The following is a 57,671-nucleotide window of genomic DNA, read 5'->3' as shown; positions in this document are numbered from 1 at the left end:
ACGTCTGCAAGTCATCGGTGGTGGGCGCGGTGGTCTGGGACATGTTCTGAGGGGCTGGCGAGGCTTGGAGGGCGAGAGACAGGGCCAGGGCGATGGGCGTCATGTCGGGGCCTCGGGGGTGGGAAGCCCCTGTCTAACAGGGCGGCGGGCCAGGCGCAGGGCTCCGCACAGGGGCCATGGTTGCAGGGGACCGGGCTCCGTGCGAAGGCGGACGCTGCCCGTGCACCTCGACCTTCAGCCCGCCCCGCCAGCCGGTGCCTTCCGCAAGCTCGCCCTGGGGACATGGCGTTCGCCAGGAGATCCCAGCGCCTATGCGGCGGTGGAGGTGCGCATGGAGCGAGCGGTGGCCTTCCTCGAAGCCTTCCGCGCCCGGACGGGACAGCGCCTCACGGTGACGCACCTGGTGGCCAAGGCCGCCGCGGATGCGCTGCGCCGCCATCCCGAAGCGAATGTTCTGATGCGCTGGAATCGCCCCTGGCGGCGCAAGGCGGTCGGCGTCTGCGTGTTGGTGGTGCAGCCCGCGGAGACGGGGCGCGCGGACCTGACGACGGCCACGGTGCATCGCGCGGACTCGCTGTCGCTGGGGGCTTTCGCGGAGACGATGGCCGCGCGCATCGCAGCGGTCCGAGCGCGCCGGGATGCCGTCATCGAGCGTGGCAAGCGGCGCTCCTCGCTCATCCCTGGCTTCCTGATGGGATGGGCGCTGCGGATGTTGTCCTTCGTCTGGTTCACGTTGAACGTGGACCTGCGCTGGGTGGGCATGCCGTGGGACCCGTTCGGCTCGGTGGCGGTGACGAGCCTGGGCTCGTTGGGGCTGGAACGGGGCTATGTGGCCCTGGTGCCGTACACGCGCGTGCCCCTCCTGCTGGCGCCGGGCGCGGTGCGGACGGAGCCCGTGGTGGATGCGGGCGCGCTGGTGCCTGGGCAGGTGATGACGCTCACTTGCACCTGGGACGCCCGGCTCATCGGCGTGGAGGACGTCGCGCGTGTCTTGCGCGACATCGGCGCCGCGCTGGAGGCGCCGGAGGGGACGTGGGGCTCGGCTTCGCCAGATGGGGGCAGGGCTGCGAGCGGTGCGGAGGTGGGGTAGCATCGGGCCGCTGCTTCGAAAGGGGCCTTCATGTCCGTGGATACGAACCGCCGTGTCATTGCTTCGCGCCCCGTGGGGCGCGCGCTCGGTGGGCAGGACCGCTTCGAGAAGGAGGCGCTGGAAGGGCCCGCCGAGGGAGGCCTCGCGCTGGCGCGGCGGCAGCGGATGGCGGGCGGGACGCTGCGGGCGGGGGAGGAGAGCCCGTTCGCCGCGAAGCTGCGGAAGCTCGCGGGCGGCGCTTCGGATGACGAGCGTTGAATCCGCTTGAGCCTCACGCCGCGTGAGGCCGTACCCATCTCATCACGCCACACTGCCGTGGCGGGATGAGGTGTGAATCATGTTCGAGAAGCACTACACGCCGGCGCAGCTCCATCAGTTGAAGGCCCGCCGCGAGGCCCTGGGGGAGGAAGCCATCCGCCAGGTCGAGGCCGAGTGGCCCCAACTCATCGCTCGCGTCCGCGCGGAGATGGACCAGGGCACGGACCCCACGAGCGAGCCGGTGCGCTCGCTGGCCATGCGCTGGCGGGAGCTGTTGAAGGCGTTCACGGGGGGCGACCCTGGCATCGAAGGGGCGCTGAATGCGACGCATCAGCAGGAGCCCGAGGTCGCGTCGAAGCATGGGTTGGACCCCTCGCTCTTCGCTTACATCGGCAAGGCGATGGCCAGTCTGGAGCAGCAGGCGTAGCCGTGGTGAGTCGTCTTCGCTGGATTCAGTCACGGCGCTCCAGGCGCGTCCCTGGGGCCCTGTGTCACCGAACGCGAGGCGTGGATGCCATGAAGGTCTATCTGGATGACGAACGGGCCACTCCCTACGGCTGGGTGCGTGTGTGGTGGCCCGAAGAAGCGATTGCGCTGCTGGCATCCGGGCAGGTGACGGAGTTGAGTCTGGACCACGACCTGGGCGACGACACGCATGGCACCGGATACGACGTCTTGCTGTGGCTGGAAGAGGCCGTGGCGACCCGTGGCTTCGTGCCGCCACGGGTCCAGGTGCATTCGGCGAACAGCTCCGCGCGACAGAAGATGATGCTGGCCATCGCCCGCATCGAGCGCTTCGTCCAGGATGGGCAGGCTGGTTGAGCTCGTCCCCAGGTGAAGGGTGGGGCTTCAGCGCCTGCGGCCGGGATAGGCCCGAATCTGCGTGGCGTAGGTGTCACCATCCGCGATGTAGTTGAACGCGGCTTGCACGGGCGTGCCCTCGGAGAGTTGCTGCGGTGAGACGCGCTTGCCGTTGGCGCTGATGCGGGTGGTGTTGGTCACAAAGAGGTTGAAGGTGTCTCCGGACTCGGCGTCGCGGACCACGACGTGGTCCTTTCCGACGGAGGCCACCCGCCCTTGCATGACGACGCTGGCCAGCACCGTGGTCCCCGTGTCCGCGTCAGACGCCGTGGCCTGTGTCCCTGAGCCGCCCGTCCCCGTACCCTCGCGCCGCAATGTGTTCACCTCGGCTTCGAGCCGCTGGACCTGGTCGCGAAGCCGCGCGACCTCTTGCTCGAGGTTCTCGTGCCCCGCGCCGCTGGCTGCCTGAGTCTCTGCTGCGCCGCCGCTGACCGCGCCGCCCGTGGGCGCGCCAGCCGGTGATTCACGGCCATCAGTCGAACTGCCCTGCCTCGTCGCAGGGGGCTGGGTTCCCATCGTGTTGCTGCCGGCCGCGCCGTCCGTCGCGGAGCCGGTCGTCATGCCACTGCCGCCGGTCGCCGTACCGCCGACATCGGAGCTGGAGTCTGTCGACATGCCACTGCCGCCCGTCGCCGTACCGCCGACATCGGAGCTGGAGTCTGTCGACATGCCGCTGCCTCCGGCTGCCGTACTGCTGCCTTCAGAGGCGGGGCCTGCCGATATGCCGCTGCCTCCGGCTGCCGTACTGCTGCCTTCAGATGCGGGGGCTGCCGACATGCCGCTGCCGCCGACCGCCGTACTGCTGCCTTCAGAAGCGGAGCCTACTGACATGTTGCTGCCGCCGGCCGCCGTACTGCTGCCTTCAGAGGCGGAGCCTGCCGACATGTTGCTGCCGCCGGCCGCCGTACTGCTACCTTCAGAGGCGGAGCCTGCCGACATGTCACTGCCGCCGGAGTTCGCACCTGCCGTGTTCGTGCCTCCGCCAGTCGTGCCCGTTCCTGCGGTGCCGCTCAATCCCGACCCACCTGTGCCGGCCGTGCCCGTGGAAGGAACGTTCATTCCAGTTCCCCAGGTGCCGCCGTCGGCGTTCGCGGGTGCCTCGGGTTCCCAGCTGCCGCCGATACCCGGCTGGGGGGCGTACCCGCGTGTCGCGCCTGCGGGTGGTGCGGCGACGGGCTCCGCGCCGGTGTTGGTCTCAATCGTGTCCATCGAGTTTCTTTCCGAACCGTCAGGAGCCAACTGCGGCGGAGGCGAGAAGTTGCCTGGGTCGTAGGCGTCCTGTGGCTGGACGACGCCCGGCGTTCCGCCGGACGCCGCGCCTCCGGCCGAGCCACCGCTTGCTGGCTGGGCGAGACCGGCCGATGACGTGAGAAGGCTGAAGGTCAGGGCGGCATGGGTGATGGCGCGTCGCATGGTCGGTTCCTTTCCCTTTGCCTCGCAAAGGTGAGGTCCGGGAGCGAGGCGGCAAGCACGGGAACAGGCGAACAGCCAAGAGGATGGCCGAATGTTGGGAGCGGTGGCGTCAGGAAGCCACTGTCGAGTCCGCCCTACGGGCCTCTCAGCGCCGGGGACATGACGGCTCACGAGCGGGGGAGCTCAGTGCCGGTGGCGACGTGCGCGCTGCTTCCGCTTCAGCCGCACTGACGACGCCTGCGTCGGACAGGTGCCCCAGCAGCCTGTCTCGCCGCTGTCGAACTCGGTTTGGAGCGCAGCCGACGTCGCGAGGGTTCTCGGCAATGGCGAGGAGCAGCGCTGCGTCTGTCGCATCAAGCCGTACCCACTCCTTGCGCAGCAGCACGGGCGCGGCGGCATGTGCGCCGATAAGGTCACGACCCAACCAGAGGTGCCTCGCTTCGAAAGCGAGCAACTCCTCCGCGGTCCAGGTTCGGGTGAGCCAGATGGTCAGGGCAAGTGTTTCAAAAACGCGTATCCGCCTTTCGCCAGTCCCGTCCTGAAGGCGTGACCATGTGTGAGCCACACTGCCGGCAAGCCTGAACCCGTGAGGCATCGTGCCGCGCATTCCTCCTGCCGCGGGGCGACTCAGCGTGACCTTCATCAGGGTGAAGAGGAGGGTGGTCGGCCAGACCGGTTGCACGCGAAGCGCCGGCGTGTGTTCGCTCTGCGCCCACCGCACCTGATTCCAGGATGCTGGGGGCGACGGGCCCTCCATCTTCTGGGGAAGGGAGGGTACCCGCGCGAGCATGGCCTGATAGACGCACTCCACAGTGGCCAGCGGCACCACAAGCCCGAGGCTCAACAGCCACATCATCACCTTGAAAGCCCGTTTCCAGCGCATGGCCCAGGCGCATGAGCAACCTTCAGGCCAGCGATGCCACCCGTGAGCACCGCTGCCTTTGTCCTGGCCGCATTCACATGGGGACTCCGGCGCCCAAACGAATGAGCGCGTGGCGAGCCCGGCCCTGGACGGGCTTCAGAGCTTGCTGTTCGGAAATGTCGGGACATTTCGCCGCTCGGCTGTCTCAACCGGTGAACGCACCAGTCAGGATGCGCTGAAGGCGAGCGCATCCGGGAGAGGTGCCCGGTGGAGAGTCGAGGCAAGCTCGGCAGGATGAGTGGAGAGGACTGGCTGGAGGTGCAGCGTGCGGTGGCCGCCGGGCAGACGCAGGAGGCGGCAGCGCGGGCGGTCGGGGTGAATGAGCGCACGCTGCAGCGCCTGTTGCGGCGTGCGGGCGGCATCCGGCGGCCGCCGCGCGTGCGCTCTGCCTTGCGTTTGAGCGTGGCCGAGCGCGAGGAGGTGTCTCGTGGCGTGCAGGCGGAAGAGTCCATGCGCGCCATCGCGCGGCGGCTGGGGCGCGCCCCGTCCACCATCAGCCGCGAGGTGAAGCGTGCCGGCAAGGGACGCGAGGGCTACCGGGCGTGGGTGGGCGAGGCCGCGGCCGTGCGGGCGGCGCGCCGGCCCAAGCGGACGAAGCTGTTGGCCCAGCCCCAGCTGCGCCAGGAGGTGGAGCGGCGGCTGCTGAAGTGCTGGAGTCCCCAGCAGATTGCCGCCACGCTCAAGCGCGACTTTGCGCACCAGCCCCAGATGCACGTCTCCCACGAAACCATTTACCGCAGCCTCTACGTGCAGACGCGGGGCAGCCTGCGCAAGGAGCTCGCCGCGAGCCTGCGCACGGGCCGCCCCCAGCGCCGGCCCCGAGGCCGCGCCAGCGTCCTGTCCGGCCAGCTACCGGGCCGGGTGATGCTCAGTGAGCGCCCGCCTGACGCCGAAAGCCGTGCCAGGCCACTGGGAGGGCGATTTGCTGATGGGCAAGCAGGGTAAGAGCGCCATCGGCACGCTGGTGGAGCGCCGTAGCCGCTACGTCATGCTGTTGCACCTGCCCGAGGGGCGTACCGCCCCCCACGTGCGCGAGGCTCTCACCCAGCAGATTGGCCAGCTGCCGCAGGCCCTGCGCCGCAGCCTCACCTGGGACCAGGGAAAGGAGATGGCCGAGCACGCGCGCTTCACCATCGACACCGACGTCCAAGTCTATTTCTGCGACCCCCACAGCCCGTGGCAACGCGGCAGCAACGAGAACACCAACGGACTACTGCGCCAGTACTTCCCCAAGGGCCTGGACTTGAGCGGCCTGTCGCGCGCCCAACTCGACGCCGTCGCCCATCAACTCAACACCCGCCCCCGCCAGACACTCGACTGGCGTACCCCCGCAGAGGTATTCGCTCAAAGTGTTGCGATGACCGGCTGAGACCGCCCTCAAAAGTCCCGACATTTCCGAACAGCAGCCGGCACCCTCGGCCGGAGGAGGTCTGCCTCAGAAGGCGTAGCGAACCCCGAGGCGGAGCTGTCGTGGCGTCTGGTACTGCAAGGGCAGCAACGTCTCCTCACGGAGAACAGCTTGTGCATTGAGCACATTGAACGCGTCGATGCTCAGCGTCACGATGTGCTGGTCGGAAGTGCCGTAGCGCGCGCTCAGCTGGGCATCGATGGTGTGTACCCACGGCGTCCGCGAGTTGCCCGCTTCGCGCGGTGCCCCAGCCGCGCCCAGGTAGGCGAGGCCCGCGTTGAGCGTGAGCTTCCGTGTGAGCGTGAACTCCTTGGATGCAAAGGCCTTGAAGACATGGGGCCGGTCCGATGCGAGCAATCGCGACTGTGACAGCGGCCGTCCGCCATCCGTGCCGAAGGGGCCTGTGTAGTTCCCTTGGAGCCGAGACCATGTGTAACGGAGCTGGGCCTGCCAGCCGTCCCAGAAGCTGCGGCCAAGCTCCACCGTGACGGCATCATAGGTGCGCGCTGCCTTCGGCAAGCTGGCAGCAGGGCCCGCGCCGGGATTGACGATGAGGAACCCGCCCGCACCGTCGTCCGCAAGGGTCGCGAGCGCATCATCCAGGCGGCGGCGCGTGTAGGTCACACCCGCCTTCGCGAACAGCGAGAGCTCATGCTCCGCGCCCGCGACAAACTCGGAAGACGACGTCGGGCCGAGCCGCGAAGCGATGCGCGCGTCCGGCGTGAGCAACCCCAGGGGAACCATCCCCTGATACTTCGCGGCGTGCGCGAACAGCCTCATCCGGCCGTTCCCACCGGGGTCGAAGGCGAGCCCGACTCGTGGGGAGAGCTGGTGATGCGTCATGTTCCCACGCACGTCCGCATCGAGGAACTGCGCGTCGTAGCGAAGACCTCCATTCAGCGTGAGCCGGTCGTTCAAGGTCCATCGGTCCTGCACGAACCCGCTCAAGCTGCTGCTGGTGATGTCGGCGACCTGCGATGGGCGTTGGACGACATGTTCGAGCTCCAGTCCCGTTGCCAGCGCATGGTGTCCCAGGCCCTTCAGCCAATAGGAAGCCTGCGTCTTCGCCTGGAATCGGTCCGTGTCGATGCTCGCAGGGCCAGCAGGCGACAGCCGGGTGACATCGTGGCCCAGCCAACTCGCCTTGGCATCGAGCGTGACGCGCCCGTCGAGGACCATGGCGTTGTAGGCGAGCACGGTCATGACCGTGTCGCTGTCCACCGCCCACGGAGCCTGCGCGCCTTCCATCCCCCGCATCAACGCGGGAGCGGTGACAACCGTCAGCGATGTCCAATGTCTGTGTTTGAGGGCATACGTCAACCTGGCCAGTGCCTGGAGGCTGCGCTGGTCCATGAAGCCGGCATCCTGTTCGACGCGGCTGAGCGCGGGGACGATGCCCGCGAAGAACCAGAGCCGGTCCTTGAGCAGCGGTCCGCCCAGTGTCCCGCCGAAATCCCCCAGGTGACGGAGCGCGCCGTCCGAGGAGAAGGCGGGATGGGGGCCTGTCGCGGACCTCCATGCCCCTTCCAGCGCGCCCGGTGCCCAGTTCGCGAAGACCTCACCCTGCAGCTCATTGGAGACGGCCACTGGCTTCAGGTCGATGATGCCACCCGTGGTACGTCCGTACTCCGGCATGTATCCGCCGGTGAGCACGCTGATGTCGCTGACCAGTTCCTGGCTCAGCGGGAGCAGGTTGCGGCCCGTGGTCGGGTCGCGAGTCGAAAGCCCATCCAGCAGGTATTCGTTTTCAAAGGGCGTGGCACCGCTGAAGGACCGTCCGTCCACGCTGTCCTCCGTGCCGGGGACCCACTCCGCGAGGCTGTCCGAGGTGCGCATGGCGCCAGCCCACTTCGTTGGGCGGCTGGCCGGAACGCGCGAGACGTCCTCTCGCCACTGGATGAACCGAAGTGTCGAGCTGCTCGTGTCGACAGTCGGGCCTCCGCAGAACAATCCAACGGCCTCTCCTGGCTCCGTCGGCTGGAGCTCGACGTTGACGCGTAAGGCGCGCCCTTCACTGACGGAGAGGGGGAGGGAGGAGGGCTCGAACAGCTCGCGTTCAAAGCGGAGCGTGTAGTCGCCCGGGGGCAGGTCGGGAATCCGATACCTTCCGTCGGGTTGGCTCACGGCAACGCGCTCAGCCTCGCCCGACGCGGACGGGCTCGCTGTCACGACGACGTCCGCGACGGGCTGCCGGGACTGGGCATCGATGACCGTGCCCAGAATGGCACTCCGTGGATTCTCCGCCGCACCGGCCGTCAGCAGCGCGGCCAGGGCGACTCCCACGATTCGCGGCGCCTTCTCCCCCACCATGCGTGCGTTGTCTCCCCTCCAGAACAGCATGGCACGGCCACCCTTCGGTCCCGTTCTGTGCTGTCGTGGGGAAACGAACTGGGACGTGGCGCCGGGCCGCTGTTGACACCACCACCCGGCAAGGTCAGGAACACCGCCGCGAGGAGCCGCCGTGAGTGGACGCGAGAGTCCGGTGTCAGGAGGCAAGGCGGCGCGCGCTTCCGCGAAGGAGGCTCGCCTGCGCCGAGCCGGCCCATGGCCGCTCACCGTGGCCACCGCCGCCGCGCTCGGGTTGCTCGTCTACGTCGCCACCACCAGCCTGCCCTACCTCATCTCCGCGCCCACCTCGGATCCGCACTTCGGCGCGCTGAACCACTGTCTCGCCCGTCTCCTGCAACGCCCCCTGCTGGGCTGGGCCGTCTCGCCGGATGCATCGCGTGCCGCCGTCTACGGCGCCCAGGCCATGGCGGTCTGCACCCTGCCGGAGGGCTCCCGGCGGCTCCCCCTGGCGGGCGTACGCGCCGTCACCTTCGACCGGGAGAATCGCCTCTGGTGGTCGCAGGCCGGACAGCTCTGGCGCGACGACGGGGCCGAGCCCATGCGCATGGGCGACTTCTCCCCCGTATCACTCGTCAGCCACGGGGCCGGGGTGCTGGCGCTCGACGCGGAGGGGCAGCTCGTCTCGGTGGCGCCTGACGGAGCGGTGCTGGGACAGGTGCCGGTATCCGGGGCGGAAGCACGGCTGTCCGTGGGCGCGGAGGGCACCTTCGCCGCCGTGCTCGACGAGGCCTCGCTCCGATTCTACGAAGCGCGAACCCTCACTCCACTCCCCGTGGAGTTGCCGTGTGAAGCAGCGGATTTGTGGTGGCTCGAGCGCCCCGAGCGCGTCCTGATCGCCTGCGCCCAGGGGGCCGAGCAGGCTTTCGCGGTGGATCTCCAGACCGCCCGGTACGAGCCGGCGCAGCGCCCGCCAGGAGCGCCTGCCCGGAGGCTCCTCGGGCGGCCCCTCTATGTGCACGGCTGCGACGGATTTCCGTGCACGGCCCCTGCCCCCTGAGATGTTGGTAGGAGGTGCGGCGCCGGGTGCCTTTCACGGGCGGTCCGGGCCTCCGAACCGCTGCGTTCATTGGCGAACGTTCAGGGTTCCGCGGGGCCTGCATTGAATCGACAAGCCCGCGAACTCCCTGGAGATTCGCCCCAGCCCGGGCGCCGCTCAGCGCAGCCAGCAGCGTTCATCCCGATCAGAGGTTTCTCGCGTGGACGACACCAAGGTTCCCCAGTCTCCTTCCAACGGCCGTAAGCGTGCCTCCGCGCGCAAGCCTTCGGGGAACGGCACTTCCCGACCGGAGGCGCCCACCCGCGAGGTGGCCCCTTCCGAGCACCCCGCGGCCAACCGCTTGCGCGGTGACCGAGGACGAACCCGCTCCACCTCTCCAGCGGACCTCGAAGTGGGGGCGCCGAAGCCCGCCCGCCGCAACGGCCGGGGCCGTGGCGCTCGCGCGTCCACCCCGCGTGGCCAGGGACGCGGCGGCCATCCGCTGCAGCCCCTGCTCGCCGCTCTGCGCTCGGTGCACGGCGGAGACTTCTCCGTGCGGCTCCCTGGCGGCGACGCCGACCCGGTGATGGAGGAGATCGCCAGTGCCTTCAACGCCGTGGTGTCGCTCAACGCCACCCTGACGCAGGAAGTGGTCCGCGTGGAGCGCGTGGTCGGCCGCGAGGGCCGCATGGGCGAGCGCGTGTCGCTGGGCGACGTGCGCGGCGACTGGGCCCACAGCATCAACTCCATCAATTCGCTCATCGGCGACCTGGTGCAGCCCACCACGGAGGTGGCGCGCGTGCTGGTGGCCGTGGCGCAGGGCGACCTCACCCAGAAGATGGCGTTGGAGATTGATGGCCAGCCCGTCAAGGGCGAGTTCCTCCGAATCGGCACCACCGTCAACGCGATGCTGGACCAGCTCAACTCGTTCGCCGCCGAGGTGACGCGCGTGGCGCGCGAGGTGGGCAGCGACGGCAAGCTGGGCGGTCAGGCCGAAGTGCGCGGCGTGTCCGGCGTGTGGAAGGACCTCACGGACAACGTGAACCTGATGGCCAACAACCTCACGGCCCAGGTGCGCAACATCGCCGAGGTGTCCACGGCGGTGGCCAACGGCGACCTGTCCAAGAAAATCACCGTGGACGCGCGCGGCGAGGTCTTCGAGCTCAAGAGCACCATCAACACCATGGTGGACCAGCTCAACGGCTTCGCCTCCGAGGTGACGCGCGTGGCGCGTGAAGTCGGCACCGAGGGCAAGCTGGGCGGTCAGGCCGCGGTGCCCGGCGTGTCCGGCACCTGGAAGGACCTCACGGACAACGTGAACTTCATGGCCTCCAACCTCACCACGCAGGTGCGGGGCATCGTGAAGGTGGTGACGGCCGTCGCCAACGGCGACCTCACCCAGAAGCTGATGGTGCCGTCGCAAGGGGAGATTGCCGCGCTGGGCGCCACGCTCAACGCGATGACGGACACCCTCAACGTCTTCGCGCAGCAGGTGACCAGCGTCGCGCGCACGGTGGGTGTGGAAGGCAAGCTGGGCGCCCAGGCCCAGGTGCCCGGCGCCGCCGGGACGTGGAAGGACCTCACGGACAACGTGAACCTGATGGCCAACAACCTCACGGCCCAGGTGCGCAACATCGGCGAGGTGACGACGGCCGTCGCCAAGGGCGACCTGTCCAAGAAAATCACCGTCGACGTGCGCGGCGAGGTGCTGGAGCTCAAGGACACCATCAACACCATGGTGGACCAGCTCCGCGCCTTCGCCTCCGAGGTGACGCGCGTGGCCCGCGAGGTGGGCACCGACGGCAAGCTGGGCGGTCAGGCCGACGTGAAGGGCGTGGGCGGCGTGTGGAAGGACCTCACGGACAACGTGAACTACATGGCCTCCAACCTCACCACGCAGGTGCGCAACATCGCGCTGGTGACGACGTCGGTGGCCAATGGCGACCTGTCCAAGAAGATTACGGTCGACGCGCGCGGCGAAATCCTGGAGCTGAAGAACACCATCAACACCATGGTGGACCAGCTCAACAGCTTCGCCTCCGAAGTGACGCGCGTGGCGCGCGAGGTCGGCACCCACGGCAAGCTGGGTGGCCAGGCCGAGGTGCGCGGTGTGTCCGGCACCTGGAAGGACCTCACGGACAACGTGAACGTCATGGCCGTGAACCTCACCACGCAGGTGCGCGGCATCGCCAAGGTGGTGACGGCGGTGGCCAACGGTGACCTCACCCAGCGCCTGAAGATGGAGGCCAAGGGCGAGGTGGCCGAGCTGGCCGACACCATCAACGCGATGACGCAGACGCTGTCCATCTTCGCGCAGCAGGTGACGGACGTGGCGCGCACGGTGGGCGTGGAGGGCAAGCTGGGCGCCCAGGCGGTGGTGCCGGGCGTGGCGGGCACGTGGAAGGACCTCACCAACAACGTGAACCTGCTCGCCAACAACCTCACCGACCAGGTCCGCAACATCGCCGAAGTCACCACGGCCGTGGCCAAGGGTGACCTGTCTCGCAAGATTACCGTCGACGCCAAGGGCGAGGTGCTGGAACTGAAGAGCACCATCAACACGATGGTGGACCAGCTCAACAGCTTCGCCGCCGAGGTGACGCGCGTCGCGAAGGAAGTCGGCACCGAAGGGAAGCTGGGCGGTCAAGCCGAAGTGCGCGGCGTGTCCGGCGTGTGGAAGGACCTCACGGACAACGTGAACTTCATGGCCGTCAACCTCACCACGCAGGTGCGCGGCATCGTGCGCGTGGTGACGGCGGTGGCCAACGGTGACCTGAACCAGAAGCTGACGATGGATGCCAAGGGCGAGATTGCCGCGCTCGCGGACACCATCAACGCGATGACGCAGACGCTGTCCATCTTCGCGCAGCAGGTGACGGACGTGGCGCGCACGGTGGGCGTGGAAGGCAAGCTGGGCGCTCAGGCGGAAGTGCCGGGCGTGGCGGGCACCTGGAAGGACCTCACCAACAACGTGAACCTGCTCGCCAACAACCTCACGGCGCAGGTGCGAAACATCGCCGAAGTCACCACTGCGGTGGCCAACGGCGACTTGTCCAAGAAAATCACGGTCGACGCCAAGGGCGAGGTGCTGGAACTCAAGAGCACCATCAACACCATGGTGGACCAGCTGCGCGCCTTCGCCGCCGAGGTGACGCGCGTCGCGAAGGAAGTCGGCACCGAGGGCAAGCTGGGCGGTCAGGCCGACGTGAAGGACCTGTCCGGCGTCTGGAAGGACCTCACGGACAACGTGAACGTGCTGGCCGGAAACCTCACGGACCAGGTGCGAAACATCGCCAAGGTGACCACCGCGGTGGCCAACGGCGACCTGTCGCAGAAAATCACCGTCTCCGTGAAGGGCGAGGTGCTGGAGCTCAAGAACACCATCAACACCATGGTGGACCAGCTCCGCGCCTTCGCCTCCGAGGTGACGCGCGTCGCGAAGGAGGTCGGTACCGAAGGCAAGCTGGGCGGTCAGGCCGCGGTGCCCGGCGTCGCCGGCACCTGGAAGGACCTCACGGACAACGTGAACGTGCTGGCCGGAAACCTCACGGACCAGGTGCGAAACATCGCCAAGGTGACCACCGCGGTGGCCAACGGCGACCTGTCACAGAAAATCTCCGTGGAGGCCCGGGGCGAAATCCTGGAGCTCAAGAGCACCATCAACACCATGGTGGACCAGCTCCGCGCCTTCGCCGCCGAGGTGACGCGCGTCGCGAAGGAAGTGGGGACGGACGGCAAGCTGGGCGGCCAGGCCGCGGTGCCCGGGGTCGCCGGCACCTGGAAGGACCTCACGGACAACGTGAACAGCATGGCCTCCAACCTCACCGCGCAGGTGCGGAACATCGCGCTGGTGACCACGGCGGTGGCCAATGGCGACTTGTCCAAGAAGATTACCGTCGACGCCAAGGGCGAAATCCTGGAGCTGAAGGACACCATCAACATCATGGTGGACCAGCTCAACAGCTTCTCCGCGGAGGTGACGCGCGTCGCTCGCGAGGTCGGCACCGAGGGCAAGCTGGGCGGTCAGGCCGAAGTGCGCGGCGTGTCCGGCGTGTGGAAGGACCTCACGGACAACGTGAACTTCATGGCCCGCAACCTCACCACGCAGGTGCGCGGCATCGTCAAGGTGGTGACGGCCGTCGCCAACGGCGACTTGAAGCAGAAGCTGGCCGTGGAGGCGAAGGGCGAGGTCGCCGCGCTGGCGGAGACCATCAACAACATGACGGACACGCTGGGCACCTTCGCCGAGCAGGTGTCCACGGTGGCCCGCGAGGTGGGCGTCGAAGGGAAGCTGGGCGGCCAGGCCCGTGTGCCCGGGGTCGCGGGGACGTGGAAGGACCTCACGGACAACGTGAACTTCATGGCCTCCAACCTCACGACGCAGGTGCGCGGCATCGTCAAAGTCGTGACGGCGGTCGCCAACGGCGACCTGACGCAGAAGCTGGCCGTGGAGGCGAAGGGCGAGGTGGCCGCGCTGGCAGAGACCATCAACAACATGACGGACACGCTGGGCACCTTCGCCGACCAGGTGACGACGGTGGCCCGCGAGGTGGGTATCGAAGGGAAGCTGGGCGGTCAGGCCCGCGTGCCCGGTGCGCGCGGCACGTGGCGGCAGCTGACCGACAACGTGAACCAGCTGGCCGGCACGTTGACGAGCCAGCTGCGCGCCATCTCCGACGTGGCCACCGCGGTGACGAAGGGTGACCTCACGCGCAGCATCACCGTCGTGGCCGAGGGCGAGGTCGCCGCGCTGAAGGACAACATCAACCAGATGATCGTCAACCTGCGTGAGACGACGCAGAAGAACCAGGAGCAGGACTGGCTCAAGACGAACCTGGCGAAGTTCAGCGGCATGATGCAGGGCCAGAAGAGCCTGGACGCCGTCAGCCGCCTCATCATGAGCGAGCTGACGCCGCTGGTCTCCGCGCACCATGGCGCCTTCTTCCTGGTGGACGGCGCCGAGGCGGGCGCGCCGCTGCTCAAGCTCACCAGCACCTACGCGTACCGGGAGCGCAAGCACATCGCCAACCGGTTCCGCTTCGGTGAGGGACTGGTCGGCCAGTGCGCCCTGGAGCGGAAGACCATCCTGCTCACGCATGTGCCGGAGGACTACATCACCATCTCCTCCGGGCTGGGCGAGGCCGCGCCGCTCAACATCATCGTCCTGCCCGTCCTCTTCGAGGGCGAGGTGAAGGCCGTCATCGAGCTGGCCTCCTTCCACGCGTTCAGCGCCATCCACCAGATCTTCCTGGATCAGCTCACGGAGACCATTGGCGTGGTGCTGAACATGATCATCGCCAACATGCGCACGGAGCAGCTGCTGCTCCAGTCGCAGGACCTGACGCAGGAGCTCCAGAGCCAGTCCAAGGAGCTGACGCAGCAGCAGGAGGCCCTCAAGCGCAGCAACATCGAGCTGGAGGAGAAGGCGACGCTGCTGGAGGAGCAGAACCGCCGCGTCGAGGAGAAGAACAACGAGGTGGAGCGCGCCCGCGTCAGCCTGGAGGAGAAGGCCGAGCAGCTCACCGTCATCTCCAAGTACAAGAGCGAGTTCCTGGCCAACATGAGCCACGAGCTGCGCACGCCGCTCAACTCGCTGCTCATCCTGGCCAAGCTGCTGTCGGACAACAAGGACGGCAACCTCAGCACCAAGCAGGTGGAGTACGCGAACACCATCTACGCCTCCGGCGGCGACCTGCTCAGCCTCATCAACGAAATCCTCGACCTGTCCAAGGTGGAGGCCGGGAAGATGCAGGTGGAGCCGCGGGACATCATCCTCACCGAGCTCAATCAGTTCATCGAGCGCAGCTTCCTCCCTGTCGCGGAGCAGAAGGGCCTGTCCTTCACCGTGGAGGTGGGGCCCGGCGCGCCGCGCCACATCCGCACCGACCCGCAGCGGCTCCAGCAGGTGCTGAAGAACCTGCTGTCCAACGCCTTCAAGTTCACCGACGAGGGCAGTGTCCAACTGAAGGTGAAGCTGGCCGAGGTCGGCACGCACTTCGACCACGAGGTCCTGCGGCGCTCGCGGTACGTGCTCGGCTTCTCGGTGTCGGACACGGGCATTGGCATCGCGCGGGACAAGCAGCGCCTCATCTTCGAGGCGTTCCAGCAGGCGGACGGCTCCACCGCGCGCAAGTACGGCGGCACGGGCCTGGGCCTGTCCATCAGCCGCGAAATCGCCAAGCTGTTGGGCGGCGAAATCCAGGTGACCAGCGAGCCCGGCCGCGGCAGCACCTTCACCCTCTACCTGCCGCCCGAGTACATCAGTCCGGAGGAAGAGGGCCTGCCGTCCATTCCGTCCTCGTACGAGCCTCCGCCCCGGCTGCCGCCTCCTCCGGCGCCGGAGTCGCCGCGCGCGGAGCCTCCTCCCGCGCCGCTGGTGGCGGACAGCGGCCACGTGCTGGACGCGGCATTGCCGCCGCCCATCGAGTCGCTGCTGACGCCCGTCGCCGTGGAGGATGACCGCGACCACATCCGCGAAGGGGACCGCGTCCTGCTGCTCATCGAGGACGACGTGAAGTTCGCCCGCATCATGGTGCAGATGGCGCGGGAGAAGGGCTTCAAGGCCCTGGTGGCCACGCGCGGCGACACCGGCCTGTCCATGGCCAACGAGTTCCAGCCGCACGCCATCACCCTGGACATCCAGCTCCCCGTGGTGGACGGCTGGAGCGTGCTGGACCGGCTCAAGCGCAACCCGCGCACGCGCCACATCCCCGTGCACGTCATCAGCGTCATGGACAAGAACCAGGGCAACTCGCAGGGCGCCTTCGGTTACCTCACCAAGCCCGTCAGCAAGGAGGGCCTGGAGCGGGTGTTCAACCAGCTGGCCAGCTTCCTGGAGCGCAAGGAGCGCCGGCTGCTGCTGGTGGAGGACGACGACGTCCAGCGCGACAGCCTGGTGAAGCTGCTCAGCGAAGGCGGCGATGTCGAGGTGACGGCCGTGGCCACGGGCGAGGAGGTGCTCCAGAGCCTGGAGACGGGCGAGTTCGACTGCGTCGTCATCGACCTGATGCTGCCCGACACCGACGGCATCCGGCTGGTGGAGGAGGTCAAGACGCAGAACCGCTTCCGCGACCTGCCCATCGTCATCTACACCGGCAAGGAGCTGACGCCCAAGGACGAGGCCCGGCTGCGCCGCTACACCGGCAGTGTCATCCTCAAGAGCGGGACGAAGAGTCCGGAGCAACTGCTCAGCGACACGGCGCTGTTCCTCCACCGGTTGGACCAGAACCTGCCGCCTCGCGCCCGCGCCGCCCTGGCTCAGCGCAACGAGAAGGACACGGAGCTGTCCGCCAAGAAGGTCCTGGTGGTGGATGACGACATGCGCAACATCTTCGCGCTCACCAGCGTGCTGGAGAACCACGGCATGCAGGTGGTGTTCGCGGAGAACGGGCGCGCGGCCATCGAGATGCTCGAACAGCACCGCGACGTCGACATCGTCCTGATGGACGTGATGATGCCGGAGATGGACGGCTATGAGACCATGCGGGCCATCCGCAAGGACCTCAAGTACTCCAGCCTCCCCATCATCGCGGTGACGGCGAAGGCGCTGAAGGACGACCGGGAGAAGTGCATGGCGGCCGGCGCGAGCGATTACCTGCCCAAGCCGGTGGACACGGACAAGCTTCTGGAGCTCATCCGTCTGTGGGTGACGGCTTGATTCGCTGAGTGATGGTTACCGTACGGCGCCTCTCTTCCGGACTTGGGTCCGGTCGGGGGGGCGCCTAGCCTCTTCCACCTCGAGAGCAGGTGGGACCGGGGCAGATTCATCCGCCGACTTCAATGACGCCTAGCGAACACATCTCCGCGGACCGCAACCAGGAAAGGGCTTCCCAGTCCCGGGCGAGCATCCTGATGGTGGACGACCATCCGTCCAACCTGCTCGCGCTCGAGGCCATTCTCGAGCCGCTCGGGCAGGAGTTGGTGAAGGCCACCAGCGGTGAGGAGGCCCTCAAGTTCCTGCTCCAGCGCGACTTCGCCGTCATCCTGATGGACGTGCAGATGCCGGGGCTGGACGGCTTCCAGACGGCCACGCTCATCAAGCAGCGCGAGCGCACGCGCACCATCCCCATCATCTTCCTCACCGCGCTCAGCCGCGACGCGGCCCACGTCTTCAAGGGCTACGCGCACGGCGCGGTGGACTACCTGCTCAAGCCCTTCGACCCGGAGATCCTCCGCTCCAAGGTCAGCGTCTTCGTGGACCTGTTCCTGAAGGAGCAGCAGATTCAGCGGCAGGCGGTGCTGCTCCGGCAGCGCGAGCGCGAGGCGCTGGAGCGGCAGAGCGAGCTGCGCCACCTGCGGCTCACGGAGTCCTTGCCGGAGGTGATGTGGGCGGCGCGCTCGGACGGCAGCTTCACCTACGCCAACCGCGCCGCGCGGGACTACACGGGCATCCAAGCGGACCAGCCGCTGTCGCTCAACACCTTCCTGGAGTTCGTCCACCCGGTGGACCGCGAGGCCATGCGCGCCGCGTGGGTGCAGGCCATCCGCATGGGCCAGCGCGTGGAGCGCGAGTTCCGCCTGCGCCGCTTCGACGGTGTGTACCGCTGGCACCTGGCGCGCGCGGTGCCGGAGCGGGACGAGAATGGCCTGCTGGCCGGCTGGATTGCCGTGGCCACGGACATCGACGACAAGCGCCGGGCGGAGGAGGCGCTGGGGCGCTTCAAGGCGACGCTGGACGCGACGCTGGACTGCGTCCTCATGTTCTCCCCGGACTCGCTGACGCTCACCTACGCCAACGCGGGCGCGGCCAAGCAGCTGGCCAGCAGCACCGAGGAGCTGGTGGGCCTGTCGGTGCTGGAGGTAGAGAGCGCCTTCGACGAGGCCGGCTTCCGCAAGCTGCTGGCGCCGCTGGTGAGCGGCACGTTGCCCAGCCAGACGTACTCCACCAGCCACCGCAGGCGGGATGGCTCGGAGGTGCCGGTGGAGGTGGTGCTCCAGTACGTGGCGGCGGACGGCGGCCCCGGGCGCTTCATCTCCGTGGCGCGCGACATCACCGAGCGGCAGCGGGCGGAGACGGCGCTGCGGCTGGCCAGCGAGGCGAAGGACTCCTTCCTCGCGGCGGCCAGCCACGAGCTGCGCACGCCGCTGGCCGCGGCCAAGGGCCACGCGCACCTGGCGCTGCTGAAGCTGGGCGGTGAGACAGAGGCCGGGCCGGGCAAGTCGCTCAAAATCATCAACCGGCAAATCGACCGGATGGCCAAGCTGGTGGAGGACCTGCTGGACATCAGCCGGCTCCAGGCGGGGCGCCTGTCGTTGGAGCTGGAGCGGTTTGACTTGAGCCATCTGGTGCACGAGACGCGGGACCGCATGGCGGTGTTGTCGCAAGGCCATGAAATCCACGTCGAGGCGTCGGAGCAGCTCGAGGGGACGTGGGACCGGGGCCGGTTGGACCAGGTGCTCACGAACCTGCTGTCCAATGCGCTGCGCTACTCGCCCGAGGGCGGGCCCGTGTGGGTGCGGGTGCAGGGGGAGCGCGACGAGGGCGTCCACCTGTCGGTGACGGACACCGGCGTGGGAATCCCCAAGGAGAAGCAGGCGCTCATCTTCGAGCGCTTCGGCCGCGCGCACGGCAGCAAGTACGGCGGCCTGGGCCTGGGGCTCACCATCAGCCAGGGCATCGTGGAGCAGCACGGCGGCCGTATCTGGGTGGAGTCTCCGGGGGTGGCGGGCGGAGGTTCTACGTTCCACGTCTGGCTGCCGCGCGAGACGGAGGCGCCTACCGGCGGCGTGCATCCGGACGCGGCGACGCGCTCCACCAACTGAGCGCGTCCCTCGCGAAGCATCCCGGCGTCCGTGCAGTGGAAGGGCGCCGGGGGCTGTCCCCGTGACGCTCCGGCGCCTTTCGCGCTCAGGGCCCGGCTGGAGGGGAGAGGCTCAGCTCAGCCGCTCCGCCAGCTTCGTGTGGCCTTGCTGGCGGGCACGGTCCGCCGCGCTCTCTCCGTCCGCGTTGCGCAGCCGCGCATCGGCGGCGCCCGTCAGCAGCAGCTCGATGACCTCGGAGCTGGAGGATGCTCTGCACCGCGTCGTCGCGCTTGCTGGGCGGAACGTCGCCGGCTCGTTTGCGATCATCATTTCTCCGCCGCGCACCGCGGCGCGCGCCCTCGTCGGCGCGGTCCTCGCGAGCACCCTTCCTGGGCTCGGCCAACTGGTCCCGTAGTCGTTTCATTTCTGGATGATGCAAGGGGTCCAGTAGGCCCTTACACCCGTGTTGCGTAACGACGGGTACCCACACGAACGAGGAGCTGAGATGTCGAAGACCTTTACGCAGACGAAGGAGGAGCTGGTCGGAAAAGCGACGAAGCAGATGGACACCACCTTCGGCCAGGGTGGCTGGACCGTGCGTCAGAAGCTGGCGCTGACCTGCCGGATCTTGTTCGAGGGCGGTCACGACTCGGGGTTGGCCGGGCAGATCACCGCCCGCGCTACGGAGCCCGGCACCTACTACACGCAGCAGTTGGGCCTTGGGTTCGACGAAATCACCGCGTCGAACCTCCTGCTCGTCAACAGCGACCTCGAGGTCCTCGAAGGCAAAGGGATGGCCAACCCGGCGAACCGCTTCCACAGCTGGGTCTACGAGGCGCGGCCCGACGTCAACTGCATCATCCACACGCACCCGACGCACATTGTCGCGCTCTCCATGCTCGAGGTCCCCTTGCAGGTCTCGCACATGGATATGTGCCCCCTCTTCGATGACTGCGCCTTCCTGAAAGACTGGCCGGGGGTACCCGTCGGCAACGAGGAGGGCGAGCTCATCTCCAAGGCGCTCGGCTCCAAGCGCGCGCTCCTCCTCTCCCATCACGGTCAACTGGTGGCCGGCGACAGCATCGAGCAGGCGTGCGTGCTGGCCGAGCTCTTCGAGCGGGCGGCGCGCTTGCAACTCCTCGCCTCCGCGGCTGGCGACATCAAGCCCATACCGGAGAAGTTGGGAAAGGAGGCGCACGACTGGATCTTGCGGCCCACGCGCAGCGCGATCACGTTCGCCTACTTCGCGCGCCGAGTGTTGAAGAAGCACGGGGACGCCCTGGCTTGAGCCGCATGCACGCAAAACTGGACCCTTCGTTCTCTTTCTTCTGGAGGTCGTCGAGGGTCCAGTCGCGCGGTACACGAACGAACCGTGCGCAACGACGCGCACAGCACACTTGGAGACCAACATGACGGAGAACCGTTACACCGACATCGAGATGAGCCACGGGGCGGCGAGGGGGGCACGATGAGCGCGCTGCTTCGCGGTATCGTCGCGTACCCCATCACGCCGTTCACGTCGAAGGGACGTGTCGACGAGGTGCTCCTCGGCAAAATCGTTGACGACATGGTGAAGGCGGGTGTCCACGCCATCGCGCCGCTCGGCAGCACCGGCGTGCTGCCGTACCTCTCCGACGACGAACGGGAGCAGGTCGCGGAGCTCGTCATCAAGCGGGTTGCCGGGCGCGTCCCCACGCTCGTCGGCGTTTCGAGCCTCACCACCGAGCGCACCGTCCACCACGCGAAGCACGCCGAGAAGCTCGGTGCCAGCGCGGTGATGATCATCCCGATGAGCTACTGGAAGCTGAGCGACGCCGAGATCATCACCCACTACGACACGGTGGCGAAGAGCATCGCTATCCCCATCGCGGTCTACAACAACCCCGCAACGGGTGGCCTCGACCTGAGCCCCGACGTCATCGCGCGGCTACTGAAGATTCCGAACGTCACGATGGTCAAGGAGAGCACCGGCGACGTGAACCGCATGCAGCGCCTCGTCCAGCTCTGCGGAGAGGATGTCGCGTTCTACAATGGGAGCAACCCGCTCGCGTTGGCCGCCTTCGTGGCCGGTGCGCGCGGCTGGTGCACCGCGGCGCCCCACATCATCCCGAAGCTCAACATCGAGCTCTACGACGCCATCCAGCGGGGTGACGTCGCGGCGGCGCGTCAGAGCTTCTATCGGCAGCTTCCTTTCCTGCAATTCATCGTCGCTCACGGCCTCCCGCGCGCAATCTCGGCGGCGCTCGAGCTGCAGGGGATGTCTGTCGGGCCGCTTCGCGCGCCCATGCAGGCGCTCCCTGCTGAGCGTGTCGAGGAGCTCCGTCGAATCCTCGTCGGGCTCGAAGTGATTCCCGGCCAATGAGCATGGAGGGAACCTCCATCCTTGCCGCGGGCGCCTTGCTCGCGGTGGGGATGGCTTCCGGTGTCTGGAAGTGGCGCGCGATGGTGCGCAGTCCCGAACGACGCGCCCCGATGTACGTCGACATCTTGCATCGCGCGTCGCTCCTCTACGCGAGCGCGACGTTGGTGCTCGGTCATCTCGCGGCAGCGAGCGCGTTCCCTGCCCCGCTCAACCGGGGAGCGTTCTGGACGGCGTACTTCTATTTCGTAGTGACCCTCGTGGTGTACGCATTCCACGGTATGCGCCGGACCGAGCGCACGATGTTCACGCAGCGCAACCTCGTGACGGGGCCAGGGGTCGCGCTGCTCGTCGTCGGCGAGCTGGGCTCGACGCTCTTGCTGCTCGTGGGTGCAGCGCTCGGCGAGGGACGCGCGCCATGAGCAGGCCGCGGTGACGAGGCGGTCCGCCGTCACCGCGGAGGAGCGGTCAGCGCCCGAGAGGTGGCGGGCCAGCCGGCGGTGGCGGTGTCTGGAGATGGTTCGTTGAGAAGCTACCGTCGGAACCCATGAGCGGCCTTGCCTCGTGAAGCCCGCCTGCCGGCCGCTCCTCCAGCAAGGGGGAGGTAGGGCCGGGCAGGCGCCGCGGTGGGCGGCCTCCATGGGTGATTACCCTTCGCGCGACGTCAGCTCTTTCGCGTTGGGAGGCGCTCATGAAAGCCGTGGTGCTCAAGTCCTATGGAGACGTGGATGCGCTCGCCGTTCAAGACATGCCCGAGCCGAAGGTGGGGCCGGGCGAGGTGAAGGTCCGCGTCACCGCCGCGGGCATCAACCCCGTGGACTGGAAGATTCGCCGTGGGGACTTGAAGGCGAGGATGCCCGTGCAGTTCCCCACCATCCTCGGACGGGACGTGGCCGGCGAGGTCATGGAGGTGGGCCCGGGCGTCAGCGACTTCAAGCCGGGTGACCGCGTCATGGGCGTGGTGAACGCCGGCTACGCGGAGAAGGTCGTCGCGCCCGTGGAGTCCTGGGCGAAGGTCCCCGAGTCCATGGACCTGAAGGACGCCGCCGCGCTCCCCCTGGTCACGCTCACCGGCGTGCAACTGATGGAAGAGGCGGTGAACCCCAAGAAGGGGGACACGGTGCTCGTCATCGGCGCGCTGGGGGCGGTGGGCCGCGCCGCCGTCTTCGCGGCGAAGGCCCGGGGCGCGAAGGTGCTGGCCGGCGTGCGCGCCAACCAGAAGGCGGAGGCGCAGAAGCTGGGCGTGGACGGCGTCTTCGCGCTCGACGTCGCGGACGAGTTCTCCAAGCTGCCCATGCTGGACGCGGTGGCGGACACCGTGGGCGGCCAGGTGGTGGCCCGAGTGCTGGAGAAGGTGAAGCCCGGAGGCACCCTGGGCAGCGTCGTGGGGGAGCCTCCCGAGGCCAAGGGGCGGCAAATCACCGTGCGCGCCATCCTCTCTCACCCTGACTCGCGGCGCCTGACGCAACTGGGGCAGGCCGTCGCCAGGGGCGACCTGGTCATCCCCGTCAGCAAGCGCTTCCCGCTGGAGCAGGTGAAGGAAGCGCAGAAGCTCGCGGAGCAGGGGGGCGTGGGCAAGGTGCTGCTCGTCAACTGAGCGTCACTTCTCGCGCGTCAGCAACACGACCGCGCCCAGGATGGCGCCCATGGCCAGCCAGGCCGTGGGCGTCATCGTCTCGCCCGCCAGCAGGCCGCCCAGGAACACCGCCAGCACCGGGTTGACGTAGGCGTAGCTGGTGGCCAGCGACGGACGCGCGTTGCGCAGCAGGTAGCCATAGGCGCTGTAGCCCACCAGCGAGCCGAAGACGACGAGGTAGAAGAACGCGAGCACCGCCTTGGACGTGGGGATGACCGTGGGGCGTTCCCCAATCAGCAGGCTGAAGACCAGCATGATGACGCCACCGCACAGCATCTGCGCCGCGGTGGACATCAGCCCCTGGGGCATGGGCAGCCGGCGGCTCCACACCGAGCCCAGCGCCCAGCTCATGGGCGACACCAGCATCGCCAGCGTCGGCAGCAGTCCGCCGCCCACGTCACCGCCCAGGTTGAGCAGGACGATGCCGCCGAAGCCGACGGCCAGTCCCCAGCGCTCCGCGCGTCCGGGCCACTGGCCGAAGAGCCCCCCGAAGAGCGCCGTCCACAAGGGGAGGCTGCCCACCACCAGCGCGGCCACGCCCGACGGCACCGACTGCTGCGCGAAGACGAGCCCCCCGTTGCCCACGCCCAGCAGCAACAGTCCCACCAGCGCGCTGGCGCCCCACTGACGGGCCGTGGGCATGGGCGCCCCACGCAGCCACAGCACCGCGAAGAGCAGGGCGCCGGCGAGCACGAAGCGCACCCCTGACATCTGGAACGGCGGCATGCCGCCTTCCAGCGCCCACCGGATGGCCAGATAGGTGGAGCCCCAAATAATGTAAAGGGACAGGATGCTGGCGATGAGCCACCCGCGCTGGGGGCCACCGGGAAGGACGTCTCCGGAGGGCAGATTGACGGGGGCTGGCTGTGAAACGGGGAGCGGCGCGGCACGCGAGGCGAGCACGGCGCGGCTTGTATCGTTGGCGATTTTCGCCGGCCATGTGGGCATTGCCGCACCTCACAGCCGGGGCCTTCTCGGAGCAGTACAGTGGCGGGCACCGCGCTCGTGCGTCGGGGCGGCCGTCCGGCTGGCCGGAATGTGGGCGTCGGGAATGTCGCGCCGGGTCGCCCGTAGGGACAGTGCGGCTCCTGGATTGAATGCCCGGGGCCGCTTCCTTAGACTTTCCCAGGGAGCCAGGGCGGAGGTGCCGCCGCACCGTGGCTCCGGAGTGAGCGCCAGGGATGTCCGAAGAGCTGGGTGAGCGTGAGAAGGAAGTCCTCCGGGCGGTCGTCCAGGAGTACATCTCCACGGGCGGGCCGGTAGGCAGTCAGCAGCTCACCCGCAGGCCGGGGTTCGAGGTGTCCTCCGCCACCATGCGCAACGTGCTGGCGGACCTGGAGGAGCTGGGCTTCCTGGAGAAGCCCCACACGTCCGCGGGGCGTGTTCCCACCGACCAGGGCTACCGCTTCTACGTGGACACGCTGGTGAAGCTGAGGGACCCGACGCCCCGGGACCGGGAGCTCATCCACGCGGGGCTCGCGCACGAGGCCGACCTGGCGGAGATGCTGGGCGAGGCCAGCCGCATCCTCCACTCGCTGACGCGTCACGCGGGCGTGGTGGTGGCGCCGCGGCCGGAGTCGGCGGTGTTCCGGCGCATCGAGTTCGTCCGGCTGCGCGAGGACCGCGTGCTCGCCATCCTGGTGGGGCAGAGCGGCCAGGTGCACAACAAGGCGATTACCGTGGAGTTCCCCATCACCTCCGACGAGCTGCTCAAGGCGAGCAACTACCTGTCGGAGTTGCTGCGGGAGGTGCCGCTGGAGTCGGCGCGCGAGCGCATCCGCGCGGAGATGGACCAGGAGCAGGCGCTCTACAACGCGCTGACGGCCAAGGCGTTGAAGCTGGGCGCGGCGGCCACCGACCTGGCGTCCACGGAGCGGGTGCTCATCCAGGGCACGGGTTCCTTCTTTGAGCAGCCGGAGTTCGCGGACGTGGAGCGCATGCGCGCGCTCTTCAGGGCCCTGGATGAGAAGCACAAGCTGCTGTCGCTGCTGGACCGGGTGCAGGTGGCCAACGAGATGCAGATTTTCATCGGCGCGGAGAGCGACTTCTCCGCGGCCGGCGACGTCACCGTCATCGCCAGCCCCTACGGAAACCAGGAGCAGGTGCTGGGCACGGTGGGCGTCATCGGCCCCACGCGCATGGACTACCGGCGCGTGATTCCCCTGGTGAACTTCACCGCGCAGGTGCTGTCGCGCGTGCTGGAGAAGGTGTAGCGGGCCTCACTCCGCGCGGGTGACGAGCACCTCCTGCTCACCATTCGCGCGCCGGACGTGGAGCCGCACGGGCGTGCCGGGCGCGCCCCGGGTGCGGGACTCCGCCTCCGTGCTGTCGCGCACCACCTGGCCATCCACCGCCACCAGCCGGTCTCCCACGTTGACGCCCGCGCGCGCCGCGGGCCCGTCCGGCGTCAGCCACGCGAAGGCGACGTGGCCCCGGTCCTCACTGAAGCCCGCGCCCAGCGTGCCCGGCGTGGCCCGGCGCGGGGACACCGTGACGTCACCCACGTCGGTGGCCTCCGCCTCCGCCACCTTCACGGTGCGCGTCTCCACGCGGCCCTCCGGCGGCAGCAGCCGCACGGTGTGGATGCCCGGGCGCACGTCGCTCAGGCGGAAGCGTCCGTCCTGCCCGGTGAAGGCGTCCGAGCGCCCGCCCACGGCCTTGTCGAGGAACACCGCCACCCCTGGCGCGGGGCCGCCCCCCCGGCTCCACACCGCGCGCCCGGAGATGGACGCCACGCCGCCGGTGAGCGGCACCTCCACGTCCGAGGTACCCCCGGGCCGCAGCGTCACCTGGGCTTCGCCCGTGCGGCCGTCCTCGGTGCGCACCGTCACCTTCAGCGCCTGGGCGGGCGCGTCTGGAAGCAAGAAGGTGCTGCCCGCGAAGCGCCGCGTGGTGGGCCAGGCGCCGGCCCAGGGCAGGGCCTCACCGTTGGCCTCGAGCAGCTCCAGGGTGAAGCCCTCCGGAGCCGCGCCGCTGCCCGCCACCACGCGCCCGCGCAGGGTGGCCGCGGGCTCCAGCCGCACCGTGAGCGGCGCCTGGTCCTCATGCGCGGCGGGCAGCCGCCCCACGCGCCCCGCGTTGTGGGCCACCAGCTCCAGGGGCTGGGCGCCCTGGGGGCGCGGCGGCATGGAGAACTGGCCCGCCTCGTCCGCGCGCTCCTTGCGCGTCATGGGGAAGTCTCCGCCCTGGATGGCGGCCACGATGGCCAGCGGGCTGGGCACCCCGGAGGGCTCCAGCACGACGCCGGACAACACGGAGTCCTCCTTCAACAGCAGGTCCTGCCGCACGGCGCCGCCCGAGGGCACCGTCACGAACGGGTCGCTCTCCATGTGGAAGTAGATGGCGGGCGTCTGGTGGAGCAGCGCGACCAGTTGGTAGACGCCCGCGGGCAATTCCAGCTGGAACTGGCCCTGCGCATCCGTCTCCGTGGAGGCCGTGCCCGAGCCGCCCCGAGGCACGGCGTGGACCAGCGCGGGCTCGGTCAGCGGCCCGCCCGACGCGCGCGTCACCTGTCCCCACACGGAGCCGGAGTCCGCCAGGGTGAAGTCCGCGCGGGTGACGACTCCCGCCTTCAGCGTCTCCATGCGGGATGTCCACCGCTGCGAGCCCTCGCGCCGCGCGCGCACGGAGGTGGGCCCCGCCTCCAGCCCCTCCAGCTTCCAGGCGCCCTCGGCGTCGGTGAGCGCCGTGTGCGCCACGCCAGAGAAGGACGCCGGTTCGGCGCGCACCTGCGCGCCTCCCAGCGGCCGTCCCTCCGCGTCCACCACCAGGCCCTCCAGCGCCGCCGTCGCGGGCTCCAGCCGCACGTCCAGGGGCGTGTGGCCGCCCGGGTTCACCACCACGGCTTCGAACACACGGCCCGTCATCCCTGCCGCGCGCACCGTCACGTCGTACTCGCCGGGGGGGACGTCCATTCGCCACCCGCCATCGTCCACGGACGCCGCCCGGCCCAGCTCGCCCTGGCCGCCCGCGGGAGACGCCACCAGGATGGCCCCGCGCACCGGCGCGCCCTCCACCGTGGACACCGTGCCCGTCAGGCCACTGGCCGCGCCCAGCGTCACCACGAGCCCGCGCAGCGTCTCGCCCGGCGCGACGGACAGCGGCCCCGGCACGCGGCCCAGCTGGTCCCCGCGGCGCGCGGACACGACCCACGTCCCGGCGTTGACCTCCAGCGCGAAGCCGCCGCCTTCCCCGGTGGTGACGCGCACCGGCGCGGTGCCTCCCGCCGCCACCACCTCCGCGTCCGCGACGGGCTGACCCTTCGCGTCGACGACGAAGCCCTCCAGGGTGCTCGCGCCCCAGAGCCCCACGACGACTTCACCGGCCCGCGGCACCTGGAGCAGGCGCAAGGTGCGGCGGCTGAAGCCCGGCGCCTCGGCGGTGAGCTCGTAGCGTCCGGGCGCCAGCTGCGTGAAGGCGAAGCGGCCCTGGGCATCACTCGTCGTCTCCGCCGCTTCTTCCGGCAAGCCGGTGGGGGCCGCCCAGGCCGTGGGCGTCCCGGGGTAGGGCCGCAGCGTCAGTGAGGCGAGTGGCACCGGCTCCTCGCGCCCCTCCGCCATGGTGCGTCCACTCAGCGTCACGCCGCCGGGCAGGCGCAGCTCGACGGCCGTCTCCGCCTCGCCGAGCGGACGCGTGGCCTCCAGCCGCACGGGGCCGTGGCCCGGGGCATGCGCGGACAGCAGGTAGTCTCCGGGCGCCGCGGGCAGGCGGAGCACGCCGCCGTCCGTCGTGGTGCCCTCGCCCGCGCGGCGCCACGGCGTGGCCCCGGTGCCGTCCGCGCCCACCCGCAGGTAGGCCCGCACGCGCGCGCCCGTCACGGGCCCCTGGGGGTCCACCACGCGCACCACGAAGGCGCCCAGCTCGGCGTCGGGGGCGGTCTCCAGCGCCGGAGTGGGCGGCGGGCCGGCGCGGGACGGGGCGCCGCTGGTGGCGAGCGCTGGCGCGCTCAACGCCGCGGCCTCCGGGCGCGCGCCGGCGGGCGCCGCGGGGACGGGCATGCGGAACCACAGTAGCAGCACAGCCGCGATGGCCAGGCACAAGGCAATCAAGAAGGGGGTTCGATGGCGCACGAGCTCGGCCTCCCCCGCGTCCGGCCGTCGCCGTCGCGGCTGCCCACAGTGTAGGCCAGCCTCGCAGTGAACCGAAACTTCAGGAGGGCGCGGGCGCGTAGACGCGCAGGGCCGCGGGGGCCACTTCGAAGCGCATGGGCGTCTTGCCCACGAGCTCGCCGTCCGCGTTCACCTCCTGGACGGGGTCGGCCTCCACGTAGAGCCGCGCGGCGCGCAGGGCGGTGACGGCGGGGTGCTCCACGTGCTCGCCCGAGCGCAGGGACAGGGCCACCCGCATCAGCGTGGCGATGTCCTGGAGCTGGCCCAGGCCGGTGCCTTCGTGCCCCGACGCGGCGGAGGGCGCGGCGATGACGTAGATGTCCAGCCGCCGGTCATCCAGCCGGGCATCGGGCGCCACCATGTTTCCGGCGCCGTGGTAGAGGCCGTTGCCCACCACCAACTGGAGCACGTCCAGCGCCAGCTCCTGGTCATCCGCCTTCAACCGGATGTGGAAGGGGCGCAGGTCCTTCATCTCCGCCGCGGCCGCCACGGGGTAGGCCAGCTTGCCCGCGCGCTGCTTCAGCCGCTTCGTCAGCCGCTTGGCGATGCCGGTGGCCAGCCCCAGGCTGGCCGCGTTGAGGAAGGGGCGCCCATTGGCCAGACCCACGTCCACGCGGGCCATGTAGCCCTGGGCGATGACGTCACAGGCGGCTTCGAGGTCGGGCGGGATTCCCAGCGAGCGCGCGAAGTCGTTGCCAGTGCCCAACGGGAGGACGCCCAGCGTCACGTCGCGGCCCAGCAGCCGGACCACCGCGCGGCTCAGGGTGCCGTCGCCTCCTCCCACGATGAGGCGGCGGGTACCCCGCGCCACCATCCGCTCCACCACCGCGTCCAGCCGAACCGCTCGGGACAGCGCGTGGCATTCGACGATGGAGACGCCCCGCGCCACGAGTGTTTCCCTGGCGGTCTCGAAGGCCTCACGCCCTGAACGCGAGCGCGTATTCACCACCAACACCGCGGGGCCGTCATCCAGGACGGGCCTGCATGGGGGCTTGATGAGGGCGGGTTCCAGGGTGCCTCCTCTTTCGTGTCGCCCGCCAATTTGTGCACGCACTGTCCGTCCGGCCAGCGGGGCGCGAGGTGGTGTCGTGCGCGCATCCTCGCCGCGGGTCGCCCCGTGCTCCGGTGCATTCCTGATGTCGGGTGCCGCGTGGGCGTGCATGCGTGCGTCGGCGGATGAACAAGTCCATCCGGCTGCACGCTTCCGGATGAGTGGGTGACTGCCCACCTCAGCGCTGGAGCTGGCCCCATGCAGGTGTCAGTCAGGCCTGGAGAGCAAGTCGCATGGCACGAGGAAGCAAGGCGAAGTACACGACGAAGCAGAAGCGGATGGCCGAGCACATCGAAGAGGGCTACGAGAAACGCGGCGTCTCCGACGAGACGGCCGGGGCCCGGGCCTGGGCGACCGTGAACAAGCTCACGGGCGGCGGGATGAAGAAGGGCGGCTCGGGCAGCAAGGCCAAGGTCGCGCGCAGCCGTCCCCTGGCGCGGAAGAACGCACGCAAGGCGGGCCGCAAGGGAGGCAAGGCCACCGCCGCGAAGCGCGCCAGCACCCGCCGTCGTGCCACCACCGGCCGCACGCGCAAGCCCGCTGCTCGAGCCACGCGTTCGGGTTCCAAGTCCACCGCTGCTCGGAGCACCGCGGCCCGTCGCGCCACGGCCCGCCGCACCACCACCGCGAAGCGGCCTGCTTCCAAGTCCCGGAGCGGTGCGCGTCGCGGAACCAGCAGCCGCGGCTCGCGCAGCCGCACCCGCACCTAAGTACGCCGCCGCTTCCCCATCCCTCTCGCGGGGGGTGGGGAAGGGCGGGGGCGTGGCTTCAGCGCCGCTCGTCGTCCTTGGCCACCTGGCTGGCGCCGGACTCGTTCCAGGGCCATTCGCTCCGGGACGCCTCGTAGCGCGCGAGCAGCGCCGCCGGGTCCTTCACCAGCGTGCGGCAGCCCGCGGCGCGCAGGTCATCCGGAGGAAAGCCGCCCGCGAGAACGCCCACGGAGGGCAGGCTCGACTTGTTGGCGGCGAGCGCGTCATAGGGCGTGTCGCCCACGACGACCGTCACGTCCGCGGGAGGCTTGCCCAGCCGCGCCAGGGCGGCCTCGAAGATGTCCGGGTGGGGCTTGCTCTTGTCCACCTCGTCCGCGCTCGTCTTCGTCTCGAACAGGCCTTCGATGCCGCACAGCTTCACGTAGTGCTTCAGCTCCTGCTCTTTCGCGCTGGAGGCCAGCACGATGCGGATGCCGCCCGCGCGCAGCCGCTGGAAGAGCTCCCGTACCCGGGGGAAGGGACGCACCTTCGGCAGGAACTCGTCCAGGAACAGCTTGCCGCGGTATTCGTCCAGCTCCTTGCCGAAGCGCTCCACTTCCTCGTCGTTGAAGAAGACGGGGATGAGCTGGTCGGCGCCCTTGCCAATCTGGCTGCGCACGTGCGCGAACGGGATGTCCCGGCCGAAGTGAAGGAAGGCGCGCCGCCATGCCTCGGCGTGCTCGTCCACCGAATCCACCAGGGTTCCATCCACGTCGAAGATGACGTTTTCCACCATGTGCCTTGTCCCTCGGCCTCGAAGGTGGGGATGCCGAGGGTGGCGGTCAACCGTCCGTGGGCTGGGTGGCGGGGGGGGACTCCACCAGTGTCCGCGTCTGTACGTCGTAGCCTTCGGGGGCGGTGAGGGTGAAGCCGTCGTTGGGCAGGGCCGCGTTCAGCTCCACGCGCGTGAGCACCGTCTCGCCTACGCGCTTGCCTCCCTGCCACCGGCCAAGGCGCTTGGGCACGCACAGCGACAAGGCCGCGTCGCAGTGCTCCTCCTCCACGCGCTCCTCGGCCGCGGCGCCGTCCGGTGAGACGGTGCGCCGGCCCAGGAAGTCCAGCTGGGGCCAGCGCAGCACGTAGACCATCTCCAGTCCCGCGGCGTCACCGTCCAGCTTCTGCACCAGCTCCACCGCCTGCGGCGCCAGCGGGTGCGTGGCGCGGCGGACCGTCGCGTGGCTCAGCAAGAGCGGCGTCCGGAAGCCCTCCGGCATGAAGGGGTGGAACGTCTCCGACAGGAAGCCGGCGAGCTTCGCGGGCGGCAGCGCCGAGGTGAAGGTTGTGAAGCGCTTCTCCCCGTCGAGCTGCTGGAAGAAGTGCGCGCCGTCCCACGCGAAGGTGCGCGAGGCGGGCGGGCCCAGCGTGCCACGCAGGCGCTGCGGCGCGCGGTATTCGAAGGTGAACGTCACCGGCTCCAGCCCCGCGTCCTGCACGGTGCCGGCGATGCGGTAGCTCTTCAGCTTCGCTTCGCGGGTGGCGAGCCCGGCTTTGACTTCGGGCAGCAATGTGGCCGCGTCATCGCCGCCCTTCTTGGGGCAGCCGGTGAGGGCCGTCAGGGCACACAACAGGAGGAGGCGTTCACGCATGGGAGGGCACAAAAGCAAGAAGGCCCGCCTGTCGCCAGGGGGCCTTCCGCATGAACCGCGCGGCTTGCGCGGTGTGGACTACTTGACCGCCACGCCCACGGCGCTGGAGCTGGTCACGCCGATGATGGTGCCGGCCAGCGCGTAGATGCCGTGACGGGGCGTGGTGCCCGCGGTCAGCAGCTCCACCTTGGAGGCGCCCATGGCCTTGGCCTCGGCGATGAGCAGCTTGTTGATGACGGTGTCGAGGTCGCTCTGCACGATGTCGACGATGTGGAAGATGGCGGTCAGGCCCAGGGCGTTGGCCTGAACAACGGCCACGGCCTCACCGTTGGAGGCGATCTCCGTGCCGGAGACAACGGCGCTCTCAACGCTGGTGCAGGCAACCATGCTGCTGGCGGCAACGGCGGACAGGACGAGCTTCTTCATGTTCTTTCCCCTCTTGAATTGGATGCTTGTGTGGCGGCCGGACGCCTTGGAGAGCAACCGGCCGTTGTCTTGAGGCCTTCAAGCGGGCGGGGTCGTAGCAGATGTCGACTCCATGTCAAGGTCCGTCCGAGACACTTGCTATCGCTCCGGTTGGGCGGCTGCGCGTTGCAATGCACATCTCCTCTTGCTAGCCAACCTCGAGGCTCCCTTCATGGACACCGTCTCCGCTGCCCGCCCCGCGCCGCGTTACTGGGTGCACCTGTTGCTCCTGGTGCTGACGGTAGGGACCACCTTCACCTCGTACCTGCTCTACTTCCATTTCCAGCGGCCCTACTCACTGGGAGAGGTGTCTCCCGAAGCGGCCTTCCGCGCGCTGGCCTTCAGCCTGTCGCTGTTGGCCATCCTGGGGACCCATGAGATGGGGCACTACGTGTTGGCGCGCTGGCACCGGGTTGAAACATCCCTGCCATATTTCATCCCGCTGCCGGTGCTAGGCGTGGGCACGCTGGGCGCCGTCATCCGCATCCGCGACCGCATCCCGAACCGCAACGCCCTGGTGGACATTGGCGCGGCGGGACCGCTCGCGGGGTTGGCGGTGGCCATGCCCATCCTCTTCTGGGGGCTGGCTCACTCCACCGTGGTGGACGCGCAGGACATCCCGTCCACCCTCTTCCCGGGGGACGGCTCGTTGTGGGCCATTGGCCGGGACGTCTTCTCCTGGGTGATGGACCGCATCACCCACGCGCCGCCCGCGCCGGAGACGCCCTTCAATGGCGTGCAGACGCTCTTCGGCGACAGCCTGTTGATGCAGGGCCTGACGCGCCTGGCCCTGGGGCCGCTTCCGGAGGGCAAGGACATCCTGGTCCATCCGGTGGTCATCGCTGGCTGGTTCGGGCTGCTCGTCACGCTGCTGAACCTGATGCCCGTGGGGCAGCTCGACGGCGGGCACCTGGCCTATGCGCTGTGGGGCCGGCGCGCGCACTGGGTGGGCCGCGCGGTGGCGTTGGTGCTGTTGGTGCTCACCCTTTTCGTCACCGCGTCCTGGGGCTTGTGGCTGCTGGTGACGAGCAAGCTGGTAGGCTTCGGCCACCCGGAGGTGGTGGAACCCCAGGAGCCGCTCAGCCCACTGCGGAAGTGGATCTGCGCGCTGTGCCTGCTGGCACTCATCGGCTGCGCCATGCCCATTCCCCTGCGCCAGGTGATGACATGAAGTTCCAGTGTGACGCGTGCGAGCGGCTCGTGCCGCTGGAGACCTACCGGACGGAGGCTGGGGGACTCGTGGTGACGTGTGGTCGCTGCGGCGCGGACAGCCGCGTGGGCCCGCCGGTCACCACCGCGCCGCGAACGGAGGTGCCGGTTGCTTCCGCCGCGGGGGCGTCGCCGTCGGTGCCGGTGGTGCCGCCCTCCGAAAGCTGGAGCGCTTCCGCGCCAGTGACGCCGGCCCTGCGGGTGGTGCGTTCGGAGTCGGCGCCGCTGACGGACGACGCGCTCTTCGAGCCGCCCCCTGGCGTCTGTCCCAAGTGCGTGGCGCCCCGGCGCGAGGAGGCCCTGTCCTGCCCGCAGTGCGGGCTCGTCTACGTCAACTACCAGCCCGAGGAGCATCCCCTGTCGGACGTGCTGGCGGACGCGTGGCGCACGCTGGCGGCGCGCTGGGAGGACTGGGACGCCCATGACCGGCTGATGACGCTGGCGGTGGGGCGGGGCGAGCTGGCCATGGCGGGACGGCTGTACCGGATCCGCCTGGCGCGTGCGCCCGACGATGCCGTCGCCCGGCGGGGCCGTGATGAGGTGGTGCGCAGGGCCACCCTGGTGGTGCCGTCATCGGTGGAGCCCGCCGGAACCCCCAGCGTCGTCCGGCGCCTGAAGACGGTGGCGGTGGGGGTGGGCTTCATCGTGGTGCTGGTGCTGGCCGTGCTCGTCTTCCAGCACCTGCGCACGTTGAGCGCGGGGTACTGAGCGCCGGGCTGTCCGGGGGCTGTGCCGCCGAGGGCGGTGCGGCTCGCTGGCGGAGGAGCAGGCGGCCACCCGGGCCAGGCGGCGCGGCCGCGGCCGGAAACGCGCTTGAAACGGCGGTCGCTGCTATTTTGTCCGGCCGCTTCCCGTCTCCCCCTCGGTGCCGATGTCGCTCTCCGTCTCCACCCCTCCGTCCGTCGACAGCCTGCTCGGTCCGGGAGGCGCGCTCGAGGTCGCGTTGCCCGCGTACGAGCACCGCCCGGAGCAGCTTCAGATGGCGCGCGCCGTGGAGCGGGCCTTCGCCGAGCACAGCTACCTGCTGGCCGAGGCGGGGACCGGCACGGGCAAGACGCTCGCCTACCTGGTGCCCGCGCTGCTGTCGGGACGCCGGGTGGTCGTGTCCACGGCCACGAAGACCTTGCAGGACCAGATTTTCTTCAAGGACCTGCCGCTGATGCGGGAGAAGATGGGCCTGCGCTTCGAGGCCGCGTACCTCAAGGGCCGCAGCAACTACCTCTGCCTGCACCGCTATGACGCCTTCTCCAAGGAGCCGCAGTTCGGCTCGCGCGAGGAGTCGCGCTACTGGCCCAAGCTGAAGGCGTGGGCGGAGGAGACGGACACCGGCGACCGCAGCGAGCTGGACCTGCCCGAGTCCTTCAGCGCCTGGTCGCGCCTGTCCACCACGTCCGAGACGTGCGTGGGCACCCGGTGTCCGCAGTACGAGACGTGCTTCGTCACGCGCATGCGCAAGCGCGCGGAGCAAGCGGACCTGCTGGTGGTCAACCACCACCTCTTCTTCGCGGACCTGGCGCTGCGCAGCTCCGGCAAGCGCACCGAGGGCGTGCTGCCCTGGTACGAGGCCGTCATCTTCGACGAGGCCCATGCGCTGGAAGACGCGGCCAGCGGCCACTTCGGTTGCAGCGTGTCCAACTACCGGCTGGAGGAGCTGGCGCGGGACGCGGTGGCGTCGCTGAAGGAGGACGACGCCCGCCACGCCATGCTGCGCGCGCTGGCGGCCCGGTTGCGCGCGGGGGCGGATGCGCTCTTCGCGCAGGCGCCCCGGGCGCTGGGGCTGTCCGGCCACGAGGCCTCCGTGGCGCTGCGCGCGGAGGTCATGGCGAAGCTGTCCACGCCGCTGGAGGGCGTGCGTGACGCGCTGGCCGCGTTGTCCGCCTTCACGGTGGGCGAGCGCGAGCCGGAGCTGGCCGCCATCACCCGCCGCTCGGACGAGATGGAGGAGCAGCTCTCCTTCCTGGAGAAGGCCGAGTCCTCGGACCACGTCTACTGGGCGGAGCAGCGGGGCAAGGGCCTCTTCCTGCGCGCCAGCCCCATCGACGTGGCGAAGGAGCTGCGCGAGCGGATGTACGGCGCGCTGGACACGGTGGTGTACACGTCCGCGACGTTGGCGGCCGACAGCCGCTTCGACTTCTTCGCCAACCGCATGGGCCTGTACGGCGAGGACGGCCAGCCGGTGACGCGCGTGCGGACGCTGGCGGTGCCCAGCCCCTTCGACTACCCGTCCCAGGCGGCGCTGTACCTGCCCACGCACCTGCCGGACCCGTCCGCGCCGGGCTTCATCGAGGAGGCGGCGGAGGAGATTGAACGCCTCTGCGAAGTCACGGGTGGGCGCGCCTTCGTGCTCTTCACGTCCCTGCGCAACATGGTGCGGGCTTATGAGCTGGTGGCGCCCCGGTTGCCCTATCAGTCGCTGCTGCAAGGCGAGCGCCCCAAGCAGCAGCTGCTGGAGGCCTTCCGCGAGACGCCGAGCGTCCTCTTCGCGGCGCACAGCTTCTGGGAGGGCGTCGACGTGCCGGGCGACGCGCTGAGCCTGGTCATCATCGACCGGCTCCCCTTCGCGTCGCCAGGAGACCCGCTGGTGGCCGCGCGCATCAATCAGCTCCAGCAGCGAGGCGAGGAGCCCTTCGAGCAGTACCAGCTCCCGCACGCGGCGCTGGCGCTGCGGCAGGGCTTCGGCCGGCTCATCCGCACGCAGTCGGACCGGGGCATCGTGGCGATGCTGGACCGGCGCATCGTGACGAAGGCGTATGGCCGGGTGTTCCTCGACAGCCTCCCGCCCGCGCGCCGCATGGAGGACGTGGTGTCGCTGAGCCGCTGGTTCAACGGCCCGGTGCGGCCGGTGCGCACCATCCGCTGAGCCTCAGGGCGCGTCGCGCAGCCGCAGGCCGATGCGCGCCAGCAGGGGCGGGCCCAACGTGTCCACCCCGGCGCGGCCCGCGAGGTACTCGCGGTCGAAGAGGTTCTCCACCGCGCCGAAGACGTGCAGCTTCCAGAAGAGGCGGCGGCTGGCGGACACGTCCACCACGGCGTAGCCGCCCATGGGGCGCTCGTTGAGGTCGTCCTCGAACTGAGCGCCCGTCACGCGAAGCTGCACCGTGGCCGTCACGATGTCGGGGTCGTGGAAGGTGAGGATGGCGGTGCCCCGGTGTCGTGGGTCCTGGGCGAGCTGCTTGCCCACCAGCCCGGGCTGCCCGGGCGAGCGCGTCACGACAGGGTCCACGAAGGTGTACGCGAGCAGCGCCGTCCACTGGCGCGCCAGTTTCCAGTCCACGCTCGCCTCCACGCCGCGCACCCGCGCCTGTCCCAGGTTCTCCCGCTGGCGCGAGGCGCCATCCGGAAGCGGCTGCTCCAGCGTGACGTTGGTGATGGGGTCATCGAGCACGTTCCAGAAGCCCGTCACGCGCGTGGTGAGGCCCAGCGAGGAGGACTCGGCTTCCACGCCGGCCTCGGCGCCCCACAGTCGCTCCGCGCCCAGGTGGGCGTTGGCGGCGGTGAGGAGGGTGCCCACCTGGAAGGGGCGGTACAGCTCGTTGAGCGTGGGGGCGCGGAACGCACGGTAGGCGGAGGCGCGCAGGGTGAGCCCCTCCAGCGGACGCACTCGCAGGCCCAATCGCGGGCTGAGCTGCTGCTCGGTGCGGTCGTCGAAGCGCGTCGTGTCCACCGCGCCATTGGCGCGCTGCAGACGCTGCTCACCGTCCTGGTTGCGCCACACGTCCATCCGGAGCGCGGCGCTGAGCTCCAGGGTGGGCGATGGCGTGTAGAGGTCCTCGATGAAGACACCGCCGGACAGTTGGGTGCCTCCGGTGTCGCGCAGGCGGAGGGAGGTCTCCGAGGGCGCGGGCGGGAAGAGCTGCTCCCGGGACGTGCCCGCCATGCGGCGCGCATCCAGGCCGGCGGTGAGGACGTGCGTGCCCAGGGCTGTCCAGGACGGGCTGGTCCAGACGAGGGACGCGCCCTGGTCGTTGGCGGGTACGTCCTGGCTGGCGGCCAGCGCCTCGGAAGAGCGGTCCTGGGGGATGCGCGCGCGGTCCTGTTCGAAGCGCTGCACGCGGCCGAAGAGGTCCAGCGTGAAGGTGCCGCTGTCCGCGGTGCGCAGCCGTGCGCCCGCGCCGAAGTGCGCCAGCGCCACGCGCGCGGTGGTGAGCCGGGTGCCGCCGTTCTGGTCCTCGCGGAAGAGACCGGCGCGGGCGGAGAGGGTGAGCGCATCGGTGGCATCCACTTCGACGCGCCCGTTGAGGACGGCATGGCGGCTGGGCGTGTCCGCGTCGATGGCGCCGCGCTGGGCGGCACTGACGATGGGATAGCCGTCGCTGTCGAGCAGCTCTGCCTCCAGCGAGGCGCGGACGGGCCCCCACATCTCCGCCCCGCGTGCCGCGAGCATGCCCGTCTGCGCGTTGCCATAGGTGGCATCCGCGTCGAGCTGCGTTCCGGTGATGTCGCGTGACACGAGCTGCACGACGCCGCCGAGCGCGCCGCTGCCGTAGAGGGCGGAGCCTCCGCTGGGGACGACCTCGATGCGCTCGAGACCGAGCCGTGGCAGCGAGCGCCAGAAAATCCAGCCACCGAACGGGTCGTTGACGGGAATGCCGTCGAGCAGCACGAGGCTGCGCGCCACGCCCGAAGGCGCGAGCCCGCGCAGGTTGAGTCCCTGCGCCGTCGGGTCGGAGACGAGGCTGGGCGTGCGGCGGAAGGTGGCGGCGGAGGGCACGGTGCGGACCAGCGAGTCCTGCGTCAGCGTGGGGCTCCGGTCGATTTCCGGGCGGGGGAGGACCGTGGTGGTGGCGGGCACGTCCCTCGCTGGCCGGGGGCGCCGCGAGCCCGTGACGACGGTCCGCCCAGCGTCAGCGTCCGCTGCCTCCGTCCGCTCCCGCGTGGGCGCATCCGTTGGCGGCTGCCCGTTCGTGTCGGGAACCTCCTGGGGGCCAGGCGCTGGTGCCGCCATCACCGTGGAGGAAGCGAGGGCCCAGAGCAGGGGCGCGAGCGCCCGGATGCGGCGCACGCGAGGGCTCCGATGCGTCACGAGGAGGTCGGGCATCGACACCCGCTCTAACAGCCCGACGCCCTGGTTCCTGGTCGTCGGGCGGATGATGTCGCCGAAGGCGGCGACTGTCCGTCCGATGCTGAACGCACGCCCCAAGCCCGGCTGCGTCATCCGCCGGCGCGGTTGCCCGCTACGTCCCGCACGGTGAGCACGGCGGCGTCCACCTCCGCCAGGATGCGACGCGCGTGCCGCAGGAAGGCCTCGCCCGCGGGGAGCAGGCGCATGCCACCCCGGGTCCGCTCGAAGAGGCGCGCTCCGAGTTCGTCCTCGAGCGCCTGGATGTGGCGGCTGAGCGGCGGCTGCGTCAGGTGCAGGCGACGCGCGGCCCGGCCCACGTTGCACTCCTCGGCAACGGCGACGAAGGACTGGATGTGCGTAAGGCTCACGTCCGCCACTCTAGCGCTGTCGGCCATACCGAAACAGCATTGGACGCCAGGCACCCTGGACCTCACCTTGGCGGCCATGAGCATTTCCTTGTTCAAGGGCACGGACGTCGAACGTCTGCGCCGAGCGAGTCAGGCCGCCGCCGGTACGCTGGCTTTCGTTGCCTCGAAGCTGACCCCCGGTGTCACCACGGCGGACATCGACCAGTGGGTTCGCGAGGACACGGCGCGCCGGGGCGGCAAGCCCAGTCAGTTGGGGTTCAAGGGCTACCCGGCCACCGTCTGTACCAGCCGCAACCACATCGTCTGTCACGGCATCCCGAACGCAGGCGAGCAACTGGTCCGTGGGGACATCATCAACGTGGACGTGACGACGTGCCTGGACGGCTTCCATGGGGACACCTCCGCGACCTTCCTCATTGGCGAGGTGTCCGAAGACGCGCGTCGCATCGTGGACGTGGCGCGCCGGTGCCGTGATGCGGGCATCGCCGTCGTCCGCCATGGCGCGCGGCTGGGGGACATCGGCGCGGCCATCGAGGAGCTGGCGAAGAAGGAGGGCTGCAGCGTGGTGGAGGAGTTCGGCGGGCATGGCATCGGCCACCAGATGCATGGTCCGCCCACCGTTCCCCATACCGGCAAGCGAGGCTCGGGCATCAAGCTGCGCTCGGGCATGGTCCTCACCGTGGAGCCCATGGTCAACCTGGGACGGCCGGACATCCGCATTCTGGCCGACGGTTGGACGGTGGTGACGGAGGACGGCAGCCTGTCCGCGCAGTTCGAGCACACCATCCTGGTGACCCCTGAGGGCTGCGAAGTGCTCACCCAGCCCGAGCTCGCCCTCTCGCTCGAAATCGCCTGCTGAACGCTTCCCCGCCCTGGGAGGGCGGGCAGGCGGCCGTGCCTGCCATGGGCCCTCGGGGTGCCTACCCTTGGAGGACGAGGGCAGGAGGCCGCGCGATGAAGAAGGAGATGCTGTTGTACGAACTGCACCCGGCACTGGTGCACATGCCACTGGCCTTGCTTCCCACGGCGGCGGTGGCGGACCTCATCTCGGTGACGACAGGCGACGGCGCCTGGGCCCGGGTGGCGCGTCGTATCTGGGTGGCTGGCTCCATTGGCGGCCTGCTCGCGGGCGTGTCGGGACTGGCGGCCAGCCAGGAGGTCCGGCTGGAGACGCCGCGTGCCCGGGACATGACGTTCCTGCATGGCGTGGGCAACGCCTCCGTGCTGCTCGGCGCCTTGGGGGTGACGGTGTGGCGGCTGCGGCGCGAGCCCTCCGCGGCCACCGTGGCGCTGGGGCTGGGCGCCTGTGGGCTGGCGCTCGGCACGGCGGCGCTCGGCGGAAAGATGGTCTACGAGCTGGGCGTGGGACAGCCCGCTTCAATGCGCGATGCGAACGCCCCCGCGTTGCTGTCGTGCGCCGCGCCGCTGCTGCTGGTGCGTGACGCGCTTCGTGGAGTGCAGTGGCTGGTGACGCGTGCGCGTGAGGTGCTCGCCGGTGGGCGTCCGCTCGCGAAGGGCGCCGCGGGCACGACGCCTGAGGACGAGTCGCGCACGATGCCCTCGCCCGTCGCCGTATTCCACGGCCCGGGCCGTCCCATGCCTCAGGCGTAATGCCCGCCCTTCCGGCGTCCACGTCATGACACTACGGCGTGACGTGGATACCCCTGCACAGACTGCTGCGAGGTGGGTTTGCCGTCCCCGGTTGAATGGCGCTAGAGCTGCGCGCCAGCGAGTGGGGGACGACGCATGCGCGCACGAGGGGAAGTCGCAGCGGTAGTGCTGGGCATCATGCTGGTTGGAGCGGGTGCTTCGTTGCTGGTCCCCCGGTGGGGGCTCGGCAATCAAAGCGCGGCGCGCGAAGTCGCCCGGACGCCCGCGGCTCCGTCCCAGGTCGCCGCCGAGCCGCGCTTCCACGTCGAACCCGCGAAGGATGACACCGGCCGCGCGGTGCAGGTGGCGAGCCTTCACGACGAAGCGCCGGAATGGGAGCGGTTCGCTGCGCGCGCGCTGGTGCCGTTGACGCCGGACGAACGGGCCTTGCTTCAAGAAGAGCCGGTGGACGACCTGGCGGCGCTGGTGACGCGCACGGAGCGCGCCTTCATGGACGCAACGCCCGAAGCACGCGTGGAGAAGGAACGGCGCTATCTGGCGGCGCTGAACCTGGTGGCGAAGCTGGCCACGCCGCCGGAGCCCTCGGCCGAGGACCTCCGCGCACGCGAAGTGGACGCTCGCTATCAACAGGCGCTCACGGTGAAGCAGGTGAAGTGGCGGTCACTTCCGCCAGAGGAAATGGCGCGTCAGCACGACGCCTTCAAGGAAGCCTTCTTCCGCGCGGAGGAGACGCGATGAAGACGCTTCCCAGGAGCCTCATCGCGCTGGTGTTGCTGGCGCCCGCGTTGGTGCTGGCCGGGCCGCACTACGTGGCCTCGCGTGACTGGGGCACCTTCATCTGGTTGAGCACGTGGCTGGACGCGGGGCAGACGTACACCTTCGAGACGCGGGACTTGACGGGCACCGCGCCGGACACCGTCCTTCACGTGCTCCGGGACCGGGGAGGCTGGAGCCAGGTGGCCATGGGCGACGACTGCGCGGGCGCGGCGCGTTCCTGCGTGACGTTCACCGCGCCGGACTCCGGGCTCTACCGCGTCTGGGTGCGCGCCTATGCGGAAGGACGCGGCGGGACGGCCAGCCTGTATCGCAACGGAGCGCTCCTCCTGAGCAACCAGCCCTTCGGCGGCGTGCCACTCAGCTTCGCCTGGAACGTGAAGGACACCTTCCGGGCCACGTCGACGACGCCGGGCGCGGGGGACCACCTGGTCTTCCTGCTGCGCTCCAACGCGGAGTACCTGCAACACGACGATGACAGTGGGCCTCGCTCCTATCCGCGGGTCGTCGCGGCGAGCACACAGAACGCGGGCGCCCAGCGCGTGGTGGTAGGCCGCTTTCCCGGGAGCACGGGCACGGCCAGCTTCGTCCATGACGACGCGCTGTGGTCCACCATCTTCAGCGACAACGACGAGGACGAAGACGGCATCTCCAATGCCCTGGAGCCGCTGGTGGGGATGAACCCGGACTCGAAGGACTCGGACGGGGATGGGATACCGGACACGCTGGAGCTGTTCGGCAATGACGGCTTCTCCTTCTCCGAGTGGGGCAGCCCCACGGTGAAGGACCTCTACGTGGAGGTGGATTGGATGGAGCACCCCACCAATCCCTATCTCACGCGGAAGCCCTATGCCGGGCTGGTGGCGGACGCGGCGGCGGTGTTCGCGCGGGACGCGGGCGTGCGGCTGCATGCCTTCGTCGACAGCGCGCTGCCCTGGCATGAAGTGGTGTGCTTCGGCGCGTGCAGCGGCGGCGTGGACTTCTATTCGCTGAAGCAGGGCGGGTTCTCCACCGGGTACCCGGAGCGGCGGCCCTACTTCCACTACGCGGTGTGGGCCTACCGGCAGGGCAGCAGCACGTCGTGTTCATCCGGCAAGGCGGAGGTGCTGGGCAATGACCTCATCATCAGCCTGGGATGCTGGAGCAGCCCGAGCATCCAGGAGCAGCGTGGCACCTTCATCCACGAGCTGGGCCACAACCTGGCGCTGGACCACAACGGCAACGACGTGCCGGGGCAGACCAGCGTGGTGCACGCCAGCGTGATGAACTACCGCTACCAGATGCTCGGCGTGGGCTCGCCGGGCTCGCACACGTACTCGTTCGGAGGCAATGCGTGCGCGGCGTGTAGCGCGTCCCCCAAGAGCAAGTGTGTCTCCTGCCGGAACGGCTTCCTGGGATGCGGCTTCCCTGGGTGCGGCTCGTGCGACTGCGATGTGAATGAGTGGGTCGCCGTGGAGCTGGACTTCCTGGACGACGGCGACGCGAACGACGGCACCCACCGCGCGCTGCTGGCGAAGTACGCTCCAGACGACAAGGGAGGGCCGGTGCGGTTCCAGCCGCGCGTGCCCCACGCGGAGCCACCCGTCGCGGCGCGTCGCCTGAAGGTGGAGCGCACGCGGGAGCGGCTACGGGCGCGGGGGCAGGTGGAAGGGCAGGACTTCTTCGTGTCGACCGACGGCACGACGCTGTACGCTGAGTGCCCATGAGCCCGCGACCTCGTCCGGGACGTTGTCTCACCCTGGCGAGATGGACGCGTGGAGCCGCTGGGCTCCTCCTCGCCGGCCTGATGGGCTGCCAGATGAAGTGCTCCGAGCCGGCCCCCGACGCCGGGCGTGCCTTCTCACCGCTTCAACGCGAGAGCCCGTGTGTCCAATTGTGGCGCGCGGCGCAGGTGGACGTGGCATTCAAGGAAGAGCCCGAGGACGCCGTGCGGCAGCGCACGGACACGCGGCTGGAGCGCCGCTTCACCGTCGCCCGGCAGTTGCGTGGCGCGTACCGGCACCAGGACCGGTGGGCCTCCGTGCTGGAGTACGAGGCGGGGCCGGTGCGCGGCGGCGTGAGCTACAGCCTCCAGGTGCCGGACATGCTGGCGGACCTGACGGGGCGGGTCGTTCAGTGGACCAGCCATCGCGAGCCCGCGTCCTGTCCGACGAAGGAGGACGGTGCGCTTCCCGTGCTGCTGTCGGGGGACACCCTGCGGGACGCGGAGGGCCGGTTGCTGCTGCTCACGGTGCCGAGTGCGCCCACCACCATCGCGGGAGACGTGCTGCTTCCTCCAGGGCTCGTTCCGGAGTTGAGCTTCCGCTGGGAGGACGCGGGCTGCACGCTGGCGGATGGGACGCAGGCGTTGGATGTCCAACTCCGCGTGACGCACGCGAATCGTTCGCTGGGCCCGGGTACCACCGTGACGGCCGAGGTAGGACAGCCTGCCCCGCTGACCCTGGACGGTGTGCGCTATGTCGTTCGGGTGGTGCGTGCCACGGCGGAGATGCAGGGCCGGTGTGGGCAGGCGGCCTTCACGCTGATGCGCGAGGGCCTGCTCGAACAGGGCAGCCTGGACCCTGAATGACGGCGCTGCATGCCGTTCCTGGAAATAGTCTGTCTGACCGCTCGTTGTGCGGGACCAGTATGTAGGCATGTCGCGCCCGAGCGCTTCATGCGTGGCGTGGGCCCAGGCCTGCTATCTTTGCGGGCTTCAACGGACACCAGAGGGACGACACCATGCGAAGCGGGCTGAAGCGGAACTGGGCGGCGTTCGCGGTGGGCGGCCTGCTCGGCGCATGGGTGCTCGGCTGTGGCGGCTCGACGACGGAGGGCTTGGAGTCGTTGGAGCAGGGGACCGCGCCGCCTCCGTCCGTCTCCGTGGACCTGTCCAGCGTGGACCTCCGCACCCGGCTGGAGTCCATCGACGGCCTCACGGTGCTGACCGACGTCGAGGTCAACGGCTTCCGCTTCTTCACGATGGACTACGAGCAGCCCGTGGACCACCTGCGTCCCTGGGGCACGCGCTTCCAGCAGCGGGTGACGCTGATGCACCGCTCGGAGACGGCGCCCATGGTGCTGGACACGGAAGGCACCGCCATCTTCGAGGAGCCCATCCCCGCCGAGCCCACGGACCTGCTCCAGGGCAACCAGCTCACCGTGGAGCACCGCTTCTACGGCGCGTCCAAGCCGGCCGACATGGACTGGCGGAAGCTGACGATGTGGCAGGCGGCCGCGGACGCCCACCGGCTCGTCGAAGCCTTCAAGCCGCTGTACGGCGGGCGCTGGCTGTCCACGGGCGTCTTCAAGGGAGGCACCGCCGCCCTGGCCCACCGCTTCTATTTCCCGAACGACGTCCACGCCACGGTGACCTATTCGGCGCAGCACAACCGGGGCCTCCATGACGCGCGCCACGGGCGCTTCATCCTCACCCAGGTGGGCGACGCGGCCTGCCGCCAGCAACTCGCGTCCCTCCAGTACGCCGCGCTGACCCGCCGCGACGAGCTGCTGCCCTTCATGGATGGCTACGACGCCCAGGGCTTCACCTTCAACACGCTGGGGAAGGACCGCGCCTTCGAGTTCGCCGTCATCGAGGTGCCCTTCATCTTCTGGCAGTACTACGGCATGGCGGGGACGTGTGAAGGGCTGCCCTCGCCGGAGGCGAGCGCGGAGGAGCTCTTCGCCTTCTTCAGCTACGTCTCCACGCTGGAGTTCACCTTCTCCGACCAGGCGTTGGAGGAGTCGGCGCCGCTCTACTACCAGGGCGCCACGCAGCTGGGCGGCCCAGGGTACCCGGAGATTCACCTGCGGCCGTTGCTGCGCTACGCCGATGAGCACCTCCCCACGCGCTTCCCGCCCACGGGTGTGCGCAAGCAGTACGAGCCGTGGACGGTGGGCCTGCTGGAGGCGTGGACCCGCTTCGAGGCCAAGCGGGTGCTGCTCGTCTATGGAAACCTGAGCCCCTGGGTCGCCAGCGCCTTCAGCACCACGACGGGCAACGACGCGTACCGCGTCATCGCCGATGGCAGCATCGGCTTCTTCGGCACGCTGAGCGCGCTGCCGGAGCCGCAGCGGAGCTTCCTGCTCGGGCGCCTGTCGGAGTGGGCGGACGCCCCGGTGCAGCTCCCGACGGGGATGGATGCCCTGCGGCGCCGTGAGGCGAGCGATGCCCGCATGAAGACCTATCGCGCCCGGTAGCGGACGGGCCGTCGCTGTTTCACCGGACCGGCTCAGGCCGGGCTGGAGTCGATGACCTTCTTCGCGATGCCGAAGGAGAATCCCGCCCGGGCCAGCGCGGCCAGGTCCCGCTTCCGATTCTCCTCCCGGGTGCCGGGCTGTGTGCGGAAGGGACCCAGCCGCTTCTTCCTCGCCCAGATTCGCGCGGCATCTTCCTCGGACACCTCGTGGGTGGCGTCGGCGACCTTCTTCGCCACGACTTCCGCGGGGACGCCCTTGAGGCGCAGCTTCTGGGCAATCACCCGCGTGCTGCGGCCCGAGGCGCGCAGTGAGTGCGCCTTCATCTGGGCATAGGCTTCGTCGTTGAGCAGGCCGTTGCGCACCAGCTTCGCGACCAGCGCCTCCACCCAGGCCAGCGCCTCGCCGCGCTCACCACCGTGGAACTTGATGGAGCGGTCCACCCGGCGCAGCAGCACGCGCTGCAACTGGCTCTTCGTCGCCGCGTAACGCTTCAGGTAGTGCAGCGCCGCGTTCTCCAGGTAGGTGGGGGACACCTTCCGGGGCCGCTTCGGACCGCGCTCCTTCTTCTTGTCGGGTCCTCCCCGCGCCTCATCCATCACGGGCCTGGGTCTACCACCCGAATCTGACGCCCGGAAGCAGCCCGGGGAGGAGCGCGCGGCCCGCCAGCCGCTCCCTCGGGTCGCCGCCCGCTGCTTCAGCCCAGCGACTTCAGGGACTCCGGCACCTGCCAGTCCGGCTTGAGGCGGGAGATGACCTTGGCCAGGTTCTCCTTGTCCTGGGCCTTCTCCAGCGCGGCCTCGGGCGTAATCACGTCGTCCTTCACCAGCCGCTCCAGGTGCATGTCCAGCGTCTGCATGCCCTGGCCCTGGCCCGCCTGCATCTTCGAGGCAATCTGGAACACCTTGCCCTCGCGAATCATGGAGGCGATGGCGGGCCCGCCCACCAGGATTTCGAGCGCGGCCACGCGGCCCTTGCCGTCCGCCGTCTTGATGAGCTGCTGGGCGACGATGCCCGCCAGGCTCTCCGCCAGCATGCCGCGCACCTGCTGCTGCTCGTCGGCGGGGAAGGCGTTGATGATGCGGTCGATGGTGGCCGGCGCGCTGTTGGTGTGCACCGTGGCGAACACCAGCACGCCGAAGCTCGCCAGCTGGAGCGCCAGCTTCATCGTCTCGTTGGTGCGGAGCTCGCCAATGAGGATGACGTTGGGGTCCTCGCGGCCCGCTGAGCGGATGGCGGTGGCGAAGCTGGACGCGTGCGGGCCCACCTCCCGGTGCGTCACCTGCGCCCGCATGGACTCGTGCACGAACTCCACCGGGTCTTCGATGGTGAGCACGTGCGCGGGCCGCGTCTTGTTGATGGAGTTGATCATCGCGGCCAGCGTGGTGGACTTGCCGCTGCCCGTGGGGCCGGTGACGAGCACCAGCCCGCTGCGGCGCTCCGACAGCTTGCGCACCACCTCCGGCGTCTTCAGGTCCTCCAGCGACAGCACCTTGCTGGGGATGGTGCGGAAGACGGCCGCCAGGCCCGTCATCTTGTTGAAGTAGTTGGCGCGGAAGCGGGCCTTCGTCCCGTAGCTGTAGGCGAAGTCCAGGTCCAGGTCCTCGACAATCTGCCGCTGCTGCTCCGGCGAGCAGATTTCGAAGAGCAGCGCCTGCATCTCCGGCGCGCTGAGGGGCTGCTCGCGCAGCGGCACCAGCTCGCCGCGGATGCGGCCCATGGGCGGGTAGCCGATGCCCAGGTGCAGGTCGCTGCCCTTCTGCTCCAGCAGCGCATCGAACAGGACGGCCAGACGGGGCGTCGTCATCTCAGGAGCCCTTCCTTCCCATCAGCGAGCCCATCTTGCTGAGCAGCCTCGCGCTATCTTGCTGCGTCTCCGGCGCGGCCACGGTGGCGCCGGACCGCTTGCCCGTCACCACCGCCTCCAGCTCGTCCGGGTTGTCCGCGAAGCCCTTGGCGACCTCCAGCTTCACCTTCCCGGCGCGCACGAGGTCCGCCAGCGAGTCCTCGAAGCGGATGATGCCCAGGCTCTTGCCGCGCTGCTGGAGCGAGGGAATCTGGAACGTCTTGTTGTCGCGGATGAGGTTGCCCAGCGACACCGAGCCCGGCAGCACCTCCGCCGCGGCCACCAGCCCCTTGCCGTCCGCGCTTGGCATCAGCCGCTGGCTGACGATGAGCCGCAGGCCGCTGGACAGCGACAGGCGCACCTGCTGCTGGTCTCCGGGTGGGAAGAGGTCGATGAGCCGGTCGATGGTCTTCGCCGCGCTCGGCGTGTTCATGGTGCTGATGAGCAGGTGGCCCGTCTCGGCGGCGGACAGCGCCATGCGCACCGTCTCCGTGTCGCGCAGCTCGCCCACCACGATGACGTCCGGGTCTTCACGCAGGCTGCCCTTGAGCGCGCTGGCGAACGTCTTGGTGTGCGAGCCCACCTCGCGCTGGCTGATGAGCGCGCGCTTGCGCGGGTGGACGAACTCCACCGGGTCCTCCACGGTGAGCACGTGGTGGGATGTCTCGCGGTTGATGAGGTCCACGAGCGCCGCCAGCGTGCTCGTCTTCCCGTGGCCGGACGGGCCGGTGATGACGATGAGTCCCTGGTGGTGGTGCGTGGCCTTGGCGATGTCCGCGGGCAGGCCCAGCGACTCCAGCGTGGGCACCTCCCGCGCAATCAGCCGGAAGGTGCCCTTGAGGCCGGTGCGCTGGCGGCTGACGTTGACCCGGAAGCGCCCCATCTCCGGCGTCTCCAGGGAGAAGTCACAGCTGCCCTCGCGCTCCAGCACGGGCCGCAGCCGCTCCGGCACCACCGGCAGCAGCAGCTTCTCCACCGTCGTCGCGTCCAGCACCGGGCCCTGCGCCATCAGCTCGCCCGCGAAGCGGAAGAGGGGCGGGCGCTCCGCGATGATGTGCACGTCGCTGGCCAGGCCCCGGCGGCCTTCCTCCAGCAACACGGCCAGCTCGCGCCCCGCGCCAGTGAAGGTCCGGGCCGGCGCGGCCACTGGACGGGCCGCCGCGGGCGCGGGCACACGGGCTGCCTGGGCGACGGTGGGCTCGGGCGTGCGGTAGGGCTGCGACGCAGCGGGCTCGGGCGTGCGGTATGCCGGAGCAGGGACGGGCTCGGGCGTCCGATAGGACGGTGCCGCGGCCTGTACGGGCGCTGGGGCGGCGGGCGCGGGCGCTGGGGCGGCGGGACGCGCGGTGGCGGCCTGGGCGACGGCCCCCGCGTCGGCGGCCCGGCTGAGGCGCAGGTGGATGAGGTCTCCTCGCCGCATGGCTGCGATGGACAGCGAGCCCAGGCCGGTGGCGTTGACGGACCACTGGACCGGCGTCTCCGTGACGGTGGAGGCCCGGGCCACGCCCACCATGGCCTGCAGGGCGCGCGTGATGTCCTCGGCCGTGGCGGCGGTGGGGTCCACCGGCTCATAGCCATTGGCGCCGCGGATCATCGGTGGACGGCCGGTGGCCAGGGTCAACTCGGTGACACCCGGACGCGAGAGGTGCCGCAACAGTTCTGCGAGCGATTTCATGCGGGATGTCGGCTCAGCCGCGACGGCGCGCGGGCGCGGGGGAGCCGCAGGATAGACGACATCGCGCGGAATCCGGCCACCCCTTGTCCCTGGATTGCCCGCCTGCTTCCGGACAGACGGAAATCGTCCGTGCCTGACGGAGACTGTCACCTGGAAGGCGGGGGAGGGCGCTCCGGGACCCACCAGGGGGCCCGCTCGGAGCAGCAGGCGGGAGGAGGGCCCCCCGCCTGGCGGCATTACGTCCCGTGGGGACTAGAGCTCGCGGGACATCAGGAGGCGAAGCTTCCCGGACTTCTTGGAGACCACCGTGGCCACCGTGGTGAAGCCTTCCTTCCGGTAGAAGCTCACCGCGGGCGAGTTGGATGGATCCACCCGCAAGGCGATGGTCTTCCGGTACATGTCCCGGGCCGCCTTCAGCGCCTGCTCCAGCAGGATGTTGCCCAGGCCCTTGCGGCGCAGCTCGGGCTTCACCACGATGTTGCGCAGGTACGCCGCGCCCGGAACCGGGCCGTCCCGCTCCACCGTGACATAGCCGACAAGCTGGCTTTGCAGCTTCGCCACATGGATGAAGGGCTTGAGCTGCGTCAGGGCCTTGAGGCTGTCCTCCTGCGTCTCACCCCGGCTCTTCCAGGGCTCAGAGCCGGCGCGCAGGTCCGCCACCGCCGTCATGTCTTCGTCGGTGGGCAGGCCGAACTTCACCGCCGCCATCAGGTCGTTGGGGAGGCCAGCCACATCCAGTATCGGTGCTGGGGCCACCTCCACGCCTGCGTCCACCTGCTTCATCGTCATCGCCTTGCTCCTCCGTCGAGTTGCGATCCTAACCGCTCCGGCGGCACCGGTGCACGCGGTGATTCCGCGCACATTGTCCCATGAAGTGAGGAGAGGCCCTCCTCTCCGCTGGTGAGGAGCCGGATTTCGTCGAACCGGCCCTGCGTTCAGGCCATTCCAAGAATGGGCATCGCCTCCACGCCTGGCACCCTGCCGGCCTTCCGTGTCGGGCCGCTTCCCACTATAAAACCCGTGGTCGGGCGCGAAGGCGTCAAACTCCTCCGCTCGACCGTCAGCCAGAGCCCCCACCTTGCAACTCAACCATGCCCAGCGAGAGCTGACGCTCAAGATCGTCTACTACGGGCCCGGCCTCAGCGGGAAGACGACCAACCTGCGTCACCTCCACGCGAAAGCGTCCCCGGAGGTGCGGGGGCGGTTGCTGACCGTGGAGACGCACGACGACCGCACGCTCTTCTTCGACCTGCTGCCCGTCTTCTTCTCCACGTCGTCTGGCTTCAAGGTGAAGGTGAAGCTCTTCACCGTGCCGGGCCAGGTCATCCACAACGCCACCCGGCGCATCGTCCTGCAGGGCGCGGACGCGGTGGTCTTCATCGCGGACAGCCGCCGCGGCGCCACGGCGGACAACAACGCCTACTGGCGCAACCTCCAGGAGAACATGAAGGAGAACAACCTGGACCCCAGCCAGGTCCCGGTGGTCATCCAGTTCAACAAGAAGGACCTGCCGGACGCGCGCACGGATGCCGAAATCGAGGAGTCGCGCCGGCGTGGCGGCGAGGCGGTGGTGGGCGCGGTGGCGCTGCGGGGCGAAGGCGTGCTGGAGACCTTCCACGCGGTGGCGCAGGCCGCCTACCGGCGGCTCGACACCCGCGCCCACCTGGCGCGCAACCTGGGCCTGACGGAGGCGGAGTTCCTGGGCCAGATTTTCCGGCGCATGGACCTCACGGGCACGGCGTTGGCCACCATGTACGGGCGCGCGGCGGGTGAAGCGCGCAGCGGAGACGGGCGATGAACGGCGCGTCGGGCAGCGGGGCCTCGGACGGCGTGGGCGCCTCGCGCCGTGAGTCCGTGCTCCAGCGGAGGCTGTCGCTGGCGGACATGCTGGACCTGCCCTCCTTCGTGGAGGTGGTGCGGAGCTTCAGCGAGCTGTACCGCGTGGGCATCAAGGTGATGGACACCGCGGGCGACAAGCTGGCCGACGTGAAGGTGGGCCACGGCGACTTCTGCTCGTACGTGTTCGGCTTCCCGGAGGGACGCTCGCGCTGCACCGCCACGGTGGCCCGCGTGAAGGACGGACCGGTGGCCCTGGTGCAGGGCGCCCGGCCCGCGAGCGGTGATGGCGCGGAGGCGGCGGGCATCATCGCGCTGCCGTGCTTCACCGGCCTGCGCTACCTGGTGATGCCGGTGCGCTGGGAGGGCGACGAGCTGGGCCGCGTCATCCTGGGCCCCTTCACGCCGGAGGAGCTGGCGGACCTCCCGCCGTCGTTGACGGACATCTCCGGGGTGGACCTGTCGCGCGCGCACGAACTGGTGGCCCGCGTGCGGCGCGTGCCCGAGCGCACCGCCGCGCAGGTGCTGGTGCATTTCGGGCAGGTGCTCGCCGCGCTGGTGGCCAGCGGGCAGCGCGCCTTCCTGGCGACGCAGCTCCACATCGAGGCGATGCTGGAGACGCACCGGGAGCTGGAGGCGAACAACGCCCGGCTGGCGCAGGCCAACACCCGCCTGAAGGAGCTGGACCGGCTGAAGTCCACCTTCCTGGGCACGGTGAGCCACGAGCTGCGCACGCCGCTGGCTTCCATCATCGGCTACTCGGAGATGCTCGCCGAGGGCCTGGCCGGCGCGCTCAACCCGGAGCAGCTGCTCTATGTGCGCACCATCGTGGAGAAGGGCGAGTCGCTGCTCAACCTCATCTCCTCCATCCTGGACCTGAGCCAGATTGAAGCCGGACGGCTGCGCCTGGTGATGGGCCCGGTGGACCTGGGCAGCGTCATCCAGACGGCGGTGTCCAGCGTGGCGCCCCAGGCGCAGCGCAAGGGCGTGGAGCTGGAGGTGTGCCTGCCGCCGTTGCCTCAGCCGCGCCTGGCCGCGGACGCGGACAAGCTGCGCCAGGTGGTGGTGAACCTGCTCGCCAACGCGGTGAAATTCACCTCGTCCGGGGGCCGGGTGTCGGTGGTGATGTCGGAGGCCACCGCGCAGAACGAGCTGGCCGCGCCGGGCTACCGCGTGAGCGTGGAAGACACCGGCATGGGCATCCGCGAGGACCAGTTCGAGAACATCTTCCAGAGCTTCTACCAGGTGGACGGCAGCTCCACGCGCGAGCACGGCGGCGCGGGGCTGGGACTGGCCATCGTGAAGAGCCTGGTGGAAGGCCACGGCGGCCGCGTGTCCGTGGAGAGCGAGTTCGGCCGGGGCTCTCGCTTCACCGTGGTGCTGCCGCTCCAGCCGCCGCTGTCTGAGCACGGCGGCTTCTCCGCGCTGGCGCCCACGCCGTCGCCCAGCGGACACGACCGCTTCTGACGCGACCTGAAACACCGGGGGCTGAACTGAGTTCCCCGGCCGGAAGGGCTCCCGCGTATCCTCGCGCGCATGCTCTCCGGACGCCCCCCCGCAGCATCCTACGTACTCATCGACGCAGAGAACATCGACTGGGCTGTGTCCAACGTGGTGGGACGCAAGCCCGAGTCCCAGGACCGCGTCCAGTTCGACCGGCTCGTATCCTTCTGTGAGACGAACTTCCCTGCGCCCGTGCGCTGCGTGGTGGTGCTCAACGCCCGCGGAGAGCAGCTGCCAGACGTCATGATTGGCTTCGTGCGCGCGCTCAAGTCCGCCGGCTGCGAGGTCGCCCTGCTCTACGGCCGTCCCGACCAGAAGGTGGTGGACCTGGGCATCCTGAAGCTGTTGGAGAACATCCGTACCCAGCGCCCCGGCGCGGCGGTGGTGCTCGCCAGCCATGACGGCGCGGACTTCGCGGACGCGCTCAAGCCCATGCTGGAGGAGAAGCGCCAGGTGGCCGTGCTCGGCCTGCGTGAGTACGTCAGCCAGCGCTTCCGGGAGCTCGTCCCCTCCGGGCTCAAGATTCTGGATTTGGAGTTGAACGCCAAGGTGTTCAACCGGCCCCTGCCGCGCATGCTCCCTGTCAACGTGGACGAGTTCGACCCGGGGCTGTTCTTGTAGCAAAGGCAGTCACATGACCCGCCTGGGCTGTGGTGATTCCTGTCACAGCCCGGCGTACTCTGAGAGTGCGGTGAGTCATGGCATGACGCTTGAACTGGCTTCTCCCGAGTTCAGGGATTTCCCCTGGGTCATCAGGAGCCTTCATGCGTTCGTCTCGTCGCGTTGGAACCGCCCTCTGGGCCGCCGTCTTCTCGCTCGCTCTTCCGCTCAGCCAGGCCCACGCCGCTGACAACTGTGTGGAGTTCCAGGGGCTCCAGCACTGTGGCCTTGGCGCCGTCAAGGTGAGTGGTTCGGAGAAGGGCGTTCGCATCGACAACCAGGAGAAGGAGCCGTCCGGCAAGAGCGGCGTCGCCATCCACACGCCGCCCGCGGCGGCCTGGACGGCGGAGACCCAGTCGGAAGGCGCGCAGCGCAACTTCTTCACCGCCTACGCCGAGGATGTGCCGGTCAGCACGTCCACCGTCGACTCGTCCCGGGAGGCCACCTCGTACTCCGCGACGTTCACCGGCTCCGGTGACGCGACCACCTACTCCGTGCTCGCGTACTACAACGGCCAGCTCCAGGCCTCCGTGGGTGGTATCCGCAGCGGCGACACGGGCGCCGTGGGCATGATGCTCCCCACTCCGGGCTGGACGCCGAACTGCCGCCCGCGCACCCAGACGTATGCCCAGTGTGAGTCGGCCTGCTACGCGAACGGCTACTCCAACTGCAACTACTGCAACACGCCGTGCTCCCTCACCGTGGGCTTCGCGAACGCTCAGCTGAGCAGCGCCTGCCTGTGGCAGTACACCGTCGCGGAGCCGGGGGTCCGGCTGCCGAACGGCCAGACGGTCCGGGCTGACCAGATCGTGTTGCAGGAGGAGATCTCCGGCCCGTCCAACTACCCGTACCTCAACTTCAACCGCATCGACGTGCAGACCACCGCGCGCTCGACGGTCATCACCGGCGAGTCCCTCATCCCCGCCGGCAAGTAGTCATCGCGTCGTTTCGGCCTGGAGCGGGCTCAGGGGGGAAGCCCGCTCCGGGCCGTTGTCTTTCCCGTTTCAATTCCTCTCTCCGAAGAGCGTCCCATGAAGGCATCGTGGTGGTTGACGGCCCTGCTGCTCACGGCGGGAGCTCCCAGGCAGGAGAGCGGCGCACCTGCGCCGGGCGCGGCCGTCTCGGAGGTGCCCGGGCGCCCGGACGACGAGGCCCTGGCGGGGGGCGGCACCACGGTGTTCGACGCCTCGCACAATGCCTATGGCCGCGCGCTGGGAAACCTGGCGCCCACGCGCTGGTACCAGATGCGCGAAGGCAAGGTGCTGTTCATGCGGGATTGGGCCGCGCATGAAGAAGGGTTGGCGGGCCCGCTGACGAACGCCGCCGGGTGTGGTTCGTGCCACTTCAAGGATGGCCGGGGCCGCCCGCTGCCCGACGTGGGGCTGGAGGCGCCGCTGCTCGTCCGGTTGAGCGTGCCCGCGAAGGACGCGCCCGCGGGGCACCACGAGCCCGTCTACGGCGTGCAGCTCAATGACCGGGGGACCGCGGACGTCCCGGCCGAGGGCACGGTCCAGGTCACCTATACGGACGTGAAGGGGACGTACGCGGACGGGACGCCGTACACGCTGCGCCAGCCGCGCTACCGCATCAACCGACTGGGCTATGGGAAGCTGGCTCCCGAGGTGATGCTCTCGCCGCGCATCCCCTCCCAGCTCTTCGGACTGGGGCTGCTGGCGGCCATCCCGGATGAAGCCATCCACGCCCTGGCGGACGCGGATGACCGCGATGGGGACGGCGTCTCCGGCCGTCCGAACCGCGTGGTCAGCGTCCGCTCCGGCAAGGCGGAGCTGGGCCGCTTCGGGTGGAAGGCCAATCAGCCCACGCTGGAGCAGCAGGTCGCCAGCGCCTTCTCCGAGGACCTGGGACTGACGTCACCGCTCTATCCGGAGAGCAACTGCACGGCGAAGCAGGAAGGCTGCATGGCGCGGGTGGCCGCCAGGGGCCCCGCGTTGTCGCGCCACGTCCTGGAGCGGACGACGCTGTACCTGCGGCTCATCGGCGTGCCCGCGCGGCGCGACGTGTTGGAGCCCAGCGTGAGGAAGGGACAGGTCCTCTTCCAGCAGGCGGGCTGCGAGGCGTGCCACCAGCGGGAGTTCACCACGGGCACGGTCGAGGACGTCCCCGAGCTGTCCCACCAACGCATCCGCCCGTACACGGACCTGCTGCTGCATGACATGGGGCCCGAGCTGGCGGACGGCCGCCCTGACGGAGAAGCGAGCGGCACCGAGTGGAGGACGCCGCCCCTGTGGGGCCTGGGGCTGCTGGAGACGGTGAACCGTCAGGTGCGGATGCTCCACGACGGGCGCGCGCGCAGCTTCGAGGAGGCCATCCTCTGGCACGGCGGCGAAGGCGCTCGTTCCCGCGAGCGCTTCAAGGCCATGGGGAAGGCGGAGCGTGAGGCGTTGGTGGCCTTCCTGCGCTCGCTCTGAGCGCGAGCGCGGGGGGCGCCGCCGTCAACTGTTGGCCATGGCGGTGCGGAGGCTGTCCAGGATGTAGTACCGGAGCTCCTCGCTCGTCATCCCAGGCGTCTCCTTCAACTTCTTTTCGGCGAACTTCTTCCATTCGTGCAGCTCGTTGGGCGTTGGCTCGCTCGACGGCTGCGAGGGCCCGGCCTGGTTGAGGTAGATGAGCCAGCCGTAGGCCGCCCGGATGTGGTCTTCGATGCGACTGCTGGCGGGGGCGTCCGTCCCCATCTTCTCGTTGCGCATCGCGTCCTGGATGGCGAACTTGAGCTCCTCCGCGGAGATGTCCTTGTTCTCCTTCTTCTTTTCGTTGGCGAAGGCGCGCCAGCGCCGCATCTCCTCGGGCGTGGCGTCGCGCTCCTGCCCCTCGTAGCAGAAGGACACCCACTTGACGGCGTCCTGGATGAACTTGTCGATGTTGGTGCTGCCCGTGCCGTCCATGCCCGTCGCCTTCACGCGGATGGCGTCCTGGATGGCGAACTTGAGCGCCTCCGGCGTGATGTCCGGGTTCGCCTTCTGGTGCTTCTGGGCGAAGTCGCGCCAGTGCGCCAGTTCCCCGGCGGTGGGCTTGCGCTCCTGGCCCTCGTAGCACTGGGTGACCCACTTGACGCCGTCCTCGATGAACTTGTCGATGTTCAGCGGCGTCGCCTCTCCGGTCCCCGTCATCTTCGCGCGCACGGCGTCGGTGATGGCGTACTTGAGATGCTCAGGCGAGATTTCCGGGTCCTTCTTCAACTGCTCCTGGGCGAAGGCGCGCCACTCCTTCAGCTCCGCGGGCGTGGCCTCGCGCTCATTGTCCTCGTAGCACTGGGTGACCCACTTGACGGCGTCCTGGATGAACTTGTCGATGTTCTCCGGCGTCACCGCGTCCGTCCCCAGCACCTTCGCCCGGACGGCGTCGATGATGGCGTACTTGAGCTCCTCCGGGGTCGTCTCCGGGTTCTTGCTCATCAGGTCGGCGGCGAAGGCTCGCCAGTGCTGCATGTCCGCCTCCGTGGGAGGGGGCGCCTTGTCGTCGTAGCACTGGTGGACCCACGCGAGGGCCTCGGAGATGAACCTGTCGGTGTTCGCCGGCGAATGGGCGTCCAGTCCGTCCCGCTCCAATCGCAGCTTGTCTTGGATGGCGAAGCGGACCTCCTCGGCGGTGATTTCGGGGTTCTTGTTGCGGAGCTCCCGCGCGAAGCCCAGCCACTTGGTGCGCTCGGGCCCGCTCGCCCAGCGCTCGCCTTTGAAGACATTCCGGTAGGCTTCGGCAACGCATTCCGCCAGGCGATCATCCCTGAGCGGGCCCAGGGCGGAGGGGAGAATCTCCTTGCCAAAAGGGGGCTGCGGGGTGCCCGGAGTCCCTGGGGCCTGGGCGGCGAAGGTGCTCGCGGGGGCCGCCTTCGTCACGCTCTGCGTTGGAAGCACGGAGCCGAGCAGGTCCACCCACTGCTGGGTGCTGACGTCCTTTTTGCCCGTGGGGCTCGTCTGGGTTTTGGACGTGGAAACGAAAGGCAGCCGCTCGCCAATCTTCGACATGAAATTCCCCCAGGAGATGAAAGTCGCAATTTTTATGTTGTCTTGGATTGATGGGAAAATGTTGCGTCTGCCCAAGGTGCCAAAAAGTGTCGTTGCCCTGACACGCCGTCCGGTCTTACGTGTGCGTCCATGTCTGGTGAGTTCGACTTCATCCGCCGGTTCCTCGCGCACTTCCCGGCCGCGCGTGTGCCCGTGGGGCCCGGGGACGACTGCGCGGTGCTGCCCCCCTCACGTGGCGCGCAGTGCGTCACCACGGACGCGGTGGTGGAGGACGTGCACTTCACGCGCGCCGCGTTCTCCCCCGCGGACATCGGCCACAAGGCGCTGGCGGTGAACCTGTCGGACCTGGCGTCCATGGGGGCCACGCCGCGCTGGTTCGTCTGCGCGCTCGCGCTGCCGAAGGACTATCCCCTGCGGGAGCTCACGGGCCTGGCACGAGGCATGGCCGCGCTGGCCACCTCGCACCGGATTGCCCTGGTGGGTGGCAACTTCACCTCCGCGCGCGAGCTGTCCGTCACCATCACCGCGGCGGGCGAGCTGTCACGCGCGCCCCTCACCCGCGCGGGGGCCCGGCCCGGGGACCTCCTCTATGTCTCCGGCACGCTGGGGGATGCGCGCCTGGGCCTGGAGCACCTTCGCGCGGGGCTGCGCCGGGGCGCCGCCGTGCGTCGGCAGCGCCGCCCCGAGCCTCGCGTGGCGCTGGGCCTGCTCGCCTCGCGCCATGCGTCCGCCGCGTTGGATGTTTCTGACGGCCTTGCGCAAGACCTGGGTCATCTCTGCACCGCCTCGGGTGTCCGCGCGGAGCTGGAGGTGGAGCGGCTGCCGCTGTCGGCGGCGGTGCGCAAGGCCCTGGGGCCCGAAGGCGCGCTGGCGGGGGGCGAGGACTATGAGTTGCTGCTGGCCGTCCCACCGGGGCGCAGCCGGGCATTCGAGCGCGCGTGCGCTACAGGTGGGCACGCCATCACCCGCATCGGCCACTTCACAGAGGGGTGCGGG

At 69.6% G+C, this 57,671-nt stretch carries 46 protein-coding genes and 1 pseudogene (1 of these 47 running past the window's edge); 29 read left to right on the top strand and 18 right to left on the bottom strand.

The annotated features are described in order from the left end of the window. Positions 1-103: the 5' end (the start) of a DUF1684 domain-containing protein gene (locus HNV26_RS07910; RefSeq protein ID WP_171441464.1), read on the bottom strand. The gene continues 800 nt to the left of window position 1, outside the view; the window shows 103 of its 903 coding nt (coding positions 1-103); the start codon lies at positions 101-103; its stop codon lies off the left edge, out of view. A gap of 96 nt (positions 104-199) precedes the next feature. Here HNV26_RS07910 and HNV26_RS07905 point away from each other — a divergent pair, with 96 nt between their 5' ends. The 4 genes from HNV26_RS07905 (at position 200) to HNV26_RS07890 (ending at position 2,170) form a co-directional block, all read left to right on the top strand. Further along, complete coding sequence (locus HNV26_RS07905) at positions 200-1,090, top strand: 2-oxo acid dehydrogenase subunit E2 (RefSeq protein WP_366816810.1); 891 nt, start codon at positions 200-202, stop codon at positions 1,088-1,090. Positions 1,091-1,120: 30 nt separating this feature from the next. After that, a complete protein-coding gene (locus HNV26_RS07900; RefSeq protein ID WP_141588040.1) occupies positions 1,121-1,348 on the top strand; it encodes a hypothetical protein in 228 nt (75 codons plus the stop codon). A gap of 79 nt (positions 1,349-1,427) precedes the next feature. After that, complete coding sequence (locus HNV26_RS07895; protein ID WP_171441463.1) at positions 1,428-1,775, top strand: TipAS antibiotic-recognition domain-containing protein; 348 nt, start codon at positions 1,428-1,430, stop codon at positions 1,773-1,775. A gap of 89 nt (positions 1,776-1,864) precedes the next feature. After that, complete coding sequence (locus tag HNV26_RS07890; protein ID WP_171441462.1) at positions 1,865-2,170, top strand: cyclic-phosphate processing receiver domain-containing protein; 306 nt, start codon at positions 1,865-1,867, stop codon at positions 2,168-2,170. A gap of 27 nt (positions 2,171-2,197) precedes the next feature. Here HNV26_RS07890 and HNV26_RS07885 read toward each other — a convergent pair whose 3' ends face one another. Then, positions 2,198-2,878, bottom strand: coding sequence for a bZIP transcription factor (locus HNV26_RS07885; RefSeq protein ID WP_253816339.1), 681 nt, complete (start codon positions 2,876-2,878; stop codon positions 2,198-2,200). 889 nt (positions 2,879-3,767) lie between these two features. After that, entirely contained in the window at positions 3,768-4,505 is a 738-nt protein-coding gene (locus tag HNV26_RS07880) for a transglycosylase domain-containing protein (protein ID WP_253816338.1), read from the bottom strand. Between the two features lie 273 nt (positions 4,506-4,778). Here HNV26_RS07880 and HNV26_RS39220 point away from each other — a divergent pair. Further along, positions 4,779-5,913: pseudogene (locus tag HNV26_RS39220) on the top strand (IS30 family transposase). Positions 5,914-5,979: 66 nt separating this feature from the next. Here the strand turns inward: HNV26_RS39220 and HNV26_RS07870 are convergent. Next, a complete protein-coding gene (locus tag HNV26_RS07870) occupies positions 5,980-8,292 on the bottom strand; it encodes a TonB-dependent receptor (protein WP_253816336.1) in 2,313 nt (770 codons plus the stop codon). A gap of 121 nt (positions 8,293-8,413) precedes the next feature. On the opposite strand from HNV26_RS07870, the gene HNV26_RS07865 reads away from it, so the two are divergent. The 3 genes from HNV26_RS07865 to HNV26_RS07855 all read left to right on the top strand — a co-directional run bounded on the left by HNV26_RS07865 (position 8,414) and on the right by HNV26_RS07855 (position 19,039). After that, complete coding sequence (locus HNV26_RS07865) at positions 8,414-9,298, top strand: hypothetical protein (protein ID WP_171441461.1); 885 nt, start codon at positions 8,414-8,416, stop codon at positions 9,296-9,298. A gap of 199 nt (positions 9,299-9,497) precedes the next feature. Next, positions 9,498-16,934 (top strand): HAMP domain-containing protein, encoded by a 7,437-nt coding sequence (locus HNV26_RS07860; RefSeq protein ID WP_171441460.1) that lies wholly within the window; start codon positions 9,498-9,500, stop codon positions 16,932-16,934. Between the two features lie 122 nt (positions 16,935-17,056). Beyond that, entirely contained in the window at positions 17,057-19,039 is a 1,983-nt protein-coding gene (locus tag HNV26_RS07855; protein ID WP_171441459.1) for a hybrid sensor histidine kinase/response regulator, read from the top strand. A gap of 111 nt (positions 19,040-19,150) precedes the next feature. Here the strand turns inward: HNV26_RS07855 and HNV26_RS38235 are convergent, their stop codons facing one another. Next, positions 19,151-19,348 carry a hypothetical protein gene (locus HNV26_RS38235; RefSeq protein ID WP_253816335.1) on the bottom strand — a complete coding sequence of 66 codons (198 nt, stop codon included), beginning with the start codon at positions 19,346-19,348 and terminating at the stop codon, positions 19,151-19,153. Between the two features lie 175 nt (positions 19,349-19,523). Between HNV26_RS38235 and HNV26_RS07845 the strand changes: the two genes are divergently transcribed. The 4 genes from HNV26_RS07845 (at position 19,524) to HNV26_RS07830 (ending at position 22,974) form a co-directional block, all read left to right on the top strand. After that, entirely contained in the window at positions 19,524-20,306 is a 783-nt protein-coding gene (locus HNV26_RS07845) for an aldolase (protein ID WP_171441487.1), read from the top strand. A 180-nt stretch (positions 20,307-20,486) separates the two neighbouring features. Continuing rightward, positions 20,487-21,380 (top strand): dihydrodipicolinate synthase family protein, encoded by an 894-nt coding sequence (locus HNV26_RS07840; protein ID WP_171441458.1) that lies wholly within the window; start codon positions 20,487-20,489, stop codon positions 21,378-21,380. Next, positions 21,377-21,799: a hypothetical protein gene (locus HNV26_RS07835; RefSeq protein WP_171441457.1), complete on the top strand. Its 423-nt coding sequence runs from the start codon at positions 21,377-21,379 to the stop codon at positions 21,797-21,799. The genes HNV26_RS07840 and HNV26_RS07835 overlap by 4 nt, the downstream gene beginning before the upstream one ends. 269 nt (positions 21,800-22,068) lie before the next feature. Further along, a complete protein-coding gene (locus HNV26_RS07830; protein WP_171441456.1) occupies positions 22,069-22,974 on the top strand; it encodes an NADP-dependent oxidoreductase in 906 nt (301 codons plus the stop codon). 3 nt (positions 22,975-22,977) lie between these two features. On the opposite strand, the gene yedA is transcribed toward HNV26_RS07830, so the two are convergent. After that, positions 22,978-23,961, bottom strand: a complete 984-nt coding sequence (yedA, locus tag HNV26_RS07825; protein ID WP_171441455.1) for a drug/metabolite exporter YedA — start codon at positions 23,959-23,961, stop codon at positions 22,978-22,980. Positions 23,962-24,194: 233 nt separating this feature from the next. Between yedA and hrcA the strand changes: the two genes are divergently transcribed. Continuing rightward, complete coding sequence (gene hrcA, locus HNV26_RS07820; protein ID WP_090487989.1) at positions 24,195-25,226, top strand: heat-inducible transcriptional repressor HrcA; 1,032 nt, start codon at positions 24,195-24,197, stop codon at positions 25,224-25,226. Between the two features lie 6 nt (positions 25,227-25,232). On the opposite strand, the gene HNV26_RS07815 is transcribed toward hrcA, so the two are convergent. Beyond that, positions 25,233-28,082, bottom strand: a complete 2,850-nt coding sequence (locus HNV26_RS07815; RefSeq protein WP_171441454.1) for a carboxypeptidase regulatory-like domain-containing protein — start codon at positions 28,080-28,082, stop codon at positions 25,233-25,235. Positions 28,083-28,161: 79 nt separating this feature from the next. Then, positions 28,162-29,067 (bottom strand): lipid kinase, encoded by a 906-nt coding sequence (locus HNV26_RS07810; RefSeq protein WP_436410033.1) that lies wholly within the window; start codon positions 29,065-29,067, stop codon positions 28,162-28,164. 338 nt (positions 29,068-29,405) lie between these two features. On the opposite strand from HNV26_RS07810, the gene HNV26_RS07805 reads away from it, so the two are divergent. Then, positions 29,406-29,882: a transcriptional regulator gene (locus tag HNV26_RS07805; protein ID WP_171441453.1), complete on the top strand. Its 477-nt coding sequence runs from the start codon at positions 29,406-29,408 to the stop codon at positions 29,880-29,882. Between the two features lie 58 nt (positions 29,883-29,940). Here the strand turns inward: HNV26_RS07805 and HNV26_RS07800 are convergent, their stop codons facing one another. The 3 genes from HNV26_RS07800 to HNV26_RS07790 form a co-directional block, all read right to left on the bottom strand. Next, positions 29,941-30,657, bottom strand: coding sequence for an HAD family hydrolase (locus tag HNV26_RS07800; protein ID WP_171441452.1), 717 nt, complete (start codon positions 30,655-30,657; stop codon positions 29,941-29,943). 46 nt (positions 30,658-30,703) lie between these two features. Then, positions 30,704-31,507 (bottom strand): hypothetical protein, encoded by an 804-nt coding sequence (locus HNV26_RS07795; RefSeq protein WP_171441451.1) that lies wholly within the window; start codon positions 31,505-31,507, stop codon positions 30,704-30,706. Positions 31,508-31,585: 78 nt separating this feature from the next. Beyond that, positions 31,586-31,933 carry a hypothetical protein gene (locus tag HNV26_RS07790; protein WP_140868372.1) on the bottom strand — a complete coding sequence of 116 codons (348 nt, stop codon included), beginning with the start codon at positions 31,931-31,933 and terminating at the stop codon, positions 31,586-31,588. Positions 31,934-32,144: 211 nt separating this feature from the next. Between HNV26_RS07790 and HNV26_RS07785 the strand changes: the two genes are divergently transcribed. From HNV26_RS07785 to yoaA, 3 genes are all read left to right on the top strand, one after another. Beyond that, entirely contained in the window at positions 32,145-33,143 is a 999-nt protein-coding gene (locus HNV26_RS07785) for a site-2 protease family protein (protein WP_171441450.1), read from the top strand. After that, complete coding sequence (locus HNV26_RS07780) at positions 33,140-33,889, top strand: hypothetical protein (RefSeq protein WP_171441449.1); 750 nt, start codon at positions 33,140-33,142, stop codon at positions 33,887-33,889. Before HNV26_RS07785 ends, HNV26_RS07780 begins: the two co-directional genes overlap by 4 nt. A gap of 163 nt (positions 33,890-34,052) precedes the next feature. After that, a complete protein-coding gene (gene yoaA / locus HNV26_RS07775) occupies positions 34,053-36,041 on the top strand; it encodes a DNA repair helicase YoaA (RefSeq protein WP_140868363.1) in 1,989 nt (662 codons plus the stop codon). Between the two features lie 3 nt (positions 36,042-36,044). On the opposite strand, the gene HNV26_RS07770 is transcribed toward yoaA, so the two are convergent. Further along, the gene (locus tag HNV26_RS07770; RefSeq protein WP_171441448.1) at positions 36,045-38,336 is read right to left on the bottom strand and encodes a TonB-dependent receptor; all 2,292 of its coding nucleotides are present in this window, start codon (positions 38,334-38,336) and stop codon (positions 36,045-36,047) included. Then, positions 38,333-38,611, bottom strand: coding sequence for a LysR family transcriptional regulator (locus HNV26_RS07765; protein ID WP_090488753.1), 279 nt, complete (start codon positions 38,609-38,611; stop codon positions 38,333-38,335). The genes HNV26_RS07770 and HNV26_RS07765 overlap by 4 nt, the downstream gene beginning before the upstream one ends. Before the next feature lie 76 nt (positions 38,612-38,687). Between HNV26_RS07765 and map the strand changes: the two genes are divergently transcribed. From map to HNV26_RS07735, 6 genes are all read left to right on the top strand, one after another. Continuing rightward, complete coding sequence (gene map / locus HNV26_RS07760; protein WP_171441447.1) at positions 38,688-39,470, top strand: type I methionyl aminopeptidase; 783 nt, start codon at positions 38,688-38,690, stop codon at positions 39,468-39,470. A gap of 95 nt (positions 39,471-39,565) precedes the next feature. After that, a complete protein-coding gene (locus HNV26_RS07755) occupies positions 39,566-40,222 on the top strand; it encodes a DUF2231 domain-containing protein (protein WP_216611893.1) in 657 nt (218 codons plus the stop codon). Between the two features lie 135 nt (positions 40,223-40,357). Next, the gene (locus HNV26_RS07750) at positions 40,358-40,960 is read left to right on the top strand and encodes a hypothetical protein (protein WP_171441445.1); all 603 of its coding nucleotides are present in this window, start codon (positions 40,358-40,360) and stop codon (positions 40,958-40,960) included. Continuing rightward, on the top strand, positions 40,957-42,702 hold the full coding sequence (locus HNV26_RS07745) for a hypothetical protein (protein ID WP_171441444.1): 1,746 nt from the start codon (positions 40,957-40,959) through the stop codon (positions 42,700-42,702). The genes HNV26_RS07750 and HNV26_RS07745 overlap by 4 nt, the downstream gene beginning before the upstream one ends. 191 nt (positions 42,703-42,893) lie before the next feature. Then, a complete protein-coding gene (locus HNV26_RS07740; RefSeq protein ID WP_366816809.1) occupies positions 42,894-43,565 on the top strand; it encodes a hypothetical protein in 672 nt (223 codons plus the stop codon). 152 nt (positions 43,566-43,717) lie between these two features. Then, the gene (locus HNV26_RS07735) at positions 43,718-45,175 is read left to right on the top strand and encodes a S28 family serine protease (RefSeq protein WP_171441442.1); all 1,458 of its coding nucleotides are present in this window, start codon (positions 43,718-43,720) and stop codon (positions 45,173-45,175) included. Between the two features lie 32 nt (positions 45,176-45,207). Here HNV26_RS07735 and HNV26_RS07730 read toward each other — a convergent pair whose 3' ends face one another. The 4 genes from HNV26_RS07730 to HNV26_RS07715 form a co-directional block, all read right to left on the bottom strand. After that, positions 45,208-45,771: a regulatory protein RecX gene (locus tag HNV26_RS07730; RefSeq protein ID WP_090488022.1), complete on the bottom strand. Its 564-nt coding sequence runs from the start codon at positions 45,769-45,771 to the stop codon at positions 45,208-45,210. 98 nt (positions 45,772-45,869) lie between these two features. After that, the gene (locus tag HNV26_RS07725; RefSeq protein ID WP_171441441.1) at positions 45,870-46,979 is read right to left on the bottom strand and encodes a type IV pilus twitching motility protein PilT; all 1,110 of its coding nucleotides are present in this window, start codon (positions 46,977-46,979) and stop codon (positions 45,870-45,872) included. Between the two features lies 1 nt (position 46,980). Further along, the gene (locus tag HNV26_RS07720) at positions 46,981-48,693 is read right to left on the bottom strand and encodes a type IV pilus twitching motility protein PilT (RefSeq protein ID WP_171452782.1); all 1,713 of its coding nucleotides are present in this window, start codon (positions 48,691-48,693) and stop codon (positions 46,981-46,983) included. 252 nt (positions 48,694-48,945) lie between these two features. Further along, entirely contained in the window at positions 48,946-49,482 is a 537-nt protein-coding gene (locus HNV26_RS07715; RefSeq protein ID WP_011556629.1) for a GNAT family N-acetyltransferase, read from the bottom strand. Positions 49,483-49,771: 289 nt separating this feature from the next. Here HNV26_RS07715 and HNV26_RS07710 point away from each other — a divergent pair, with 289 nt between their 5' ends. The 5 genes from HNV26_RS07710 to HNV26_RS07690 all read left to right on the top strand — a co-directional run bounded on the left by HNV26_RS07710 (position 49,772) and on the right by HNV26_RS07690 (position 55,121). Next, complete coding sequence (locus HNV26_RS07710) at positions 49,772-50,491, top strand: GTP-binding protein (RefSeq protein WP_171445337.1); 720 nt, start codon at positions 49,772-49,774, stop codon at positions 50,489-50,491. Beyond that, positions 50,488-51,996 (top strand): ATP-binding protein, encoded by a 1,509-nt coding sequence (locus tag HNV26_RS07705; protein WP_171445338.1) that lies wholly within the window; start codon positions 50,488-50,490, stop codon positions 51,994-51,996. The genes HNV26_RS07710 and HNV26_RS07705 overlap by 4 nt, the downstream gene beginning before the upstream one ends. A 69-nt stretch (positions 51,997-52,065) precedes the next feature. Further along, on the top strand, positions 52,066-52,653 hold the full coding sequence (locus tag HNV26_RS07700) for an NYN domain-containing protein (RefSeq protein ID WP_171445339.1): 588 nt from the start codon (positions 52,066-52,068) through the stop codon (positions 52,651-52,653). A 143-nt stretch (positions 52,654-52,796) separates the two neighbouring features. Beyond that, on the top strand, positions 52,797-53,627 hold the full coding sequence (locus HNV26_RS07695) for a hypothetical protein (protein WP_253816334.1): 831 nt from the start codon (positions 52,797-52,799) through the stop codon (positions 53,625-53,627). Positions 53,628-53,723: 96 nt separating this feature from the next. Continuing rightward, positions 53,724-55,121: a di-heme oxidoreductase family protein gene (locus HNV26_RS07690; protein ID WP_171445341.1), complete on the top strand. Its 1,398-nt coding sequence runs from the start codon at positions 53,724-53,726 to the stop codon at positions 55,119-55,121. A 24-nt stretch (positions 55,122-55,145) separates the two neighbouring features. Here the strand turns inward: HNV26_RS07690 and HNV26_RS07685 are convergent, their stop codons facing one another. Next, complete coding sequence (locus HNV26_RS07685; RefSeq protein ID WP_171445342.1) at positions 55,146-56,675, bottom strand: hypothetical protein; 1,530 nt, start codon at positions 56,673-56,675, stop codon at positions 55,146-55,148. A gap of 129 nt (positions 56,676-56,804) precedes the next feature. Here HNV26_RS07685 and thiL point away from each other — a divergent pair. After that, positions 56,805-57,671: thiamine-phosphate kinase (thiL, locus tag HNV26_RS07680; protein ID WP_171445343.1), on the top strand; the 867-nt coding region annotated here is incomplete at its 3' end.

Origin of the sequence: Myxococcus xanthus (assembly GCF_013116825.1) — a bacterium.
GTDB classification, from domain to species: Bacteria; Myxococcota; Myxococcia; order Myxococcales; family Myxococcaceae; genus Myxococcus; species Myxococcus xanthus_B.
This window is presented reverse-complemented; position numbering and strand designations above follow the sequence as displayed.

Excerpts from the sequence above, each read along its gene's own strand:
- HNV26_RS07900 (WP_141588040.1), top strand. The coding sequence starts at position 1,121 with ATGTCCGTGGATACGAACCGCCGTGTCATTGCTTCGCGCCCCGTGGGG.
- HNV26_RS07895 (WP_171441463.1), top strand. The coding sequence starts at position 1,428 with ATGTTCGAGAAGCACTACACGCCGGCGCAGCTCCATCAGTTGAAGGCC.
- HNV26_RS07890 (WP_171441462.1), top strand. The coding sequence starts at position 1,865 with ATGAAGGTCTATCTGGATGACGAACGGGCCACTCCCTACGGCTGGGTG.
- HNV26_RS07885 (WP_253816339.1), bottom strand. The coding sequence starts at position 2,878 with ATGTCGACAGACTCCAGCTCCGATGTCGGCGGTACGGCGACGGGCGGC.
- HNV26_RS07880 (WP_253816338.1), bottom strand. The coding sequence starts at position 4,505 with ATGCGCTGGAAACGGGCTTTCAAGGTGATGATGTGGCTGTTGAGCCTC.
- HNV26_RS07870 (WP_253816336.1), bottom strand. The coding sequence starts at position 8,292 with ATGCTGTTCTGGAGGGGAGACAACGCACGCATGGTGGGGGAGAAGGCG.
- HNV26_RS07855 (WP_171441459.1), top strand. The coding sequence starts at position 17,057 with ATGACGCCTAGCGAACACATCTCCGCGGACCGCAACCAGGAAAGGGCT.
- HNV26_RS38235 (WP_253816335.1), bottom strand. The coding sequence starts at position 19,348 with ATGATGATCGCAAACGAGCCGGCGACGTTCCGCCCAGCAAGCGCGACG.
- HNV26_RS07845 (WP_171441487.1), top strand. The coding sequence starts at position 19,524 with ATGTCGAAGACCTTTACGCAGACGAAGGAGGAGCTGGTCGGAAAAGCG.
- HNV26_RS07840 (WP_171441458.1), top strand. The coding sequence starts at position 20,487 with ATGAGCGCGCTGCTTCGCGGTATCGTCGCGTACCCCATCACGCCGTTC.
- HNV26_RS07835 (WP_171441457.1), top strand. The coding sequence starts at position 21,377 with ATGAGCATGGAGGGAACCTCCATCCTTGCCGCGGGCGCCTTGCTCGCG.
- HNV26_RS07830 (WP_171441456.1), top strand. The coding sequence starts at position 22,069 with ATGAAAGCCGTGGTGCTCAAGTCCTATGGAGACGTGGATGCGCTCGCC.
- yedA (WP_171441455.1), bottom strand. The coding sequence starts at position 23,961 with ATGCCCACATGGCCGGCGAAAATCGCCAACGATACAAGCCGCGCCGTG.
- hrcA (WP_090487989.1), top strand. The coding sequence starts at position 24,195 with ATGTCCGAAGAGCTGGGTGAGCGTGAGAAGGAAGTCCTCCGGGCGGTC.
- HNV26_RS07805 (WP_171441453.1), top strand. The coding sequence starts at position 29,406 with ATGGCACGAGGAAGCAAGGCGAAGTACACGACGAAGCAGAAGCGGATG.
- HNV26_RS07800 (WP_171441452.1), bottom strand. The coding sequence starts at position 30,657 with ATGGTGGAAAACGTCATCTTCGACGTGGATGGAACCCTGGTGGATTCG.
- HNV26_RS07795 (WP_171441451.1), bottom strand. The coding sequence starts at position 31,507 with ATGCGTGAACGCCTCCTCCTGTTGTGTGCCCTGACGGCCCTCACCGGC.
- HNV26_RS07790 (WP_140868372.1), bottom strand. The coding sequence starts at position 31,933 with ATGAAGAAGCTCGTCCTGTCCGCCGTTGCCGCCAGCAGCATGGTTGCC.
- HNV26_RS07785 (WP_171441450.1), top strand. The coding sequence starts at position 32,145 with ATGGACACCGTCTCCGCTGCCCGCCCCGCGCCGCGTTACTGGGTGCAC.
- HNV26_RS07780 (WP_171441449.1), top strand. The coding sequence starts at position 33,140 with ATGAAGTTCCAGTGTGACGCGTGCGAGCGGCTCGTGCCGCTGGAGACC.
- yoaA (WP_140868363.1), top strand. The coding sequence starts at position 34,053 with ATGTCGCTCTCCGTCTCCACCCCTCCGTCCGTCGACAGCCTGCTCGGT.
- HNV26_RS07770 (WP_171441448.1), bottom strand. The coding sequence starts at position 38,336 with ATGACGCAGCCGGGCTTGGGGCGTGCGTTCAGCATCGGACGGACAGTC.
- map (WP_171441447.1), top strand. The coding sequence starts at position 38,688 with ATGAGCATTTCCTTGTTCAAGGGCACGGACGTCGAACGTCTGCGCCGA.
- HNV26_RS07755 (WP_216611893.1), top strand. The coding sequence starts at position 39,566 with ATGAAGAAGGAGATGCTGTTGTACGAACTGCACCCGGCACTGGTGCAC.
- HNV26_RS07750 (WP_171441445.1), top strand. The coding sequence starts at position 40,358 with ATGCGCGCACGAGGGGAAGTCGCAGCGGTAGTGCTGGGCATCATGCTG.
- HNV26_RS07745 (WP_171441444.1), top strand. The coding sequence starts at position 40,957 with ATGAAGACGCTTCCCAGGAGCCTCATCGCGCTGGTGTTGCTGGCGCCC.
- HNV26_RS07735 (WP_171441442.1), top strand. The coding sequence starts at position 43,718 with ATGCGAAGCGGGCTGAAGCGGAACTGGGCGGCGTTCGCGGTGGGCGGC.
- HNV26_RS07730 (WP_090488022.1), bottom strand. The coding sequence starts at position 45,771 with ATGGATGAGGCGCGGGGAGGACCCGACAAGAAGAAGGAGCGCGGTCCG.
- HNV26_RS07725 (WP_171441441.1), bottom strand. The coding sequence starts at position 46,979 with ATGACGACGCCCCGTCTGGCCGTCCTGTTCGATGCGCTGCTGGAGCAG.
- HNV26_RS07720 (WP_171452782.1), bottom strand. The coding sequence starts at position 48,693 with ATGAAATCGCTCGCAGAACTGTTGCGGCACCTCTCGCGTCCGGGTGTC.
- HNV26_RS07715 (WP_011556629.1), bottom strand. The coding sequence starts at position 49,482 with ATGACGATGAAGCAGGTGGACGCAGGCGTGGAGGTGGCCCCAGCACCG.
- HNV26_RS07705 (WP_171445338.1), top strand. The coding sequence starts at position 50,488 with ATGAACGGCGCGTCGGGCAGCGGGGCCTCGGACGGCGTGGGCGCCTCG.
- HNV26_RS07700 (WP_171445339.1), top strand. The coding sequence starts at position 52,066 with ATGCTCTCCGGACGCCCCCCCGCAGCATCCTACGTACTCATCGACGCA.
- HNV26_RS07695 (WP_253816334.1), top strand. The coding sequence starts at position 52,797 with ATGCGTTCGTCTCGTCGCGTTGGAACCGCCCTCTGGGCCGCCGTCTTC.
- HNV26_RS07690 (WP_171445341.1), top strand. The coding sequence starts at position 53,724 with ATGAAGGCATCGTGGTGGTTGACGGCCCTGCTGCTCACGGCGGGAGCT.
- HNV26_RS07685 (WP_171445342.1), bottom strand. The coding sequence starts at position 56,675 with ATGTCGAAGATTGGCGAGCGGCTGCCTTTCGTTTCCACGTCCAAAACC.